Raw genomic sequence first — 57,330 nt, forward strand, 5'->3', positions numbered from 1 at the left:
TTGCGCTTGTCCTGCGGGGCTAGCGCTTTACCCCGAAGCCGATCTTGAGAGCTTCGAGATCCAGGTGGGCCTCGGCCAGCAGCTTCTTGAGCCGGGCATTCTCGACTTCCAGCTCCTTCAGGCGCCGCGCTTCCTCGGCATCCATGCCGCCGTACCTGGCCCGCCACTTGTAGAACGTCGGCTCGCTGAAGCCGCCCTGCCGGCAGACCTCCTTGACCGCCAGGCCCGCTTCGGCCTGCTTCAGGAAACCGATGATCTGCTGCTCCGTGAATCGACTCTTCCTCATGTCCGTCATTCTCCAAGTTGACGGACCTCACTTCCATTCGGGTGGTACGGCTATCGGGGAGCACGTCACTCTCCCTATCAAGCGTTCCAGCAGTTCATGCAGGCCATTGCGCAGCAGCAGGACGCTACTATTTACTGAATCGGAAACTCAATCTCAAACGGTGGTGTTGCACTTCAGTTTTGAGACCGCCCCTTGTCGATGTGGCGTCTGGGTCTTGTCAGTCCTCCGGCGGGTCAGGTCGAGGTTGATGGATGGCGCAACGTCATCCTGCGTTGGCAGCGTGCTGGCCGGCAATCTACCCGAGTTCGGGCTCCAAATTTCATCCATGAATCGCGCGACGGCTGCTGTGCCCGCGAACACGCCGCGCCTACCTTCAATTTCGACGGTCTTAAACCTCGCCTTGCCCCGGGCCCTTGCAACCTGCAATGAAGCTGAGCATGCCAAGTCTGTTAACCTGCGCAAAACGCTAGCGTTTTTCACACAGGAGCGGCTCGTGGCTGTCACTAAAACCGAAGTTGTAAGTGTTCGCGTGCCGCCAGACGTGAAGGCGGCACTGATTGCCGCAGCAGAGCATGAGAGGCGCAGTCTCGCATCCATGGTTGAGTTCATGGTGCTTCAGTACTGCAAGGGTCAAGGAATCGTGGTGTCGCCGGAAGTCCAGTCCATGAAGACGCGACGCCGTGACTAGCTGCGTGCATTGTTGGGCCGAGCCTAGCTCTTGGTACCCGATACGAACTCTGTTCCCATATCGTCGAAGCGATATGTTTTTGTTTGAAATGAATCTCCTTGGAATAAGAGGAAGCCTCATGGTCGCCCGCTCACCCTTGTCAGTTGAGTTCGGATGCCCGAGCGAGGTGCAGCCATGAGTGGGCGCTGGAAGACGATTTCGCCGTCCCAGTTTCCGTGGGAACAGGACGCACTCGACTTTGTGCAGCGCGCGCTGCCCAACCGTGAGCCGTTTCGTGCCTACAGCAACTTCGAGTTTGTTGCCGACGACGGGAGCATCAACGAAGTCGACTTGCTGATCGTTTCCCGCTACAGCATCTTCCTCGTCGAGATCAAGAGCCGCCCCGGGGAAATCAGTGGCGACTCCCACACCTGGATCTGGCGAGACGGGGCACGCGAATACTTTGACGACAACCCCTTGCTGCTCACGAACCGCAAGGCAAAGAAGCTCGCATCGCTGCTGCGAAAGCAGTTGACCGTTCAGAAACGTCGCACACCCTACATCCAGTCGCTGGTCTTCCTGTCTGACCCTGCTCAACGGTGCAAGCTCACAGGCCCTGCCCGGGAAAATGTGCATCTGCGGGCCGATATTGCCAACAAACTGTTCGACGAGACGGCCCCGGTTGCCAGTGCGCAGCCGATTGACCGTGACTTGGCGACGTCCCTGAATCGGGCACTGGAGACCATTGGTATCCGTCCGCCGCAGCAGAGCCGCCGCGTTGGTGACTACCAGCTCGAGCAAGTCCTCGCTGAGACGGACTTTCACCAGGATTGGCTGGCCAAGCACGTATCGCTGACCAATCTGCGCCGTCGCGTTCGTCTTTACACCGCCAAGCGCACGCTCACCGCTGCACAGCGCTCCATGCTCGCAGACGCAGCTCGGCGCGAGTTCCAGTTGCTGGAAGGCATCCGCCATCCGGGCATCCTGCGCGCTTCCGACTTCATCGACAGCGAACACGGGCCTGCGCTGATCTTTGACTACGACGAAGGACTGCAACGACTCGACCACTTCATCCGAGCGCAAGGAGAACATCTCGATCTCTGGCAGCGGTTGAAGCTCGTCCGCGCCATTGCCGAGGCCCTGGATGCGGCCCACCGATACCGCCTCTACCACCGAGGCCTGTCGCCGCAGACCATCATGGTCAGGACGGTGGGTGCCAACTCGTTCGATGTCACCCTTTTCGACTGGCAGATCGCCACGCGCCAGTTGCAAGAAGCCGAGGGGGAGACGACCGGGACGCTGCACGTCGAGATGCTCTCTGACCGTGTGGCGCAAGAGATCTACCTTGCGCCAGAAGCCCGAAACGCGCCCCGGCCTGACTCCATCAAGCTGGACCTGTTTTCGCTCGGGGCCATCTCCTATTTCGTGCTTGCGGGTGAGCCGCCCGCCATCAGCGGCGACGAGCTGGTCACCAAGTGCGAACAAGGGCCCGGACTCACGTTGTCGGCCATGGTCAACGGCTGTTTGGCGGAGATCGAGGACCTCATCCAGTTCGCCACCTGGCCATCGCCCGATGATCGGTTCAGCTCGACCAACGAATTCCTGGCTGCGCTCGACAAGGCTGAAGAAGCGCTTGAAGAAGCCCTGACCGCGCCCGCGTCACCATTGGCGTCGCCGCTAGAGGCCAACACCGGCAATGAGCTCAACGGCTTTGAGGTCATTCGGCGACTTGGCAAGGGCGGGACCAGCCTGGCCCTTGAGGTCCGCCGCAAAGGCGCAGGGCAGCCACGCCAGGGTGTTTTCAAGATCGCCTTGGAGCCCGAGTACAACGAACGACTGAAGCGCGAAGCCGAAACGTTGGTGCGCCTTCAGCCCCACCAGAACATCGTCCAGTGCTTTGAGCGTTTCGAGATCGCGGGGCTGGCCACCCTGTTCCTGTCCTCTGCGGGCGAGGAAACACTGGGTGAACGTCTGCGCCAGGAGGGACGCCTGGGGTTGGACCTGCTGCAGCGGTTCGGCGAGGAGCTGATTTCGGTGGTGGAGTACCTGGAGCGCGAAGGCGTGCCCCACCGCGACATCAAGCCAGACAACATCGGCATCCGCCCAGGAACCGGTAAACGACTCACCCTCACGCTGTTTGACTTCTCGCTGGCCGGAGTCCCGGCCACCGACCTGAACGCGGGCACCCGGGTCTATATGGACCCGTTCTTGCGCAAGCGCGGCATGTGGGACGGGTATGCCGAGCGCTACTCGTGTGCACTGACCCTGCACGAAATGGCCACCGGCACCCTGCCCGAATGGGGCGATGGCAGTGCCGACCCCGCGACCCTGAAAACCGAGATCGTTCTCGATTCGGAGCGCTTTGACGCCTCGATCCGAAAACGGGCCCTGGACTTCTTTGTCCGGGCGCTGGCCCGCGACCACCGCAAGCGCTTCGACAACGCCGAGCAGATGCTGCGCGAGTGGCGCAAAGTGTTCGAGAGCGTCTCGCGACCTGTCACCACGCACACCACTCAAACACCCCAGAGTGACCTGCCGTTCGGTGACGAGCCTACTGCCGTCGAAGGCGGCATCACGCCGAGCACGCCACTCAGCGCGCTCGAACTGGATTCTCGCCACCTCGAACTGATCGATCGGATCGGCCACGATGAACTGGCCACCGCTGGCGATCTGGCCGACTTGCCGCGCAACCGGCTGTACCGCCACCGTGGCATCGCCCTGGCTGTGGCACGCGAGCTGCATCAGGTTGCTGACCGTCTGCGGCAGCAGTTCAGCGGCGGCGCGGTCAAAGACGAGCAGCCCGCTGACACCACCGTCGCCAAGCTGTCGGTGGATGCGGCAGCCGCCTTGTTGGTGCCGAAGAAAGGCGAGGACGCGCAACTCCAGGCCTTGGAGGCTTGGCTCGGGCTGAGCGCGCAAGCCAACGCTGCGCCACTGCCAGAGGACGTGCTGCAGTCGATGGCCGAGCGCATGTCGCGTCAACCAGAGATCACCCACCTGCGTGACGACGTGGCCCTTGTCTTGGCTGGGCTGGGCGGCATCGCGACCGTGGGGGAGATCGCCACCGCTCTCCTGGCGCGGCGCGGCAGCGTGCAAACGGGCGCGGCCCGGCACAGCGAGGCCGAAGCACTGACACGCGCGGTCATCACCGTCGAACGCACCAAGCAAGCAGCCCGCTGGCAACTGGTGCAGCGAGACGCCAACGTCCGACCGCTGGTTGAAGCGCCGCAAGTCGAAGACCTCGTGGTTGCCACACTTGCCAGCAGCGGTGCGTCCGGCCTTTTTCCCTCCGCCCCAGAAGTGCGTGCCAGTTACGCCGTGGTGCTCGGCGAAACGGCCGACCGTCTGGCGCAGCAAGACCCGCTGCCCTCGTCGCAACAAGTGGCCGATACCCTGGCCCGCGTGTCGCCGCCTGCGGGCGATGCTGGCTTGAGCTCCGATCGATTGATCCGTCTCGCCGCCGCGTGTGCCCGACAAGCCGCGCTGTCTTCGCGGCTGGAGTTCTACCCGGCCCAGTTGTCTGCGGCGCGAGCCGTCAAGCTGGCCACTAACTCGCTGCTCGGCTTGCGGCAGTTCGATCTGGAGACCATCCGACGCCGGATTTTTGCGCGCTACCCCGAGGCGGCGCCTTTGCCCGGCCCCACCGAGCTGGAGCAACTGCTCAAAGATGCGGGTCTGGAAGTGAAGTGGGATGGTGCCAAGCGCGCCTTCGTCACGCTCTACTCAGCGGGCATTATTTCGGGTACCACACAGATCACCCGCTTCGGCACCAACAACCGGCCACGTACAGCGACCGCCCCGGATGTGCAGATGGCGCTGCAGATCGACGAGCGCATCAAACACGCGTTGAGCAGCGGCAAGTTGCTCACTTTGTCTGTCGACCCCAAGGGCCTTGCTATCGCGCAGCGCGAGCTGACGCAGCGCTTTGGCCTGAAGGTCATCGACTTCGATGAAGTCGTGCTCTCGCAACTGGAAGCGCAAGCCAAGGAATGGGACGTGGACTGGAACATCCTGCTGGCCGCCGACGCCGCGCCCGCGGGTTCGGTCGATGCGCAGAACTTCGCGACCGTGCTCGGGGAAGTCTGGCCCAAGGTCGAAGCCCAACTGCTGCAGGACGATCAACCGGGCCTGTTGGTCAATCTCGGCTTGGCCGCACGCTGGCAGAAGATGCCGCTGTTCGCCAAGCTGGCCGATGCCTGCATGTTCGGCAACCGACCGCCGCTGATTGCCCTGATTGCCAGCCCGCTGACGCCTGACAACCGACCGGTGCTGGATGGCGAAGCCGTTCCGGTCACCATCAACACCACCGATTACGGTCGCATCCCTCGCGCTTGGCTCGAAAACGCCCACCGCACGCACGGCAGCCCGACAGCCGCGACCAGCACGAAGTCAAAACAACCATGATTAATCGTCCCAAACTGCTGGCCGACCTGAAGATCCAGGTTCGAGACCTGGAAAGCGATCTGCGCAGTCGCTTTGCGACCCATGCTGAGTACAAGAGCCGCCTCACGGCCGACTGGGAGGCAGCACGTGACGCTGGACGGACATCCGAGGCCTTGGAAACTTGGGCTGAGGCGCAGTTCACCCAGTCCGCCGTGGCTTGGGTATTGGCTTGCGTGTTCGTCCGCTTCTGCGAAGACAACGACCTGCTCGACGCGCCGCTGATCGCCGGCACGGATGCCCGAGGCCAAACCGCCGTGGCGCGTCAGGAGGCCTTCTATCTACAAAACCCGACCGCATCGGACAACGACTACCTGCGCGACGTGTTCGCGGTAGCAAGCCGCCTGCCAGGCTTGTCTGACGTGATGAAAGTCCAGCGTGTCTTGCTGACAGCTCCGGTCTCTGCCGACATGGGCAAGCAACTGGTGCGCTTCTTCCGCGCCACCAATGCCGACACCGGGGCACTGCTCCACGACTTCGCAGACCCCGACTGGAACACGCGATTCCTGGGCGACCTGTACCAGGACCTTTCCGAAGCAGCGCGGGAACGCTATGCCCTGCTGCAAACGCCGGAGTTCGTCGAGTCCTTCATCCTGGACCGCACGCTGACGCCTGCGCTCGGCATCTACACGCTCGAAGAAGTCGATCTGATCGACCCAACCTGCGGTTCGGGCCACTTCTTGCTGGGCGCCTTTGAACGCCTGGCCCCTCTTTGGCTGCGCAAGCGCCCTGACAACGTCAACATGGCCCTGCAGGATGCCTTGGACCGCATTGCGGGCATCGACCTGAACCCCTACGCGGTGGTGATCGCCCGGTTCCGGCTGCTGGTGGCTGCGCTCAAGATGGCACAGGTTCACAAGCTGCGGCTTGCCCCGGACTTCCATCTTCATATCGAAACGGGCGACAGCCTGCTTCACGGATTTGATCAACGCGACTACACGCGGGCTCAGGCGTCGCTAGCGTTGAATACGCCGCAAGAAAATCTGGCAATGGCGGCTGACCACCTGTATCGGCACGCCTTTGCGGCGGAAGACCTTGCCGCGACGAATCAGATCCTCGCGAGAAAGTACGCGGCGGTTGTTGGGAACCCGCCTTACATCACGGTTAAGGATCAGGCTGTCTCAGCCCTTTATCGGCAACGCTTCCAGAGTTGCCATCGGACTTATGCCCTGGTGGCCCCGTTTTGTGAACGGTTCTGGGCTCTCGCACGCAATTTGGACAACACGCAGCGAGCTGGATTTGTTGGGCTAATCGTGTCGGACTCGTTCAAGAAGAGAGAGTTTGGAAAGAAGCTAGTTGAAGGCTTCTTTCCGACCGTAGAACTCTCGCATGTCATAGACACTTCGGGAGCTTACATACCGGGTCACGGGACTCCGACGGTAGTCCTGCTTGGGCAGAATCGACCGCCTGTCAATCCATCCGTGCGTGCTGTCTTGGGGATCAACGGTGAACCATCGACACCAAGTGACCCTGGGCAAGGGATCGTCTGGAACGCCATATTGACTCAGATCGATCGCAGCGACTCCGAGTCAGAGTGGGTCAGCGTCCATGACTTCCCTCGCGACAAGTTTTACAGCCACCCTTGGGCGTTGGCCGGTGGTGGTGCCGCCGATCTGCTTGAACGAATCAATGCCGCTGGAACAGAAGTCATCAGCGCTTTTGCAGATGTGTTTGGCGGTACAGGGCGCACAAGTGCAGACGATGCATTCGTGCTGGCCAGAAACACGGCGATCAGGCTGGGTGTGGAGTCCTCAATGGTCCGCCCCCTCGTCGAAGGCGACAACGTTCGTGAATGGGCGATTTCGTCCGATGAACACGGAATAGTTCCATATGCTGAGCAAGGCCTAGTCTCGCTCTCCGATTTCCCTGGATTGAATCGGTACCTTTGGGCCTTCCGAACATTACTTGGGAATCGAGCGACATTCGGTCAAGGGACGTATTTCTCTGATGGAAAGGCGTGGTGGAGCTGGCATCAAATCACCTTGGCTCGACTGACGTATCAGCATGCCATCGCCTTTGGCGAAGTAGCAACACACAACCACTTCGTCCTCGACCGTGGAGGCAAGGTCTTCAAGCAGACTGCGCCGGTCATTAAGCTACCTGCCAACACCACCGAAGATGACAACCTGGGCATCCTCGGACTGCTGAATTCTTCGACATCGTGCTTCTGGCTCAAACAAGTCTGCTTCCCAAAGGGTGGCGATCACATGGGCACGGAAGGTGCCCGTGTGCGGCGTTCATTATGGGATGAGCGCTTCGCGCATGACAGTACCAAAGTCGGTCAGTTCCCGGTGGCGGTGGAGCGCCCCGTCCAAATCGCAAAGCGAATCGACAGCCTAGCCACCCAACGGGCAGCACGCCTACCGGTAGCGACGTTCGGGTTAGCAGTTCCAACCCGCGCTGGACTGGATGCGGCGAAGACTGAAGTCGATCGCATTCGAAGCGAGATGATTGCTTGGCAGGAGGAACTGGACTGGCAGGTCTACTGCATCTATGGCGTGTTGGATGAGCAGCTTTGTTACTCAGATGCGCCACCTGGTCTTCAATTCGGAGAGCGCGCCTTCGAAATTCTGTTGGCTCGGCAGTTGGCTGCGGGGACCACTTCGACGACTTGGTTTGAGCGTCACGGCGCACAACCCGTCACGGAATGCCCCGCGCGCTGGCCGGCAGACTACCGAGCCCTGGTCGAACGTCGAATTTCCACGATCCAGCAAAGGCGTGACCTGGCTCTAATCGAACGACCAGAGTGCAAACGCCGCTGGGCAGGATCTGACTGGACCACTCTCGAAAAGGTTGCGCTGGAAGGCTGGCTGCTCGATCGGTTGGAGGCGACTGACCTTTGGCCACGAGACGCTCACCCGGCTCCGCGCCTACGCTCTGTTCGGGAGCTGGTTGATGCGCTTTCGGGCGATGAGAGCTTCCGCCGCGCATTGGACTTGTACGCTGGTACGGGTAACGATGCACACGCAACGGTGACATCACTTCTGCAACAGGCCTCGGTTCCTTACCTTGATGTTCTGCGATACACCGATAGCGGCCTGCGCAAGCGTGCGGTGTGGAGAAGCACCTGGGGCTTGCAACGAAAAGAGGATGCGATTGACTCTGAAGTCAGCAAGAACATGGTTGGGGCATCCGCAGAGGACATTGCTGCCGAGCAGACGCGACGCAAGACCCGCGAGTTAGGTGCCATCCCGGTACCTCCCAAGTACAAGCCGGAAGATTTTCTCGATGGCCCAATGTGGAAGCAGCGTGGGCCGCTCGACGTCCCCAAGGAACGCTTTATCAATTTTCCTGGCTTGGAGCGCAGCAACGACGCTGGAAGCCCAATGCTGCTCTGGGCCGGCTATGGCGCAAAAGCCCGCGCCCTGGCGCTGACGGGCTATCTGTACGAAATGCTGCAGCGTGAAGGTGCCGATGCCGTTCGTTTGACGCCTGCCTTGGCCGGCCTGGATGAACTGTTGCCTTGGGTCCACCAATGGCACCCAGAGATCGACGACGACCTGGGCATGAGCACCGGCGACTACCTGCAAGGCTTGCTGGATGCACAACTGGCTCAGCACGGATTGACGCTGGAGGCGGTGCGCGCCTGGCGCCCCCCGGCACCTGCCCGCCGCACGCGCGGCCGACGCTCTGCCACCGCGCAAGCCTGAAACAAATCAAGAGGGACACAACAACATGCCAAAACTACGCGAAGTATTTGACCTGCCGGAGCAGGTTCACCAAGGTGACTTTGTTCTCCGCCTGACGGACGGCCTGAACGCCCCTGCGGACACCGTGCGCGACTACATCGCCACGCCCCAGTTGGTGAAGTGCTTCGACCAGGCGCTCGGGGTGGTCAAGGGCGCAATCGACAGCCGAATGAGCAAGGGCGCGTACCTGCACGGTAGCTTCGGCTCGGGTAAGAGCCACTTCATGGCCATCCTGTCCCTGCTGCTGCGCGGTGACACCACGGCCCGTGGCAAGCCAGAGTTGGCCCCGGTGGTGTCCAAGCACAACGGCTGGACCCAAGGTAAGAAGTTCTTGGTGGTGCCTTACCACATGATCAACGCCGAGACGCTGGAATCGGCCCTGTTCTCGGGTTACGCCGAGCTCGCCGCTCGCCTGCACCCGGAAGCTTCCAGCCCCGGCTTCTACCAGAGCGAGGGCATGCTCAACGATGCGCAGAAGCTGCGCACGCAGATGGGAGACGAAGCCTTCTTCCGTACCTTGAATGGGGCAACTGGTGCTGCCACAGGGGGCGGTGGCTGGGGTCGCGTCACCCAAACCTGGGCAGCTCCACGCTTCGAGGCCACGCTGAAGGCTGCGCCTGGCAGCCCTGAGCGCTTCCAACTGGTCGGGGCTCTGACACGCGCCTTTTACGGCAGCGTGAGCCACCTCTCTGCCTCGCAGCGCGAGATGTACACCTCGCTCGACGAGGGCTTGTCGGCGATGTCGCACCACGCCAAGGACCTGGGCTACGACGGCATCATCCTGTTCCTGGACGAATTCATCCTCTGGCTGGCCAGCCGCGCGGCGGATGTGGCCTGGATTGCTCGCGAAGGGCAAAAGGTCGCGAAGCTGGTGGAGTCGAGCAACGCAGACCGGCCGATCCCCATCATCAGCTTCATGGCCCGCCAGCGCGATCTGCGTGAGTTGGTCGGCGAGCACATGCCCGGTGCGGAGCAGTTGTCGTTTGCTGACACACTGCAGTATTGGGAGGCACGCTTCGACAAGGTGAATCTGGAAGACCGCAATCTGCCAGAGATCGCCAAGAAGCGGCTGCTGCGCACGCGCGGCCCGGCCGAGGATGCGCTGCTGAAGGGGGCTATCAACAAGCTGCTCAGCAGCCAGCCCGAGGTGCTGCAAACCCTGCTAACCCGCGATGGCGATCAGCAGATGCTGCAGGACCTGTACCCCTTCACGCCGGCATTGGTCCAGACCTTGATTGCCGTGTCGTCGATGCTGCAGCGCGAGCGCACAGCCCTGAAACTGATGCAGCAGATGCTGGTGGACAAGGCGGACACGCTGGAGATCGGCGACGTGATCCCTGTGGGCGATCTGTTCGATGTGATTGCAGAGGGAGACGAGCCCTTCACCCATGGCATCAAGCTCTTTTTCGAGCAGGCCAAACAGCTCTGGCGTCGTCGCCTGTTGCCAATTCTGGAAACCCAGCACGGCGTCACTTGGGAAGACATCGAGTCGGGCAAGGCCGACCCCAAGAAGGCGGTTGCACTGCAGAACGATGCTCGCCTGCTCAAGACCCTGGTGTTGGCGGCGCTGGTGCCCGAAGTGGAGGCATTGAAGAACCTGACACCCACCAAGCTCGCAGCGCTGAACCACGGCACGATCCGCACGCCGGTGCCCGGCAGCGAGGGGATCACCGTGCTGACCAAGCTCAAGCGCTGGGCTGGCCAAGCCGGGGAGATCAAGATTGCCGATGACTCGCCGAACCCCATGGTTTCGGTGGAAGTGGCCAAGGTGGACACCGACGCCATTCTGGCCAACGCGATGTCGTTTGACACGCAGGGGAACCGGCAGGCCGAGGTCAGGCAACTCATCACCGACGGTTTGGGGTTGGCTGACGTAGGCTCCAGCCTGCTGCCGCCGGAGATGGAGATCACCTGGCGCGGTTCGCGCCGTAGCGCTGAGATTCTGTTCGGCAACGTCCGGGAGCAATCCTTCGACACCCTCAAGGGGCGGGAAGGAACGTGGCGCATCCTGATCGACTTCCCATTCGATCATCAACCCGAGCATGGCCCACAAGACGACGTGGCTAAGATCAATGGCTTCCTCAATGATGGACGTGTCGGACGCTCGGTGGCCTGGCTGCCATCCTTCCTGTCTCCCAACACGCAAGACCAGCTTGGGCGGCTGGTGGTCATCAACTTCGTCTTGCGTGGAAACAACCTGGACCAGTACGCCAGCCAACTGTCGCAGGCCGACCGCGAGCAGGCGCGTGTGCTGTTGACGAACCAGCGGGACCAACTGCGCCAGTTCATTCGCAACTGCCTGTACACGGCATACGGACTCAACAGCGTCGCCCACGAGGCGTTGGACTCCGCACAGACCGTCGACGAGCACTACTTCAGCCTCGATCCGTCGCTGGTGTTGCGCCCGCCGGTAGCGGCCAACTTCAAGGACGCGTTCGAAAAATTGACGGAGCAGGCGCTGGACTATGAGTTCCCGGCTCATCCGCACTTTGACGCTGAGCCCAGGCCGATTGCGGTGAAACGCCTCGCCGATCTGATGGTGTTGGCAGCCCAAAAGCCAGCCCATCGGGTCGAGCTAGAGGCCTCGCTGCGGGACGATGCCAAGCGCATCGCCCCCAAACTGGACCTTGCCGAGGTGGGCGAAGCGGCGCTGCAGTTGCGCGATGACTGGTCGCAGCACTTCGCTCGCCAAATCGCTCAGCAGTCGGGCCGCGAGCCCACCGTGAGCGACCTGCGCCGCTGGCTGGATCTTCCGGACCGTCGCGGCCTGCGAGACGACCTGCAAGATCTGGTGATCCTGACCTGGCTGGCCAAGAGCAATCGCTCCCTGTACCGCTTTGGCCAGCCGTTCAAGGGTGAGATCGGCAACGTACCCAATGAATGCGAGGTTCGCGAGCAGCCATTGCCGACAACGACCGAATGGGACAGGGCCACCAAGCTCGCCGGCGATATGTTGGACCCGGCCATGGCGGCGCTGTATAGGTCGGCTCCAGGGCTGGTGGAGTTCTCCCGTGCCGCACGTAAGCGTGTGACAGACACGGCAGCGCACTTGCTGAACTATCTGCGTGTGGTCGAACAGTTGATGACCTTGGTACAGACCGACACGGTGGCCGCCGGGGAGCCTGCCCTGCGCAAAGCGGGCGCAACACGCCTGCGCGACTGGTTCGCGGCCATGGAGTCCAGCAGCTCGGAGATTGACCTCGTCAACATCGTGTCCAGGCTGGATTTCAGCACCGAAGAAATTGCCGAAACCAAAGCGGTCCTTGGTGGTGTTCAGGCGCTGGCGCGCGTTGAGGCCAAGCACTACTTGGTTAACAGCCTGCGTTCAATCGCGAGCGGAAGCGGGGAGTTTGCTCCGCGTGCCAATCAGATCCTGGAGAGCCTTGCTCACGCTGTTCTCCGCTACGAATACGTGGATGGACTCCAAGCCGCAGTCGCCCAGTTCGAACGCGATGCGGGAACACTGATGGCTGATGTTGCCAACCGGGCGACGCCACCAACCCCTCAGCCTCAGCCCGTCCCTGAGCCGGAACCTGGCATGAAAGCGCCGCAGCGAATTGAGCGGTCCAGGCTGGTCAAGACTGATGCCCTGAAGGCATTGGCCGACGCCCGCACGCTGTTGGAGGGCCTTGGTGAGGTCAGCGTGGACATTCAGATCGTTATCCGGGAACAGGAATGAAGGTTCCGGCGCATCAGATCAGTCTTCAGGCCAAGCAGGCCCACGAAGCAGACCCGCCAGCAAAGTTCATCCTGCTGCGGCTGCCGCCAGACGCCTTTGATGGCATAGCCGTGGATGTGAACGCCGAGAGTTGGCCGGTCGCGACCTGCAGCTCTCCGCTGTCCGTTCGTGACGCCATGCGTCGTTACTCAACCAGCACGACGCCCGCTGTCCTGCTTTTCTCGGGCGACGAGAGCGACCTGGGCACTGACGTGCTGGCTCGCTGCGCCAAGAGGCGCGCTATCACCCACGACCTTTGGCAGACGGTGTTGGCACTGTTTCGGGCAGCGCACATTGATCCACGATTGGCTCGCCATCGCTGGCTGGCTGAACTACTTGTGCGATACATGCCTGCAGAGGGATATGCCCCGGTCCGATCACTCGTTTTGGATCAGGACCGTGCTTGGAAGGAGTTGTTCCAAGTCGTCCTGGGCTTCGAGTCCTACCCGCCGACCGAGCTTGACCTTTTGAAGTGGGCGGGTGACGCCCAGAGACGAGATCAGTTCAAGACGCTGGAAGACACCGCTCGCCAAGAGACTGTCCAACGGCTGCGTGAAACGCTGGGCGACTTGGTGAGCTTCGTCTTTGCGGCCATCGATACGGGCAGTGCCGACGAGCTGGTGGCCATCGCGATGCTTTGCGAGGCCTTGGAGGATAAGACTGCGGGCACCGAAGCGAACCGGGCGAAAGTCGCCGCGCGCCTCGAAGTCCTGTTTGATGGGCTGACCATCTCGTCGCACACCACACATCAACTGGCTGGAGCAGCCGATGCTTGGTTCGACCGCGCCACGGAGGTGGCCAAACAGCAGCAAGTGGCGCGCTATGAGTCTTTGGTGACGCAGTTGAAGGCGGAGTCCCTGGCCGCTCACGCGCGATACGGGAGTGCAGCGTTGCGCGAAAAGACCAAGGCCTTCGCTGCTGCCTTGAACGAACTCAACCTGGCCGAAGCCATCTCGCGGTTTGGTCGTCTGGTGACCCATCGCGGTCCGGTTCTGAGCAGTCGATCAGAGCTCCGATGCAAGATGGCTGTGCGCTTGGTGAGCTGGCTCACGCAAACCGCCAATTCGTTTCCCTCCGCATTGAACGCGCTTGCTGAGCAGTATCGAAACGAGATCGGCTGGGTGGATTGGGCGCAGACGGTACTGCTAGAGGGTGACGACTCCGCTGAATTGGCGAGCGCCTATGGACTCCTGCGTGAGGCTGCGCGCGTTCGTCGGGATTTGTTCGACCGGCGGTTCGCCGAGTCGCTGTCAAGCGATCAGCCCGATGGGGCCTCCTTGATTCCGATCGAGGACGCCCTCGACAAATGCGTCGCCCCAGTCGCTGAGGCCGGTCGCAGTCTGCTCATCGTGGTGGACGGCATGAGCATTCCGGTTTTTCTTGAACTGCACCATAGCCTGGCCGACCACGGCTGGGTTCAGTTCGAACGTACCGATGGTTCATGCTCGACGTTGCTGGCCATGCTGCCGTCCACAACCGAAGCGTCCCGAACCTCGTTGCTTTGCGGCACTGCTTGTGCAGGATCAGCGTCGACAGAGAGATCCGCCTTCAGCGCCTACCCGTCGCTGGTTGCACCATCTGTCGCCGGCAAGCCACCTGCGATTTTCCACAAGCGCGACTTGCTCGACAGTTCCGGCGTCACGCTTTCGGATGACCTGAGGGCGGCTCTGAGTGATACACGTCAGCGGGTGGTCGCCGTGGTCATCAATGCGGTAGACGACCACTTGATGAAGTCTGACCAACTGCGGCTTCGCTGGGATATCGCCCAGTTCAAAGGTCTGGATGCACTGCTCGCGGAAGCACGTTCCTCTGACCGGTCCGTGACCTTCACGAGTGACCACGGTCATGTGCTCGACCAAAACACGGTGATGCAGGGATCGAGCCCGAACGCTCGCTGGCGCGAACCCAATCTGGAGTCCTACCCGGGCGAGCTCGCGCTGAAAGGTAAGCGAATCAAGGCGGCCAGTGGCTTGGACGAGGTTGTTCTGGCCTGGAACAGCAAGCTGCGCTACGCCAGCAAGCGAAATGGCTACCACGGCGGATGCGCTCCAGCCGAAGCACTCGTCCCCATCGCCACCTACCGCTATGGCACCAAAGCGGTAGATGGTTGGAGCATCCGCGAAGAAGCAGCACCCGGCTGGTGGCAGGCGTGACGAGGCGGAAATCAGGGTTCAAGGAATACAGAGCATGGCACGAATAGAAAACCACAAATACAGCATCGAAGAAGCCTTCAGGGAGTGCTTCTACATCGTCCCGGACTACCAGCGTGAATACGTCTGGATGGACAAGGAAGTGCATCAGCTGCTGGAGGACATCGGCGAGCAGATCGATGCGGGCACGACGCGGGAATACTTCATCGGCACGGTGCTGGTGTCGCCGACCGAGCAGAAGAACCACTACGAAGTGATCGACGGCCAGCAGCGCCTGACCACGTTTTTCCTGCTGCTTTGCGCGCTCAAGCATCTCTTCCAGGGTGAGCCGCAACGGCAGATGATTTCCGGGCTGATCTCGACCAGCTACGTGGACAGCGACGGCGAGGTGCGCACCAATCTGAAGCTGGAGCCGCGTTACGAGAGCGCAGGCGAAGTGATGGCCAAGCTCGTGGAGCTGGATGCCGAGCCGCAGACCGTGCGGGCGGGTATCCAGGCTGCAGGTATCGCGAGCTTCGGCTCGCTGGAGAACCTGGTCAACGCCTACAGCACGCTCTACCGCTACCTGAAGGATAACTACGACGACACGGCCAAACTGAAGAAGTATTGGGGCTATCTGGCCAACAACGTGGTGTTCATTCAGATCTCTACGGACGTTAGTAGTGCGCTGAAGATCTTCGAGACCATCAATGAGCGTGGGGTCGGTCTGAACCCGATGGACCTGCTCAAGAACCTGCTGTTCACACAGGTCAAGCAAACCCAGTTCACTCAGCTCAAGGACGAGTGGAAGAAGATCACCAAGCCGCTGGAGAAGGAGAAGGAAAAGCCGCTACGCTTCTTGCGCTACTTCCTGATGGCCAACTACGTCATCAAGAATGAGCGCGGCGATGCGGTTGTGCGTGAGGACGAGATCTACGACTGGTTCATCGCTAAGGGCAACGCGGCGCTATGCGACTACGAGGGCAAGCCCTTTGAATTCGTCCGCAAGGTGATCCGAAATGTCGAGCACTACCTGGCATTTGCCAACGGCCTGGGCAATGACGGCAAGCCCAGTCTGGCGATGGACAGCCTCAAGCGGCTGGCCGGTGGTGCGTTCAGCTTGCACTATGTCCTGCTGCTGGCAGCGGCGAACCTCCCCAAGCCGCTGTTCGATCACTTTGTGGCGCAACTCGAGAGCTTCCTTTTCTACTACATCTTCACCAAGACCCCGACCAAAGATCTAGAGCGCAGCTTCTCCCACTGGGCCGACGAGCTGCGCGCGATTGCGGAGACGACTGATCCGGTGAAGCAGAAGGTTCAGCTCAACACCTTCGTCGCCGACCGCTTCGAGAAAAACATGGCTGGAAAGTCGCAAGAGCTGGCCGATGCCCTCAAGCGCTTCACGCTGTATTCGATGCAGCAGTACCGCACGCGCTACTTGCTGGCGCGGCTGGCCCAGCATGTCGAGATGGCGTTCAGGGGCTTGAAGGCCCCAGGCAGTCTCGAGCCCTTCACCAAGCTGGAAATCGAGCACATCCTGCCTGACAACCCGAAGGCGGAACTGCGCGCCACGTGGGCGGCAGAGAACCCGAACGCGGTATACGACGACTACAAGAATCGCCTCGGCAACCTAACCTTGCTGGAAAAGCCCATCAACATCGTCGCGGGCAATGATTTCTATGCGGCCAAGCAGGTCGAGTACAGCAAGAGCGGTAACTACCTGACCCGCAGCTTGGTGGCCTTGACCGATGTTGGGCAGAACACATCCATTTCCCGGATCAACGCCAAGCTGGCGGCATTTCCTGCATGGAAGGCGGCTGACATCGAAAGGCGACACGCAATGCTGATCGCGTTGGCGCAAGACGTTTGGAAGACGATGCCGATCAGTGTGTGAACTTAAGGATTGCACACGGTGCAATCCAATGCTTCAAGTCACAGCTGCTCTAAGGAAAACGCTTGTTTGGCGGAGACTGTGAGATTCGAACTCACGGACGGTTGCCCGTCGGCAGTTTTCAAGACTGCTGGTTTAAACCGCTCACCCAAGTCTCCGCAGGCTGCAGGAGCCGCATTCTAGCCGTCCCCAGGGCCGCTTCCTACGGTTCCAGCCGCCGAGCCCTGCGGCCGGGCAGTGGGGTGGCGATGGACTGAGTTGTCAGCGCCGAGGTCCAGCGCCGATAGGTGCAGCGCAGTCCGTGCATTCCGGGGGGATGTTCTTGAACACGACATCCCTGCCGACCTGCACCACATTCAAGGGTGGATCGACCCACCAGTACAGCTGCCCGTTCATCCACATGTCGACCACCTCGCTTTCGCCCAGCAGGTTTTCCGGGCTGTTGCGGTAGAGGCGGACGAACGTCGGTATCTTCATCTCGTGATGGAAGATCCGCTGCAGCAGCGAGGGGTCGTAGTACTCCAGTCGGTACACGCCCCAGGGGCTGACCGACGTGTGCGCCAGCCTGGGTTTGGACGCATGCCAGAGTCCGATGGCCATGAGGATCAGGAGAGCCACAGCGCAAGCGCGGCGCAGGCGATGTTTCTGCTTCTGTCTGGTCCTCATTGTCGAGAGCTGGCAGGCATCACTTTCTCGGGATGCCTCATGCTTTTCAACCCCGCCCCGCCTGCAACAACCCCTTCTTCTCGATGAAATCGATCACCTGGTCCAGCCCCTGCTGTGTCTTGAGGTTGGTCATCACGAAGGGTTTGCTGCCCCGCATGCGGCGCGTGTCGGCCTCCATCACGTCCAGGTTGGCGCCCACGTGGGGTGCGAGGTCGGTCTTGTTGATGACGAAGAGGTCGCTCTTGGTGATGCCGGGGCCGCCCTTGCGGGGGATCTTCTCGCCGGCGGCGACGTCGATCACGTAGATGGTGAGGTCGCTCAGCTCGGGGCTGAAGGTGGCGGCCAGGTTGTCGCCGCCGCTTTCGACGAAGACGATGTCGGCATCAGGGTACTGGGCCAGCATGCGGTCGATGGCCTCGAGGTTGATGGAGCAGTCCTCGCGGATGGCGGTGTGGGGGCAGCCGCCGGTTTCCACGCCCATGATGCGCTCGGCGGGCAGGGCGCCGCTGACGGTGAGCAGGCGCTGGTCTTCCTTGGTGTAGATGTCGTTGGTGATGGCGACCAGGTCGTATTGGTCGCGCATGGCCTTGCAGAGCATTTCCAGGATGGTGGTCTTGCCGGAGCCGACGGGGCCGCCGATGCCCACGCGCAGCGGGGGCAGGGGCTTGGTGCGGTTCGGGACGTGGTGCAGGGGCGAGGGGGTGGTCGTGTTCGTATTCATGGTCATGGCGGTCATGAGCGGAAAAGGCGGGAATACTGCGTTTCGTGGCGGGCCGAGAGCACGGCCAGCATGGGGGAGAAGGCCTGGCGCTGCGCGTCGCCCAGCTGCATGGCATGGGCCACGGCGCCGGGGATGGCGGCGACGAGCCGTGCGAGGATGCGCTGGCCGGCGCTCTGGCCGAGGGGCACGGCCTTGATGGCGGCCTGGACCATGTTCTCGGCCCAGCCGAAGGCGCAGGCGAGCAGCACGTCTTCGGCGCGGGCCTGGGTGCGCGCGGCGGCCAGGGCGAAGGCGACGGGATAGGTGGGCGGCAGGGCGGCGAGGCGGGCGACGTCGGCCAAGGCCTCCGCGTCGCCCGCGTGCTGGTTGCGCAGCCAGTCGGCGAGGGAGCGACCCATCTGTTCGGTCTGCAGGCGCAGCTCGCTCGTCTCTCGGGTGTGCAGCACCCAGTCGTTGAGGGCGCGCACGCGCTCCGCATCGCCTGCGCGCCAGGCGGTGAGGGCCTGGTGGACGACGGCGAGGTCGCCGCGGGCCTGGGTGAGCATGAGCTGTTCCTGCAGCCAGGCAGCGGCCGTGGCTTCGGTGGTGACGCCCGCGCATTCGACGGCGATCTCCAGCCCTTCGGAGTACGAGAAACCGCCCACGGGCAGGGCGGGTGATGCGAGCCAAATGAGCTGCAGCAGGCTGGCCGCGGGCAGGGCCTGCGGCATCGATGCCGGACCGGGCGCTGCAGGACCGGAAGGGGCGGGATCGAGTACAGGCGCCATGCGCGCGTCAGCGGGCGAGGGAATGCGGATGGGCGTGGCCATGGTCCTGGCCGTGGTCGTGGTGGTGGCCGCAGTCGTGATCGTGGTCGCAGCCTTCGGCGTCGTGGCCGTGGTCATGGACTGGTGCGTGCGTGCCGTGGTCGTGGCTGTGCGCGTGTGCGTGGCCATGCCCATGGTCATGCCCGTGGCCGTGGGCCGCATGGCCGTGTCCGTGCCCGCCCGCCGCATACGCGCCGCCTTCGGGCTCGAAGGGGGCCTGCTGCTCGGTGACGATGAGGTGCATGGCTCGCAGCATGTCGGCGAGCACGTGGTCGGGTTCGATCTGCAGGTGGTCCGGGCGCAGCTCGATCGGCACGTGGCGGTTGCCCAGGTGGTAGGCGGCGCGGATGAGGTCGAAGGGCGTGCCGTGCTGCGTGCAGTGGGTGATGCGCAGCACGGCCTGGGGCGCGGCGAGCACGCGGACCATGCTGCCGTCCTCGGCCACGAGCACGTCGCCGCCGCGCACGACGGTGCCGCGGGGCAGGAAGACGCCCAGTTCGCGCCCGGTGGAGTCGGTGGCGGCGAAGCGGCTTTTCTGGCGCACGTCCCAGTCGAGTTCGACGGTGGCGGCGCGCTTGAGCAGGACGGGGGCGAGGCCGTGGCCCTGGGGAAGGAGTTTGTTGGCGGTCAGCATGTCGGAGTCCTGGGCGGCGAAAACGCCATTCTGCGGCTTCGCGCCCCTGTCCGGGCGCTTGGGGCCGGCCGGCGGGCGCCTGGCGGGTGCATGTCCGTCAGAGCGCGCGTGTCATGAAGTGGCTGGCTGGGTCGGGGCCGTAGCTGCCGAACGGTGCGCAGTCTTCGAAGCCGTGGCGGGCATAGAGCGCGCGGGCCGGCGCGAAGAAGGGCTGGCTGCCCGTCTCCAGGCTGATGCGCACGTGGCCTGCGGCGCGTGCCTCGGCAAGGGCGTGGGCCAGCATGCGGGCGGCGATGCCCTGCCCGCGCAGGGCGGCGGCCGTGCGCATCGACTTGAGCTCCGCATGGCCGGCATCCAGCCGCTTGAGCGCCACGGTGCCGGCCAGGTGGTCGCCGTGCGGCGTGTCGAGCCAGGCGCTCCAGAAGCGGATCTCCGGGCGGCGCAGGCCGTCCAGGTCGAGCGCGTGCACGCTCTCGGGGGGCGAGACGCGGCGCATGTCGGCCAGGTGCTCCTCCAGGAAGACGGCGATGCGCGGATCGCCCAGGTCGTCCAGGCGGATGCGCAGGGCGGCCACGGCCGCGTCGGGGCGTGCGTCCATCGGCCGGCTCAGAAAAGGAAGTAGCGCTGCGCCAGCGGCAGCCGGGTGGCGGGCTCGCAGGTGAGCAGCTGGCCGTCGGCGCGCACGGTGTAGGTCTGCGCGTCGATTTCCATGCGCGGGGTGTAGCTGTTGTGCACCATGTGCTGCTTGCGCACGCCCCGGATGCCGCGCACGGCGCTGAGTCGCTTGGCCAGGCCGAAGCGTTCGCCCACGCCGGCCGCCATGGCCGCCTGCGAGACGAAGGTGAGCGAAGAGCGGGCCAGGGAGCCGCCGAAGGCGCCGAACATGGGGCGGTAGTGCACGGGCTGCGGCGTGGGGATGGAGGCGTTCGGGTCGCCCATGGCGGCCAGGGCGATGCTGCCGCCCTTGAGGATCATCGCGGGCTTCACGCCGAAGAAGGCGGGCTTCCAGACGACGATGTCGGCCCACTTGCCGACCTCCAGGCTGCCCACGTCGTGGGAGATGCCGTGGGCGATCGCGGGGTTGATGGTGTACTTGGCGACGTAGCGCTTGATGCGGTGGTTGTCGTTGCGGGGGCCGTCCTCGGGCAGGGCGCCGCGCTGCTGCTTCATCTTGTCGGCCGTCTGCCAGGTGCGCAGGATGACTTCGCCCACACGGCCCATGGCCTGGCTGTCGCTGCTCATCATGCTGATGGCGCCCAGGTCGTGCAGGATGTCCTCGGCGGCGATGGTTTCCTTGCGGATGCGGCTTTCGGCGAAGGCCAGGTCTTCCGCGATGGAGGCGTCCAGGTGGTGGCACACCATGAGCATGTCCACGTGCTCGTCCAGCGTGTTGCGCGTGTAGGGCATGGTGGGGTTGGTGGAGGAGGGCAGGAAGTTGTCCTCGCCCACCACGCGCAGGATGTCCGGCGCATGGCCCCCGCCCGCGCCCTCGGTGTGGAAGGCGCAGATGCCGCGCCCGCCCACGGCGGCGATGGTGTTCTCGACGAAGCCGCTCTCGTTGAGGGTGTCGGAGTGGATCGCCACCTGCGTATCGGTGGCATCGGCCACGTCCAGGCAGTTGCTGATGGCCGAGGGCGTAGTGCCCCAGTCCTCGTGGAGTTTCAGGCCGATCACGCCGGCCTCGATCTGCTCGTGCAGCGCGGCGGGCAGGCTGGCGTTGCCCTTGCCCAGGAAGCCGATGTTCATCGGGAAGGCGTCTGCCGCCTGCAGCATGCGCTCGATGTGCCAGGGGCCGGGGGTGGATGTGGTGGCCAGGGTGCCGGTGGCCGGACCGGTGCCGCCGCCGAGCATGGTGGTGACGCCCGACGCCAGCGCCTCCTCGATCTGCTGGGGGCAGATGAAGTGGATGTGGCTGTCGATGCCGCCGGCGGTGACGATGTTGCCTTCGCAGCTGATGATCTCGGTGCCGGGGCCGATGACGATGTCCACGCCGGGCTGGGTGTCGGGGTTGCCGGCCTTGCCGATGGCGGCGACGCGGCCGTCCTTCAGGCCGATGTCGGCCTTGACGATGCCCCAGTGGTCGATGACGAGGGCGTTGGTGAGCACGGTGTCCATCGCGCCTTCGGCGCGGGTGCGCTGGCTCTGGGCCATGCCGTCGCGGATGGTCTTGCCGCCGCCGAACTTGACTTCCTCGCCGTAGCCGCCGGCACGCAGGGTGAAGTCCTGCTCGACTTCGGCGACGAGGCCGGTGTCGGCCAGCCGCACGCGGTCGCCCACGGTGGGGCCGAACATTTCTGCATAGGCGCGGCGGGATACGGTGGCCATGGTGTGGTCTTGCCTTTCCGGGGGCGTGGATTGGTGCGTGATGGGGCGGGGCGGATCAGGGCTGCTGCGGCAGATCGGGGGTGGTGTCCAGCGGGCCCTGGGTGTCGCCGCGGAAGCCGTACACGGTGCGGCTGCCGGCGTAGTCCACCAGTTCGACGGTGCGCTGCTGGCCGGGCTCGAAGCGCACGGCGGTGCCCGAGGTGATGTTCAGCCGCATGCCGCGCGCTGCCGCGCGGTCGAAATCGAGCGCGCCGTTGGTTTCGGCGAAGTGGTAGTGCGATCCGACCTGGATGGGGCGGTCGGCGCTGTTGCGCACCACCAGGGTGACGGTGCGCCGGCAGGGATTGAGTGGGTGCTCGCCGTCATCGACCAGCAGTTCGCCCGGGACCATGGTGCGCTCCTCGGGTTGCGTTCAGGCCAGGCCGCCCAGCAGGGCGAGGCCGAAGAGGCCGACGGCGGCGCCGGCCGCGCGCGGCAGCCAGCGGTTCGCGCCGCGCAGGGCCACGCCCAGGCCGATGCCGCCGGCATGCAGGGCCACGGTGGCGGCGAGCATGCCGGCCAGGGTGGGCAGGGCCGCGCCGTCGCCGGCGAGCTCGTGGCCATGGGCGATGCCGTGGAAGACGGCGAAGACACCGACCAGTGCCGCGGCGGCGGGTGCCGGCAGGCGGCGCTGCGTGGCCACCAGCAGGCCCAGCACCAGCAGCGAGGCGGCGATCATGGGCTCCACCGCGGGCAGCGACAGGCCCGCCAGGCCCGCGAGCGCGCCCACGAGCAGCATGCCGGCGAAGCCCAGGGGCGCCGCCAGCAGTTCGCGGCGGCTGCGCGCGGCCAGGGCGCTCCAGAGGCCCACGGCCACCATGGCGGCCAGGTGGTCCATGCCGGTCAGCGGGTGCAGGAACCCCGCGGTGAAGCCGTGGTGGTGGCCGGCGTCGGCGCCGGTATGGGCCAGCGCCGGCAGCGCGGCGGCGGCCAGCAGTGCGGGCAGGAGGGAACGGGCAATGCGCATGGGAGGCTCCGGGAGCAGAGAGAAGGGGGGGACAGTCCGCAGTCGCCGTCAGGCGATGGGCTGGTGGACGGTGACGAGCTTGGTGCCGTCGGGGAAGGTGGCTTCCACCTGGATGTCCGAGATCATTTCCGGCACGCCGTCCATCACGTCGTCGCGCGTGAGGACTTCGCGGCCTTCGCTCATGAGCTGGGCCACGGTCTTGCCGTCGCGGGCGCCTTCCAGCACGGCTGCGGAAATCAGCGCCACCGCCTCCGGGTAGTTGAGCTTGAGGCCGCGCGCCTTGCGGCGTTCGGCCAGCAGCGCGGCGGTGAAGAGAAGCAGCTTGTCTTTTTCCCGGGGGGTCAGTTCCATGGGTGGTTCCGTCGGTCGCCTCAACTGGGCAGACATCGTAAAGCAGGAACCTTGCCAAGGGGACCGGCGAAGGGCGTCACGTGGATGTAACCCGCTGTTACTAGGATGCGCCGCGGCCCCACGATCGGCCCGGCTTGAAAGAAAGACACACCACATGCAGGCATCCCGCTGGATTTCCCCCTTCGGAGCGGCGCTGGCCATCGGCGGCGCGCTCACCCTGTCCGGCTGCGACGGCGGCGGCTCCGGCATCACGGCTGATGCCGCCAGCGCACCTGCCAACATCCAGGCCGCCTGGGTGGTGGTGGGCGAAGGCAGCCATGCCACGGCCCGGGTGGTCACCAGCTACACGCTGCCGGCCGGCGTGGCCGCGGATGCCAGCGTCTGCCCCCGGATCGTGGTGGACAACCAGCCCAGCCGCATGGCGCTGCGCGTGGGCGCCGGCACGGTGGCGCAGCGGACCACCGCGAGCGATCCGTCCGACTCGAAGCCTTCGGAGTTTCCCGTGTCGGTCTGCGAGACGGTGCTGCCCGACTCGGCCCGCCAGGTCACCGTGGCCGACCGCACCCTGCCGCTGCCCAAGGCGCAGCCGCAGCGCGTGCTGCTGATCGCCGATACGGGCTGCCGCCTGAAGAAGGCGGACAACGCCTGGCAGCCCTGCAGCGATCCGGCCGGCTGGCCCTTCGCCACCGTTGCGGCGACGGCCGCCGGCATGGCGCCGGACCTGGTGCTGCACATCGGCGACTACCACTACCGCGAAAACGCCTGCCCGCCCGACGTGGCCGGCTGCAAGGGCAGCCCCTGGGGCTATGGCTGGGACACCTGGCAGGCGGACTTCTTCAAGCCGGCGGCTCCGCTGCTGGCCAGCGCGCCCTGGATCATGGCGCGCGGCAACCATGAAGAGTGCGCGCGTGCCGGCCAGGGCTGGTTCCGCTTCCTGGACCCGCGTGCCTACAGCGAGCAGAGCTCCTGCAACCTGGCGGCCAACGACAACGTGGGCAACTATTCCGAGCCCTATGCGGTGGCCCTGGGCGGGGATACGCAGGTGATCGTGTTCGATTCGGCCAAGACGGGCAAGACGGCACTCAAGAGCACGGACCTGCAGTTCGGCATCTACCAGAAGCAGTTCCAGAGCGTGGCCGCGCTGACGGCCAAGGCCGGCGTGACGACCAACATCTTCACCAACCACCACCCCATCCTGGCCTTCGCGCCGGTGGCCGGCAGCACGCCCGCGCCGGGCAATGCGGCGCTGCAGTCCGCCATGGTGGGCCTCTACCAGCAGGCCTACTATCCGCCGGGCGTGCATGTCGCGCTCCACGGCCATGTGCACGACTTCCAGGCCATCAACTTCGCGTCGGGCCATCCGGCGACGCTGGTGACCGGCAACGCGGGCGACAACCTCGACGTCGCGCTGCCCGATCCGCTGCCGGCCAGCGCTTCTCCCGCGCCGGGCACCACCATCGACCGCATCACCCACCACGCGAGCTTCGGCTTCGCGATGATGGAGCGCCGCGCCTCGCCCGCCACCGGCTGGACCTTCAAGGCCTACACCACCGCCGGCAAGCTGCTGGCCACCTGCCAGCAGTCCGGCCGCACGCTGGCCTGCGACAAGACGGGCTTCCTGGCACCGTGACGGCACGCTGGCGGAGCCGGCTGGCGGCCACAGCGCTGGCATGCCTGCCCCTGGCGGCGTCCGCCGTGCCGCAGGCGCAGGTCGTGCTGCTGCCCGGCGTGCCGGCCCAGGCCGTGGTCGCCTGGGTGGGGCGCACGCCCCAGGTGGCCTCGCGGGTGGACCCGACCCAGGCGGTGTTCGCGCCCGATCCGGAGCTGGTCCGCATCGGCCAGAAACTGTTCGCCGACACGCGCCTGTCGCGCCCCCAGGGCCTGTCGTGCGCCGCCTGCCACGACCCGGGCCGGGCCTTCGGCCCCAGCCTCGCCACCGCGCGGGCGCTGACCGGGCCGGGCACTTCGGAAGGCAGCCGGCCGGGCCGCTTCGGCGCACGCACGGCGCCTTCGCTGCTCTACGTGCGCTACGTGCCGCGCCGCCATTTCTACCAGGACGACGACGCGCCCTTCGCCTCGCCCTTCGGCGGCCTGTTCGCCGATGGCCGGGCCGACACGCTGGCCGAGCAGATCCGCGGCCCGCTGCTGGATCCGCGCGAGATGAACAACGGCACCCCGGCGCAGCTGCTGCAGTCGGCCCGGCGCAGCGGCCTGGCGGCCGAGCTGGCGCCGCGCTTCGGCCCGGCCGTGCAGAACGACCCCCAGGCGCTGCTGCGCGCCATGGGCGAGGCGCTGCAGGCCTTCATGCAGAGCGACGCCATGGCGCCCTTCAGCTCGCGTTTCGACGATTACCTGCGCGGCAAGGGCACGCTGTCGCCGGCCGAGCAGCGGGGGCTGGCACTGTTCCGCAACCCGGACAAGGGCAACTGCGCCTCCTGCCACACCATGGCCGAGCGCGCCTCGCGGCCCGAGCGCTCGCTGTTCACCGACTTCGGCTACGACGCCATCTCCGTGCCGCGCAACCGCAAGCTGGCGGACAACCGCGACCCGCGCCACTTCGACACCGGCCTGGACGCCACCGCACGCCGGCTGGGCTGGCCCGAGCCCGGGCAGTGGTGCGCCTACCTGCGCACGCCCGGCCTGCGCAACGTGGCGGTGCGCCAGCGCTTCATGCACAACGGCATCTTCGGCGACCTGCGCGAGGCCGTGGCGTTCTACAACACCCGCTCCACCGACCCGGCCCGCTGGTATGCCGGCGGCAAGCCCTTCGACGACGTGCCGGCCGGCTGCCGGGGCAGCGTCAACGTCAATTCGCCGCCCATGAACCGGCGCGCCGGCACCGCGCCAGCGCTCAGCGACGCGGAGATCGACGACCTGGTGGCCTTCCTGCGCAGCCTGACCGACAAGGCCTATGTCGGCCGCATGCCGCCTTCGCACTGAGCCAGCCGCATGGCGGGGTGGGGCAGGTGGCATGAATGCTGCACCTGCGGGGCGTGCCTTCCGCCCCCGTTCCCATTCCCGTTCCCCCGGCCCCGCATGACGCCGAGCCGCCCGCAGAAAGCGGGGCGCCGCAGCGCATCGTCAAGGTGCGCCGCGACTACAACAGCTGGGTGGGCAGCGAGACGCTGGAGGACTACGCGCTGCGCTTCACGCCGCAGCGCTTCCGCAAGTGGTCCGCCTGGCGCGTGGCCAACACGGCCTTCGGGGCCGCGTCCTTCCTGGTGCTGGAGGCGGTGGGCGCCACGCTGCTGGTGCAGTACGGTTTCGCCAACGCCTTCTGGGCCATCCTGGCGACGGGGTTCATCATCTTCCTGGCCGGCATGCCCATCAGCGCCTATGCGGCGCGCTACGGCGTGGACATGGACCTGCTCACGCGCGGCGCGGGCTTCGGCTACATCGGCTCGACCATCACCTCGCTGATCTACGCCAGCTTCACCTTCGTCTTCTTCGCGCTGGAGGCCGCCGTGATGGCCTATGCGCTGGAGCTGGCGCTGGACATCCCGCCGGCCTGGGGCTACCTGGTCTGCGCGCTGGTGGTGATTCCGCTGGTCACGCACGGCGTTTCGGCCATCAGCCGGCTGCAGGTGTGGACGCAGCCGGTCTGGCTGCTGATGCTGCTGGTGCCCTTCGGCTTCGTGCTGGCGCGCGATCCTGGTGCATTCGCGGGCATCGCGCACTATTCGGGTGATCGCGGCGGCTCGGCAGCCTTCGATCTGCACCTTTTCGGGGCGGCGCTCACGGTGGGCATCGCCCTCATCACCCAGATGGGGGAGCAGGCCGACTACCTGCGCTTCATGCCGGCGCGCACGCGCGCGAACCGGTGGCGCTGGTGGGCCGGGGTGCTGGCCGGCGGGCCGGGCTGGGTGGTGCTGGGCGTGTTCAAGATGCTGGGCGGCGCGCTGCTGGCCTACCTGGCGATCACCCTGAGCGTGCCGCCCGGGCGGGCGGTGGACCCCAACCAGATGTACCTGGCCGCCTACGGCTACGTGTTCGCCGACTACCGCTGGGCGGTGGCGGCCACGGCGCTCTTCGTGGTGGTGTCGCAGATCAAGATCAACGTGACCAATGCCTACGCGGGCTCGCTCGCGTGGAGCAACTTCTTCTCGCGCCTCACGCACAGCCACCCGGGGCGCGTGGTGTGGGTGGTGTTCAACACGCTCATCGCCTTCATGCTGATGGAGATGAACGTGTTCACCGCGCTGGGGCAGGTGCTGGGGCTGTATTCCAACATCGCCATCGCCTGGATGATGGCCGTGGTGGCCGACCTGGTGGTGAACAAGCCGCTGGGGCTGTCGCCGCCGGGCATCGAGTTCAAGCGCGCGCACCTGTACGACGTCAACCCGGTGGGCGTGGGGGCGATGGCGCTGGCCTCGCTGCTGTCGGTGGTGGCGCACCTGGGGCTGTTCGGGCCGATGGCGCAGGCGTTTTCGGCGGTGATCGCGATGGTGACGGCCTTCGTCGCGGCGCCCGCCATCGCCTGGGCGACGGGCGGGCGCTACTACCTGGCGCGCACGGCGGCGCCGCAGGCCTGCGGCACGGGGAGCTGCGAGGGTTGCAGCGGCAGTGGAGCGGCCTCCGCCACGGCAGCGCTGCCCGCCATGCTGCGCTGCGTGGTCTGCGAGCGCGAATACGAGGCGCCGGACATGGCGCACTGCCCCGCCTACCGGGGCCACATCTGCTCGCTGTGCTGCACGCTGGATGCGCGCTGCGGCGACATGTGCAAGCCCCACGCGCACCTGGCCGTGCAGTGGGCCGGGGCGCTGCGCTGGCTGCTGCCGCGCAGCGCGTGGCGGCTGCTGGATTCCGGGCTGGGGCATTTCCTGCTGCTGATGCTGGTCATCGCGCCGCTGCTGGCGGCGGTGTTCGGGCTTTTCTACCACCAGGAGACGCAGGTCCTGGGCGTGCCGGGCACCGGCGCGGCGCCGCTGCGTTCGGGGCTGCTCAAGGCCTACCTCGCGCTGCTGGTCATCTCGGGCATCGTGGCGTGGTGGCTGGTGCTGGCCCACAAGAGCCGCAAGGTGGCGCAGGAGGAGTCGAACCGGCAGACCCACCTGCTGCAGCGCGAGATCGCCCTGCACCGGCAGACCGACCAGGCCCTGCAGGAGGCCCGGCGCACCGCCGAGCAGGCGCGCGGCGTGGCCGAGGAGGCGCGCGAGGAGGCCGAGCACGCCCGGCGCCTCGCCGACCAGGCCAACCAGGCCAAGAGCCGCTACATCAGCGCCATCAGCCACGAGCTGCGCACGCCGCTCAACAGCATCCTGGGCTACGCGCAGCTGATGGGCGAGGACGCTTCGGTGCCGCCGCACCGCCGGCAGGCCGTGGGCGTGATCCGGCGCGGCGGCGAGCACCTGCTGACGCTGATCGAGGGCACGCTGGACATCGCCCGCATCGAGAGCGGCAAGCTCACGCTGCAGGTGCGGCCGATGCGCTTCGCCGACTGCCTGCACGAGATGGTCGAGATGTTCGAGCCCCAGGCCCGCGCCAAGGGGCTGGCGTTCCGCTTCGATCCACAGGGCGTGCTGCCCGAGGTGGTGCGCGGCGACGACAAGCGCGTGCGGCAGATCCTCATCAACCTGATCGGCAACGCCATCAAGTTCACCGCCACGGGGCATGTGCGCCTGGGCGTGCGGCATGCGCGCGAACTGGCGCTGATCGAGATCGAGGACAGCGGACCGGGCCTGACCGAGGCCGAGCGCGCCAGCATCTTCGAGCCCTTCGAGCGCGGCGCGGCCAGCAGCCAGGGCGCTGCGCCCGGCGCGGGCCTGGGGCTGACCATCGCCAAGATGCTGACCGAGCTGATGGGCGGCGAGATGACGGTGACCAGCACCCCCGGGGCCGGCGCGCTGTTCCGCATCCGGCTCTTCCTGCCCGAAGTGCACCCCGGGGCCCTGGGCGCGGCCGAGCTGCGCGCCGCCGGCCCGCGGCCCGCGCGGCGCGGCTATGCCGGCCCGCGCCGCCGGCTGCTGGTGGTGGACAACGAAGAGCCCGACCGCGAACTGCTGGTGCAGCTGCTGGCGCCGCTGGGCTTCGAGCTGCGCACCGCCGCCAGCGGGCACGACGCGCTGGACCTGCTGGCCGCCGGCTACCGGCCCGACGTGGTCTTCATGGACCTGGCCATGCCCGGCATCGACGGCTGGGAGACCATCCGGCGCCTGCGCGCGGCCGGCCACACGCAGGCACACGTGGCCGTGGTGTCGGCCAATGCCTTCGACAAGGGGCTGGAGAACGACGTGGGCATCAGGCCCGAGGATTTCATCGTCAAGCCCGTGCGGCACACCGAGTTGCTGGACTGGCTGGAGCGGCGCCTGGCCCTGCAGTGGCTGGAAGAAGAGGCTGCGCCTTCCCCGACGGGGCCGCCGCCACCCGCCGCCGGCCCTGCCGCGGCCCTGCCCGATGCCGCCCGGCTCGCGACGCTGGCCGAGGCCGTGGAACTGGGCTACTACCGGGGCGTGATGGCCCAGCTGGCGGAGATCGAGGCCGCGCAGCCCGAATGCGCCGACTGGGTGGCCGGGGCGCGCGCGCTGGCGCGGCAGTTCCAGTTCGAGGCGCTGGCCCGCCTCATGGCATCCTCCTGATCCCGATGACCGACCTGCCTCCGCCTTCCCCCCATGCCCCGGCCGCCGGCCGCGCCGCGCCGCTGATGGACAGCGACAGCGCCGGCCTGGTGCTGATCGTGGACGACGTGCCCGACAACCTGGCCATGCTGCACGATGCGCTGGACGAGTCCGGCTACACGGTGCTGGTGGCCACCAGCGGCGAGACCGCGCTGGCCCGCGCCGCCCAGGCCATGCCCGACGTGGTGCTGCTCGATGCCATGATGCCCGGCATGGATGGCTTCGAGGTCGCGCGCCGCCTGAAAGCCCAGCCGGCCACCACGCACATTCCCATCATCTTCATGACCGGCCTCACCGAGACCGAGCACCTGGAGGCGGCCCTGGCCGCCGGCGGGGTGGACTACGTGACCAAGCCCATCAAGCCGCGCGAGGTGCTGGCGCGCATGCATGTCCACCTGCAGGGCGCGCGGCGGGCCCGGCAGGACATGCGCCAGGCGGGCCAGGCGCGCAATGCGCTGGATGCCTTCGGCTACGCCAGCATCACCGTGCGCGCGAGCGACGGGCGGCTGATGTGGCAGACGGCACTGGCGCGCACGCTGCTGCGCGAATATTTCAGCGCCGAGGGCGGGCAGGGCCGGGAGGGAGCGCAGGAGGCCGCGGCCGATCCGGTGGCCGTGCCGTTGCCGGTGGCCGAATGGCTGCGGGCCCAGCTTCCGCAAGTGCCGGCCTTCGCGGCGCAGCAGATCGAGCCGCCGCGGCTGGTGGTGGAGCGCGGCGCGCGGCGCCTGTCGTTCAGCCTGCACCAGCAGACCGGCGACAGCGAGGGCGGCGGCGATTGGCTGATCGTGATGCGCGAGGTGTCCGACGCGGCGGTGATCGAGGCGCTGGCCCTGGGCTTCCGGCTCACGGCACGCGAGGCCGAGGTGCTCTACTGGCTGCTCAAGGGCAAGACCAACCGCGACATCGGCGACATCCTGGGATCGAGCCCCGCCACGGTGAAGAAGCACCTGGAGCGCGTCTATGTGAAGCTGGGCGTGGAAACCCGCACCGCCGCCGCCGGCATCGCCATGGCGCGCATCCGGCAGACGCATCCGCAGTTCGAAGGCTGAGGGCTGGCGCCCGGCTCGCCGGGCTCCCGTCGTGCCCTCAGCGGGTCGCCATGTGGGCCAGCATGCCGCTCACCAGGGCATCGAACGTGACGCGGCAGCGCGGGCTGCTGCGCAGGTCTTCGTGCATGGTGACCCAGGTCTCCATGGGCACGGTGAAGCCGCGGGGCATCAGGCGCACCAGGTCGGGGGAGCGCCGCGCCAGCGGGACCTGGCACATCCCGATGCCGGCGCCCGCGCGGATCAGCGCCAGCTGCGCGAGGTTGCTGTCGCTGCGCAGCGAGAACATGTGGCGCCGCAGCCCCTTCAGCGAGCCCTCGACCTGGCGGATGAAGGCGGTGGCCTGGTCGTAGCCGATGAGCGTGTGCGCGGCCAGTTGCTCCAGGTTGCGCGGCGTGCCGTGCCGATCGAGGTAGTCGCGCCGCGCATGCAGGCCCACGTCGATGTGCCCCAGGCGCCGGGCCACCAGTTGCTCCTGCCGGGGCGTGGCCATGCGCACGGCGATGTCGGCCTCGCGGTGCAGCAGGTCCTGCACGCGGTCGGTCAGCACCAGCTCGACGGACAGGGCCGGGTGCGCGCTCCGCAGCGCGGCGATCACGGGCGGCAGCACCTCCACCCCGATCACGTCGCTGCAACCCACCCGCACGGTCCCCCGGACACCGCCCTCCGGGCCGCCCTGGCTGGCGGCCGTGCGTTCGAGGGACGCCGCCAGGCTGGCCATTGCCCGGGCCTGCGGATGCAGCGCCTGCGCCGCGTCCGTGGGCATCAGCCCCGTGGGCGACCGGGTGAAGAGGGGCGTGCCCAGCGCCTTCTCCAGCGATTCCACGTGGCGCCCCGCCGTGGGCTGGGTGATGCCCAGCGCGCGCGCCGCGCCCGATAGCGATCCTTCGGTCAGCACGGCCAGGAAGGTGCGGTAGAGCTCCCATCCGATATTGCTCTTGGTCATGCATAAATGTATATCTGCTGCCTCATGCTGTGCAATTCCTTTTGATCCGGGCTGTCCGCAGAATCGGCTCCATCGGCCCTGGTGGCCTCGCAAGGAGATGGAAATGGCGGATCGTTGCAGGACAGCCCTGGTGCTGGGCGCTACCGGGGGCATCGGGGGCGAGGTGGCGCGGCAATTGCTCGGCGCGGGGTGGACGGTGCATGCACTGGCGCGCGGCGGCGCCCCGGAGGCACCGTGCGGCGAGGGGATCGCCTGGTTCCGAGGGGATGCGATGCGCCGGGACGACGTGGCGCGGGCCGCGCAGGGGTGTTCGGCCATCGTGCATGCCGTCAACCCTCCCGGCTACCGCGACTGGGACACCCTGGTCATGCCGATGGTCGAGAACACCATCGCCGCAGCGGCGGCGCTGGGGGCGACCATCGTGTTGCCGGGCACGGTGTACAACTTCGGGCCCGATGCGTTCCCGTGCATCACCGAGGGCGCCCCCCAGCGTCCTGCCACCCGCAAGGGCGCCATCCGGGTGCGGATGGAAGAGCGCCTCGAGGCCGCCAGCCGGCAGGGGTGCCGCGCCATCGTCGTGCGGGCCGGCGATTTCTTCGGGCCGAAGCCGGGCAACAACTGGTTCTCGCAGGGCCTGGTCCGCCCGGGGCGGCCCGTGGCGTCGATCTCGAACCCGGCGCGTCCGGGCGTGGGGCACCAGTGGGCCTACCTGCCCGACGTGGCGCGCACCATGGTGGCCCTGCTGGAGCGGCGCGCATCGCTCGCGGCGTTCGAGCGGTTCCACGTGGCAGGCCATTGGGATGCCACCGGCCTGCAGATGGCCGAGGCCATCCGGCGGGTGGTGCAGCGGCGTTGCGGCACCGTGCCGCGCGTGGTCCGCACGCCGTGGTGGCTGCTGCGCCTCGCCGCCCCTTTCGTGCCCACGCTGCGCGAGTTGATGGAGATGCGCTACCTGTGGGAGCAGCCCGTGCGCATGGACAACGCCCGCCTGCTGGAGGTGCTGGGCCATGAGCCGCACACCCCGCTCGACGAGGCGGTGGAGGCCTCGCTCGACGGCCTGGGCTGCCTGGCGCCGGCGGGCCGGTAGCCGCGCCGGTGGGGCCGTCGCGGCGCTCAGCGCCCCACGGCCTTTTCCAACTCGGCCTTGTTCATCTTCGAGCGGCCGGCAATGTGCTTCCTGCGTGCCTCTTCGTAGAGCTGCTCGCGCGTGCGGCCCTGCGCGCCGGTATGCGAGCGCTGGCCGCCGCGCACGGGCGCGGGCGTGTCGTGCACGGTCTTCGGGTTGGCCTTCTTCGCCTCGCCGTGCTGGGCGCGCTCCTTGTTGACGGTGCGCGCCGCGATCTGCTCGGCCGTCTTTTCGCTGCGGCCGCGCTCCTCGAGGCTGTCCTTGATGTGTTCGTACTGGCGCTCGCGCTTGTCGCTCCAGGCGGCTCGGGGCATGGTGGACTCCTTGGCGTTGTCGGAAAAAGGAAAAACGGAAAAGACCCTCGCGCTATCTGACGGCCTGCGGTGCCCCGTGCATGTCGGCGCCGCGGGCATGGCGCCGTAGGACGTGGCACCGCCTTGCTGGGCATCGCGGGCTGCGGCGCTGGCCGTGGCCCAGAACACGGAGGCGCCGTGGTGGATGGCATAGCCGGGCAGGGTGTGGGAGAGTCGAGGCCGGTGTTCGCGCAATGCCGGGTCGCCCCAGATCCAGTGGCTTACGGCGTTGACGGGCGTGATGGCGGCGCGTGCCTGGCGCCGGCCCGCGTGTCGGAGGGCACGGCAACCGCATGCAGGCGCATGCATTCACGCGAAAGGTTTCCATGGAGTATTTCGTCGCCAAGTGGCTGCACATCCTCTCGTCCACGGTCCTGTTCGGCACGGGCATCGGAACGGCGTTCTACCTGCTGGTCGCCATGCTGGGCCGCGACCTGCGCTTCATCGTGCCGATGACGCGCTGCGTGGTGCGAGCCGACTGGCTTTTCACCGGGACCACGGCGGTGCTGCAGCCGCTCACCGGCTGGTGGCTGGTGCACCTGATGGGCCTGCCGTGGAGCACGCCGTGGCTGGCGCGGTCGCTGGGCCTGTATGCCCTGGCCATGGCCTGCTGGCTGCCGGTGGTCTGGATCCAGGTGCGCATGCGCGACGAGGCGGTACGCGCGCAGGCCGGCCATCCGGATGCGTGGCCCGCGCTGTGGCGCTTCTTCATCGCCTGGGTGGTGCTGGGCGTGCCGGCATTGGTGGCGTTCCTTGCCATCTTCTGGTTCATGGTGAGCAAGCCGGTGGGGGCCTAGCCAGGCTGCGGTAGCCCGCCGAGTGCAGGATGGATAGGTGCTAATTGGTCGTACCAATTGGCGATCATGCGTTATGATTTCAGGCTGCTCGCGGGTTTACCCTGTTTGTCGAGGCGTCACGCGTCTTCGAGAATGCGCTTCGTTGCGTTGATTGGTTTTATTGGTCATACCAATTTGGTGTGCTTGCAGACCCATTGCAACGGAGTTTCTCTTCCCATTCCACACCGACCCGTCATGCAAACCCTCTGGCAGCAGAACTACGACCCCGCCGGAAACATCTGGATTTCCGCGCTGGTGGCGCTCATTCCCATCGTCTTCTTCTTCCTCGCGCTGACCCGCCTGCGCCTGAAGGGGTACCAGGCGGGCACCATCACCGTGCTGCTGTCGCTGGCCGTGGCGCTGCTCTTCTACCGCATGCCGGCGAGCGCCGCGCTGGCCTCGGCCGTGTACGGCTTCCTCTACGGCCTGTGGCCGATCGCCTGGATCATCGTGGCCGCGGTGTTCCTCTACAAGATCTCGGTGGCGACGGGGCAGTTCGCCGTCATCCGTGCGTCGATCCTCTCCGTCACGGAGGACCAGCGGCTGCAGCTCATCCTGGTGGGCTTCTGCTTCGGGGCGTTCCTGGAGGGGGCGGCGGGCTTCGGCGCGCCGGTGGCCATCACCGCGGCGCTGCTGGTGGGACTCGGCTTCAAGCCGCTCTACGCCGCCGGCCTGTGCCTGATCGCCAACACGGCGCCCGTGGCGTTCGGCGCGATGGGCATCCCGATCATCGTGGCGGGCCAGGTGTCTGGCGTGGACGCGTTCGCCATCGGCCAGATGGCCGGCCGGCAGCTGCCTTTCATGACGGTGATCGTGCTGTTCTGGATCATGGCGATCATGGACGGATGGCGCGGCGTGAAGGAAACCTGGCCCGCCGTGCTGGTGGGCGGCGGCACCTTTGCCGGCATGCAGTTCCTGACGGCCAACTACGTCGGTCCCGAACTGCCGGACATCACCTCCGCCATCGTCTCGCTGGTGGTGCTGACGCTGTTCCTGAAGGTGTGGCAGCCCCGGCGCATCTTCCGCTTCGAGGAGGAGCCCGCGGCGCCCGGCGCACGGCCTGCAGCCCGCGGCCGGTCCGCAGCCACCGGTGTCTCCAGCGGCGCGCCGCTGACGGCCGGGGCGGTCTTCAAGGCCTGGTCGCCCTTCATCATCCTCACCGCCGTGGTCACGCTCTGGAGCCTCAAGCCCTTCAAGGCGCTGTTCGCGGCCCAGGGCGCGCTGGCCTCCACCGTGGTCAACATCCCGGTGCCGTTCCTGCACAACCTGGTCGAGAAGGTGCCCCCCGTGGTCGCTTCCGCGGCGCCCTATGGCGCGGTGTACACCTTCAACTGGCTGTCCGCCACGGGCACGGCCATCCTGATCGCCGCGCTGGTCACGATCGCTTTCACCCGCCTGTCACCGGCCAAGGCCGTGGCGACGCTGGGCGAGACGTTCAGGGAACTGGCGGTGCCGATCTATTCCATCGGCATGGTGCTGGCCTTCGCCTTCATCGCCAACTACTCCGGCCTGTCCGCCACGCTGGCGCTGGCCCTGGCGCACACGGGCCATGCCTTCACCTTCTTCTCGCCCTTCCTGGGCTGGATCGGCGTGTTCCTGACGGGCTCCGATACGTCGGCCAACGCGCTGTTCGCCGCACTGCAGGCCACCACCGCGCAGCAGCTCGGCCTGCCGCAGGTGCTGACGGTGGCGGCCAACACCACGGGCGGCGTCACCGGCAAGATGATCTCGCCGCAGTCCATCGCCATCGCCTGCGCGGCGGTGGGCCTGGCCGGGCGCGAGTCGGACCTGTTCCGCTTCACGGTGAAGCACAGCCTGGTCTTCGCGGCCATCATCGGCATCATGACCACGCTGCAGGCCTATGTGTTTCCGTGGATGATCCCGGGGCATTGACACCACTCTCCGAGGTTTGACATGCGCCTGGCCGATCACGTCGTCGAGAAACTGCTTGCCCTGGTGCAGTCCCGCGGGCTGCAGGCCGGGCAGCGGCTGCCTGCAGAGCGGCAGCTGGCGGACGAGCTGGGCGTGTCGCGCACCTCCCTGCGCGAGGCGATCCAGAAGCTCGTGAGCCAGGGCGTGCTGGCCAGCCGGCGCGGCGACGGCACGTATGTGCAGGCGGGTGGCTCGGCGGAGTGGCTGCAGCCCGCGGTGGCACCGCTCACGCGGCTGATGGAGTCCGATCCGCACTACCGCTACGACGTGCTCGAGACCCGCCATGCGCTGGAAAGCAGCACCGCCTGGCTGGCCGCCCAGCGCGCCACCGCCGAGGACAAGGACCGCATCCGGCGCTGCTTCGACGTGATGATGCAGCACCAGCAGAGCGGCAACGCCGAGCTGGCGTCGCGCGCCGATGCCCAGTTCCACCTCGCCATCGCCGAGGCGTCGCACAACCTGGTGCTGGTGCAGGTGATGCACAGCCTGTTCACCATGGTGCTGTCCACCGTCGAGCGCAACCGCCACGACATGTTCCGCCTGAGCGAGCCCGTCACCATGCAGGCGCTCACCGCGCAGCACCAGGGCCTCATGCAGGCCATTCTCGACAGCAATCCGCAGCGGGCCCGCCAGTGCATCGGAGAGCATCTGGAGCACGTGCGCGCCACCATCCAGCGCCTGGACGAGGACCGCGCCCGCCGGGAGCGCTCCATGCGCATGCCGGTGGACGCGGGCCCCGCGCCGCTGTTGCCCCCTCATTGACCCGACAACCATGATCATCTCTTCCACCGCCGACTACCGCGAAGCCGCGCGCAAGCGCCTGCCTCCCTTCCTGTTCCACTACATCGACGGCGGCGCCTATGCCGAGCAGACCCTGCGCCGCAACGTCGATGACCTGGCCGCGGTCGCGCTGCGCCAGCGCGTGCTCAAGGACATGAGCCGCCTCGACACCAGCATCGAGCTGTTCGGCGAGAAGCTCTCCATCCCCGTCGCGCTCTCGCCCGTGGGCCTGACGGGCATGTACGCGCGGCGCGGCGAGGTGCAGGCCGCGCGCGCGGCCGACCGGCACGGCATTCCGTTCACGATGTCGAGCGTCTCGGTCTGCCCGATCGAGGAGGTGGCGCCGAAGCTCGGCCGTCCGATGTGGTTCCAGCTCTACGTGCTCAAGGACCGCGGCTTCATGAAGAACGCCCTGGAGCGCGCCCAGGCGGCGGGCTGCACGGCGCTGGTGTTCACCGTGGACATGCCCGTGCCCGGCGCGCGCTACCGCGACGCGCATTCCGGCATGAGCGGCCCCAACGCCGCGCTGCGCCGCTACTGGCAGGCCGCCATGCACCCGCGCTGGGCGTGGGACGTGGGCGCGCTGGGCCGCCCGCACGACCTGGGCAACATCTCCGCCTACCTCGGCAAGCCCACGGGCCTGGCCGACTACATGGGCTACCTGGGCGCCAATTTCGATCCCTCCATCTCGTGGAAGGACCTGGAATGGATCCGCGCGTTCTGGAAGGGGCCCATGATCATCAAGGGCATTCTGGACCCGGAGGACGCGAAGGACGCCGTGCGCTTCGGCGCGGACGGCATCATCGTCTCCAACCACGGCGGCCGCCAGCTCGACGGCGTGCTCTCCTCGGCGCGCGCGCTGCCGCCCATCGCCGATGCGGTGAAGGGCCAGATCAAGATCCTGGCCGACTCGGGCATCCGCAACGGCCTGGACGTGGTGCGCACCATCGCGCTCGGCGCCGACGCCGCGATGATCGGCCGCGCCTTCATCTACGCGCTGGCCGCGGCAGGCGAGGCCGGCGTGAAGCACGTGCTGGAGCTGATCGAGAAGGAAATGCGCGTGGCGATGACGCTCACCAGCGTGGCGAAGGTCTCCGACATCACGGGTGACCTGCTGGTGAAGGCCTGAGCGCACCCCGCGCTCGTCGGGTTGCGGTTCCTTCCACGTCCCTGGTATATACATCCCATTCAGGAGGTACGTGATGAAGGCTGCTGTTTTTCTGGCGGTATGGCTTGCTGCTGCGCTGGGGGCGATCGGTGCGGCGGCCCAGACCCGCTGCCCCTCGGGTGTCCAGGCCGGTGGAGCGCAATGCCTTCCCGATGACGAGGCGGCTGCGCCGCCGCGGCCTACCGGGGAGTGGGTGAAGACCTGGGGTGCCATGGTGAGTTCCAACGCGGGCCGCGGCGCCTGGACCTCTTCGGGCAAGACGACCGAAGAGGCCGCGCGCCAGGATGCGCTGGGGAAGTGCCGTGCCACCGGCGTGCGCGACTGCGTGGTGGACATGGCCTATTTCAACCAGTGCGCGGCCGTCGCCGGAGCGAACGGCGGCAAGGCCGGCAGCATCGATACCGGCAAGGACGAAAGCGTGGCCAGCCAGCGGGCCCTGGATTCCTGCGAGAAGAAAGCGGGATCGAAGTGCTCGGTGCTGTTCGTCGAATGCTCCAGGCCGATCTTCGTCAAGTATTAGGCCGGCCCCACATGTCCTGCGATTTGAGCGGATGCTTCGCCATCACCTGAACGTATAGCGCGCACTGAGCCGAACGCTGCGCGTCTCCATCGGGTGGATGTGGCGGTCGTTCACGCCACCGTGGCAGCTTCCTCCCGCGACCTCGCCCGCAGTGCACGACGCGTAGTAGTACTCGATGTCGTTGCCCTGGTTTCCTGCCAGGTTGAACACGTCCAGGCCCAGGGTCACGTGCCTGTTCACGGCGTAGCGCGCGCTGACATTCAGCAGCGTCGTGGAGCGTGAACGCACGCTGCCCAGCGTATCCAGCGCGCGCGGGCCGAGATAACGCAGCCGCAACGACGCGGTCCAGGACCCGTCGATGTAGGTCAGCCCCGCTGCGAACACGCGCTCCACGGCGTTGTCCACGTAGTTGCCTTCACCGGCGGGCGCCAGGCCACGGAAGCGGGCGCGCGACAGGGCTCCGTCGAGTTCGATGCGCCATGCAGGACTGAACTTCCACCGCAGCGTGGCCTCGACGCCGCGCCGTGTACTGGCCCGGCCCGGCTCCGTGGTGCCAGCATCACCCGCGTAGACCAGTTCCGAATCCAGGTTGAGCCTCCATAGCGCCAGCGTCGTTGTCAGGTCCTCGTCTGGCTGGAAGCGCCACCCGATCTCGGCGCCGCGGCCTTTCACCAATGCCGGGACACGATCCGCAGGGTCTCCGGTCTTCGGGTCGGTGGTGATGGTGGCGCCGCGCACGTCGTTGCTGTGGAAGCCGACGCCGGCGTTGATGTAGATATCGTGGGCAGGTTCGGGCGTGAAGGCCAGGCCGAGTTTGGTGCTCGCGACGGCGCCATGGCCCTTTCCGCCGTTGAGCGGACCGACCACCGGCTCGTGGCCGGTCACCTCGTAGCGCAGTGCATCGCCGCGCAGGCCCATGTACCCGCGCCACCGGTCGTTGAAGTGGACCAGCTGCTGTCCGTACAGGGAGAACAGGTCCTGCGAGACCTTGTCATCGCGCACCGTGCCGAGCCGTTGGCGGACCTCCGTGTCGTACAGCCCGACTTCGCCGATGCGGTCGCCGCGCCACTGCGCGCCGAAGCTGAACACGCCGTCGAGGCCGCCGATCCGGTTGCCCACGGCGTGCGATGCCTGCACGCCGTACACCCTGCGCCGGTCGGTCTGCTCGAACTGGTCCCCGTTGACGGGATGGTTCAGGAAGTAGGTGAAGTCCGAGAACAGGTCGAAGCGGTAATCGATGGCATAGGCGCTGATCTCGGTGTCGCCATCCGGCCCCTTGTCGAACCATTTGCCCGACAGGCTGATGCGCTGTGTCTTTCCTCCGTCGGTGGGATTCATGCTGCCGAAGCGGCCGATCTGCCCGCTGTCGATGGCCCGCTCCGGCACCTGGTCTGTCGAGGTCCAATGGCTCTTGTAGGCCATGGCGGTGATGCCGAAGCCGTGCGTCGGCGAACCCTGCGCGTAGCGCAGGACGGCATTCACCTTCCTGAGGTGCTCGGGCACGTCCCAGGGGCCGTCGTTGCCTTCGACCTCGATGGCTCCGAGCCAGGTCTGGTCGGCCACGGTGCGGGATCCCGCCGCCAGCAGCCGCCTGAAGCCGTGCGAGCCGGCGCTGGCCTCCACGAAGGGCGCTTCGAGCGCGCCGAAGTAGTCAAGGGACGCACTGCCAGCGAGCGAGAAGTCGCCGCTTTGCGCGAAGTAAGGCCCTTTGCGGTAGCGCACACCCGATACCAGCTCGGGAATCAGGAAATTCAGGTCTGCATAGCCCTGCCCGTGGCCGTGCGTCGGCATGTTGACGGGCATGCCATCCACCGTCACCGCGAAGTCGGTGCCGTGGTCGAGGTTGAAGCCGCGCAGGAAATACTGGTTGGCCTTGCCGTCACCCGAGTGCTGCGTGGCCACCACGCCGGGCACTGCCTCGACGATGTCGCCGGGCCGCAGCTTGGGGCGCGATTGGTATGACCCACGCTCCACGGCACCTTCACTGGCGCTGTCTGCCGTGCCGATGGATGCGTCCTTGGGGCCGGTGACCTGGATCTCGGGCAGATGCGAGGTTTGTGCCCGGACGGCTGCGCTGCCGAGCAGCGCGCAACAGAGCAGGCGGCGGAAGAGGTGGGGCGGCATGCAGGCTCCGGTCGTGATTGTGTGAGGAATTCTTGATTCTTCATACATTCCGGCCTGCATGCCATACGCCGTTCGGCGCAGCGTTGCGTTTCAGTTGCGCGGCTTGAGGTGCGTATGGGCGCCCGTGCTGCCGTGCGAGTGGCTATCGCCGTGGGGCTCCAGCGGCACGAGGTGCACGTTGCCATGGCGTACGCCACGCAAGGCCACCAGCCGTTCGGCGCATTCCCTCACGGCCGCCGTCGGCCCGCGGAGCACCACGGTCTCCAGGCAGTTGTCGTGGTCGAGATGGGTGTGCAGGCTGGTGATGACCAGATCGTGGTGGTCATGCTGCAGATCCAGCACGCGGCTTGTGACTGTCTGCTCGTGGTGGTCGTAGATGTAGCTGACGCTGGCAACGCACCAGCCGCCGTTCCTGCCATGCTGGCGCGTGCCGGATGCCGCCTCGCCAAGGGAGTCGCAGCCCAGCCTGGAGCGGATCAGGTCGCGGACAGCCTCGGAACGGTTGCCATAGCCCTTCCGGGCAATCAACGCATCGAACTGGAGAGCCAGCTCGTCGTCGAGCGAAATGGTGAAGCGTTGCATGGCAAAGGCGGGTGGCGGGACGGACCGCCTTCGCGGGCAAGGATCACATGCCCAGCGACTTGAGCAGGTCGTCGGTGTCGCTGTCGCTGCCGGCGGCCGGCGGCGGGGAGGCGGGCGAGTCGCCCTTGCCGGCCTGGGCCAGCAGCGCGTCCGGGTCCGGTGCCTCCTGCGGCTCGAAGTCGTAGAGCTTGATGAACTCGGTGCGGTCGATGGCCAGCTCGAGGTAGAAGATGTGGTTCTTGGCCGTGTAGAAGGTCACGCGGCGCGCCTCGGGCTGGTCGAGGTTGGCGTCCACGCTCAGCATCACCTGCTTGTTCAGCGCCAGCATCTTGGGCTGGTTCTGCGTGATGTGCGTCTGCAGCTCGCGGCGCACCTTGCCGGTGAAGTCGCCCACCACCTGGTTCATGAGTTCGCCCATCACGTTGGCCACCTCGTCGGAGGTGTAGGAACTCGCGAGGTCGTCCTGCGACATGCCCATGCTCAGCAGGTAGGTCTGGTAGATCTCCATCGCCGCCTCCTTGCTGAGGTTGATGATGACCAGTCCGGAGAAGCCGCCGTCGAACAGCACGAAGCAGCCGATGTCGGGGCGCAGGCAGGTCTTGGTGATGCGCTGCACCATGCCGGAGTAGTGCAGCTGCGTCTGCGTGGCCACGCTCAGCACCCGCGTGACGGAATTGCACAGGCTGATCAGCAGGTCTTCGGTGCCGTAGGTGGGGGCGATCTTGTCGGGCGTGCTCATGGAGATGCGTGCTGCGGTCGTGGCGGGGGCGTAAGAAGGCTGGGAGCAGGGCGGAGGCCCGGCCGCATGCAGTGTAGCGCGGCATCGGCCCGCGCGGACCCCGGGCCGTCCCGTGGTGCGGGCCGCCGGCGCGCGGATCAGCGGGAGCCGCGTTCCAGCCCCGGTTCGGAGATCCGCCGCGCGTACACGGCCAGCACGATGCGCTCCGAATGCACCAGGTAGTCGTGCAGGGCGGCCGAGGCTTCCTGCAGCCGGCCGGCCTCGAACAGCTCGACGATCTTCACGTTCATTTCCACGTAGGGCGCGTGCAGGAATTCCGCGTCCTTGAGCAGCCCGAAGGCCAGGCGCAGCTCGGCCAGCAGGTGGGAGAACATCACGTTCAGGCGCTCGCTGTCGGCCAGTTCCACCACGGCCATGTGGAACTCCATGTTCGCCGTGCCCGCGCCCTGCCAGTCGCCCGCGTCGCGGCAGCGCAGGGCGGTGTCCACCGCCTCGCGCAGGTGCTTCTTGGCGGGGTGGCGCGGGTAGGCCTGGGCCAGCGCCTGGCATTCGATGAGCCGGCGCACGCGGTAGATGTCGATGATGGACGCGATGCTGGGCACCGCCACCGACACGCCGCGGTTGGGTTCGTGACGGAGCAGGCCCTCCTTCGTGAGCAGGCGGAACACCTCGCGCAGGGTGTTGCGCGAGATCTCCAGGCTCTCGGCCAGCACGGCCTCGGACAGGCGCTGGCCCGGGGCCAGCTCGCCCGCCACGATGCGGCGGCGGATCTGGTCGCTGACGCGGTCCGTCAGGTTCTGTGCGGGGGATTCACTCATCGGCGGCGGGCAGGCAAAAGGGGGTGCGGGGCGTCGCGGCGGGGCGGGCGAGGGCGGGCGTCCGGAGCACCAGTGTATCGGGCGGCGTGCCTCCGGCGGGCGCGGGCGCTGCGCCCCGGGCACCATGTTCGTGCCATGGCCGCACCAACCGCATGCGGGTAATCCCCATCAACGATCAAAATCAAATTGTTCAACAATTTATCCAGATGATTCATCAATGAATGGATCTTTGATGAGACGTTGGCGCGGTAATTGCTCCGTGCCAGGGGTCTTCTTCCCTTCGCAGAAACGGAACACGCACCATGTGGCTCAAGGAAACCAGCAAGGAAGAGCGCAAGACGCTCTTCGCCGCCTTCGTCGGCTATGGCGTCGATGCGTTCGACTACATGATCTATACGTTCATGATCCCGACCTTCATCCTGGTCTGGGGCATGACCAAGGCCGAGGCGGGCTACATCGCCACCGGCGCGCTCATCAGCTCGGCCATCGGCGGCTGGCTGGCGGGCATCCTGGCCGACCGCTACGGCCGCGTGCGCATCCTGCAGCTGACGGTGCTGTGGTTCAGCTTCTTCACCTTCCTGAGCGGCTTCACCCAGTCGGCCGAACAACTCTTCATCACCCGCATGCTGCAGGGCCTGGGCTTCGGCGGCGAATGGTCGGTGGGCTCGGTGCTGATCGCCGAGATGATCCGCGCCCGCCACCGCGGCAAGGCCGTGGGCCTCGTGCAGAGCAGCTGGGCGGTGGGCTGGGGCCTGTCGGCCGTGGCCTTCTGGGCGGTCTATGCGCTGCTGGACCAGCAATACGCCTGGCGCGTGCTGTTCTGGCTGGGCGCGCTGCCGGCCCTGTTCATCCTCTACATCCGCCGCAACATCAGCGAGCCCGCCGTGTACCGCGAAACCAAGGCGGAACTGGCCCGCACGGGGCAGAGCGCCAGCTTCTGGCTGATCTTCAGCCCCGGCGTGCTGCGCACCACCGTGTTCGCCAGCCTGCTGGCCACCGGCATGCAGGGCGCCTACTACGCCGTCACCACCTGGCTGCCCACCTACCTGAAGATGGAGCGCCACCTGTCGGTGCTGGGCACCAGCGGCTACCTGATGGTGCTGATCTTCGGCTCGTTCGCCGGCTACCTCACCAGCGCGTGGCTGTCGGACCGCCTGGGCCGCCGCCGCTGCTTCATCCTGTTCGCCGTCTGCGCGGGCGTGCTGGTCACCTGCTACACGCAGCTGCCGATCACCGATGCGGCCATGATGGTGCTGGGCTTTCCGCTGGGCTTTTTCCTCTCGGGCATCTTCTCGGGCATGGGCGCCTACCTGTCGGAGCTGTTCCCCAGCCACATCCGGGGCTCCGGCCAGGGCTTTTGCTACAACTTCGGCCGCGCCGTGGGTTCGGTGTTCCCGGCGATGATCGGCCACATGAGCGCCAGCATGCCGCTGGGCGTGTCCATCGGCTACATGGCCGCGGGCGCCTACCTGATCGTCGTCATCGCCTGCCTGCTGCTGCCGGAAACACAGGGGCGCGAACTCTCCGCGAGCACCGACGCGGTGGCCTGAGCGGCGCTGTCCCCGGTTTCCTGCTGGATCCATTCCTCGACTTCCTTTTTCTTTCGTATGCAAATCGACCTGAACAGCGACCTGGGCGAAAGCCTGGGCGCCTGGCACATGGGCGACGACACCGCCATGCTCGGCATCGTCACCAGCGCCAACGTGGCCTGCGGCTTCCACGCCGGCGATGCGGCGGGCATCCTGGCCACGCTGCGCGGCGCGAAGGAGCGCGGCGTGGCGGTGGGCGCCCACGTCGCCTACCGCGACCTGGCCGGCTTCGGCCGCCGCAACATGGACGTGGCGAGCGCCGATCTCGTCGCCGACGTCATCTACCAGATCGGCGCGCTGCAGGGACTGGCCACGGCCGCCGGCACGCGCGTGACCTACGTGAAGCCGCACGGTGCGCTCTACAACACCATCGCGCACGACGAGCGCCAGGCCCGCGACGTGATCGCCGCCATCCGCGCCATCGACGCCTCGCTGGCGCTGGTGGTGCTGGCGGGCTCCCCGCTGGAGCGCTGGGCGGCGGACGCCGGCCTGCGCGTGGTGGCCGAGGCCTTTGCCGACCGCGCCTATACACCGCAGGGCACGCTGGTGTCGCGGCGCGAACCCGGCGCCGTGCTGCACGATGCCGGCGAGGTCGCGCGGCGCATGCTGCAGCTGGTGCGCGAAGGCACGGTGCAGGCCATCGACGGCAGCACCACCCGAGTGCGCGCCGATTCCCTCTGCGTGCACGGCGACAGCCCCGGCGCCGTGGCCATGGCCCGCGCCGTGCGCGAGGCGCTGGAGCGCGAAGGCATCGCCCTGCGCGCCTTCGCCGGAACGGCATGACCGGCATTACCGAACGGAGCCACCGATGAATTCGTCACTCGAGGCCGCCCGCGCCGCAGCCATCCAGGCCGCGCGCGAAGCGCGCACCCGCTACCGCAACGGCCTGGTGGAGCCCACCGCCGGCCGCGCCCCGGGCATGACCCAGGCCAACATGATCGCCCTGCCGCGCGAGTGGGCCTGGGACTTCCTGCTCTACGCACAGCGCAATCCCAAGCCCTGCCCGGTTCTGGACGTGATCGAGGCCGGCAGCCATGCCACCGTGCTCGCCGAAGGCGCCGACCTGCGCACCGATATTCCCCTCTACCGCGTCTGGCGTGATGGACAACTGGCCGAGGAAGTGGCCGACGCCAGCGCGCTCTGGGCGCAGCACCCCGACCTCGTCACCTTCCTGATCGGCTGCAGTTTCACCTTCGAGACGCCGCTGCAGGAGGCCGGCATTGAGGTGCGCCACATCGCCCAGGGCTGCAACGTGCCCATGTACCGCACGCAGCGCCAGTGCCGGCCGGCCGGCCGCCTGCGCGGCGAGCTGGTGGTGTCGATGCGGCCCGTTCCGGCCGACCGGGTGGCCGATGCGGTCTCCATCTCGGGCCGGTTTCCGTCGGTGCACGGCGCGCCGGTGCATGTGGGCGATCCGGCGGCGCTGGGCATTGCCGACCTGGCGCGGCCCGATTTCGGCGACCCGGTGGAGATCCGCCCCGGCGAGGTGCCCGTGTTCTGGGCCTGCGGCGTCACGCCCCAGGCGGCCGTGATGGCGTCGGGCGTGCCTTTCGCCGTCACCCATGCGCCGGGCCACATGTTCATCACGGACGTGCCCGACAGCACCTACCACGTCTGACGGAGTTTCGATTGCGCTTTCTTCCCGTCAACCTGGATGCCCTGCTGGTCGAGCTGGACGACCTGCAGCAGACCCTGGCGCTGCATGCCTCGCTGCTGCGCGACCCCATCGCCGGCATCGAAGAACTGGTGCCGGCCGCGCGCACCGTGCTGGTCCGCTACCGGCCCGCGGCACAGGGCTTCGCCGCCCTGGTCGAAGCGATCGCCCGGCGCGACGTGCGCGGTGCAGCGCAGCGCAGCGAGACCTTGGTGGAGATTCCCGTGCGCTATGACGGCGAGGACCTGGCCGAGGTGGCGCAGAGGCTGGGTATCACCCCCGACGAGGTGGTGCGCCGCCATACCGGCAGCGAATACACCGTGGCCTTCACGGGCTTCGCGCCCGGCTTCGGCTACCTGGCCGGCGGGGATCCGTCCCTGGATGTGCCGCGGCGCACCACGCCGCGCACGCGCATCCCGGCCGGCGCCGTGGGCCTGGCCGGCACCTTCAGCGGCGTGTATCCGCAGGCCAGCCCGGGCGGATGGCAGATCATCGGCACCACGCCCGTGGCGATGTGGGACATCGACCGCGATCCGCCCGCACTGCTGCAGCCCGGCGCGCGCGTGCGCTTCGTGGACATCGCCACGCTGCCGGCGGCTGCGCGGGAGGCCCTGGGGGCGGCGGAGCCTGCGGCGCCCTCCGCGCCCGGATCCGCATCCGCCACGCCGGGCGCCGCAGCGCAAGGGCCCGCACTGCGCGTGCTCTCCGCGGGCCTGCAGACCCTCTTCCAGGACCTGGGCCGCCACGGCCATGCGGGGCAGGGTGTCTCGGCCTCCGGCGCCATGGACCGGGCCGCCTGCCGCGCCGCCAACCGGCTGGTGGGCAATGCTTCCGATGTCGCCTGCCTGGAGACCGTGCAGGGCGGCCTGTGCCTGCGCAGCCAGGGCGAGACCGTCGTGGCCGTGGCCGGCGCGGATGCGCCCCTGTGGTGCACTGCCACGGACGGACGGCGCTGGCCGCTGCCGCGCTACGCGCCGGTGGCGCTGGCGGACGGCGACGAACTCTCGATTGGCGAACCGCACGCCGGCACGCGCTGCTACGTGGCGGTGCGCGGCGGCTTCGGCGTAGCGCCGGTGCTGGGCAGCTGCGCCACCGACACCCTGGCCCGCGTGGGCCCTCCGGCCGTGGCGGTGGGCGATGTGCTGGCCGTGCGCACGCCGCAGGGGCTGCCGGCCGTCGGAGAGGCGGAGTTGCCTCCGGACGGCCTGCCCCGGGCGGGCTGCGAGGTGGTGCTCGATTGCGTACCCGGGCCGCGTACCGACTGGTTCACGCCCGAGGCCCTGGCGCTGCTGGCCTCCCAGCGCTGGCAGGTCACGCCGCAATCCAACCGCGTGGGCCTGCGCCTGGCAGGCGTTACGCCGCTGGCGCGCGCAGTGCAGGGTGAACTGCCCAGCGAGGGTGCCGTGGCCGGCGCCATCCAGGTGCCACCAAGCGGCCAGCCCGTGCTGTTCCTGGCCGACCATCCCCTCACCGGCGGCTATCCCGTCATCGGCGCCGTGGCGCCGCACCACCTGGACCTGGCAGGCCAGATCCCCGTGAACGCCTGGGTGCGCTTCCGTCCCATCCGCGCTTTCGAACCCGTCATCCGTTCCTGAATGCCATGAAAAAAGTCCTGATCGCCAACCGCGGCGAGATCGCGGTCCGCATTGCCCGAGCCTGCGCCGACCACGGTCTCACCTCCGTCGCCGTCTATGCCGATGCCGACATCGACGCCCTGCACGTGCGCATGGCCGACGAGGCCTGGGGCCTGGGCGGCGACCGCCCGGCCGACACCTACCTGCACATCGAGAAGCTGCTGGATGCTGCCCGCAAGAGCGGCGCCGACGCCGTGCACCCGGGCTACGGGTTTTTGTCGGAGAACGCGGGCTTCGCGCGGGCCGTGATCGGCGCGGGCCTCACCTGGATCGGCCCGCCGCCCGAGGCCATCGAGCGCCTGGGCGACAAGGTCGAGGCGCGCAGGCTGGCGCTGCAGGTGGGCGCACCGCTCGTGCAGGGCACGGCCGGCCCGGTGAAGGACGTCTCCGAGGTGCTCGCCTTCGCCGGGCAGCATGGGTTGCCGATCATCATCAAGGCGGCGTTCGGCGGTGGCGGGCGCGGCATGAAGATCGCATGGCGCATGGACGAGGTGGAAGACCTCTATGCCTCCGCCGTGCGCGAGGCCACGGCCGCCTTCGGCCGCGGCGAGTGCTTCGTGGAGCAGTTCCTGGACCGCCCGCGCCACATCGAGGCCCAGGTCCTGGCCGACACGCACGGCAACGTGGTGGTGCTGGGCACGCGCGACTGTTCCCTGCAGCGCCGCAACCAGAAGCTGGTGGAGGAGGCGCCCGCGCCCTTCCTCACACCCGAGCAGCGCGAGCGCATCCACACCGCCGCGCGCGACATCTGCGCCGCCGCCGGCTACACCAGCGCGGGCACGGTGGAGTTCCTGCTTTCGGGCACGGGGGCGATCTCGTTCCTCGAAGTGAACACGCGCCTGCAGGTGGAGCACCCCGTCACCGAGCAGACGACCGGCATCGACCTCGTGGTGGAGCAGTTCCGCATCGCCGAGGGCTTGCCGCTGCGCATCACGCAGACGCCCGAACCGCTGGGCCATTCGATCGAATTCCGCATCAACGCGGAGGACGTGGGCCGCGGCTTCCTGCCCACGCCGGGCGGCGTGACCGCGTTCGATCCGCCCTCGGGCCCGGGCGTGCGGCTGGACACCGGCGTGCAGGCCGGCTCCATCGTGCCGGGCACTTTCGATTCGCTCATGGCCAAGCTCATCGTATCGGGTGCGACGCGCGAGCAGGCCATCGCCCGGGCGCGCCGCGCGCTGCGCGAGTTCCGCATCGGCGGCGTGGCCTCGGTGCTGCCTTTCCACCGCGCGGTGATGGAGCACCCGGACTTCACGAACAGCGAGGCCCTGCGCGTGCACACCCGCTGGATCGAGACCGATTTCGCAGAGCCCCTGGCCGCCGCGGCGCGCGCCGAGCCGCCGGCCGATACCGCGCTCGTGCGCACTGCCATCGAGATCGACGGCCGCCGCGTGGCCCTGGGCCTGCCGGCGCTGCTGCTGCAGGGCCTGCAGGCCAGCGCGGGCGCGCAGCCTGCCGGCGTCCCGGCGCAGTCCGCTGGCACCGGGAGCGCGGCGGAGGAGGGCACGGTGCCCGCGCCCGTCGCCGGCACGGTGCAGGCCTGGAAGGTGGCCGAGGGCGACACCGTGGCCGAAGGCGACTTGGTCGCCGTGATGGAGGCGATGAAGATGGAGATGCAGGTCACGGCGCCGCGTGCGGGTCGCATCACCGGCCTGGCCGCGGTGGGGAGCTACCACGCGGCCGGGGCACCACTGGCACGGGTGGCGCAGGACGGCTGATGCCGTGGGAGCCGTGCTCGCCGCAGGCCGCCCACTTCATCGCGGGGGCGCTGCTATGGCTTCACCAGGTGCCCGCGCGGGCATAGGTCGTTCGCTGTGGCAGGCCATGTTCGGCACGGATGGAGTTCTCGCTGGGCTCGCGCGTGCTGGCATATTCGCCGAGGCCCACGGCGCGCAGCTCCTCCTTGCCGGAGTCGGTGCGGGCGGAGGAGGGATCCCGGGTGACGGGCCCCCCGCCGTGCATCATGGTTCCCGCGAGATGGTGCTTTGCATGCACCAGTTCATGTGCCAGGGTGATGAACGCGTTGGCGGGATTGGCTCCCTCGATCGGGACCCCCCGGGAATCGACGTCCGGTTCGGCCGTGTACTTGTTCCAGGGAATTTCCGACGCGGTTCCCCGCGTTTTGCGCCAGTTGCTTCCACCGGCGTTCTTCAGGAGCGCGGCCTCGAATTGGCTTTGATCAGGAGATGATCCGAGTTTTTGCCATTGCGAAGGCGTGAGCCGGGGCGTCGCCACCGGCGCCTGGCCTGTTCCGGCTTCGACGATGGTGACGGTTTTTTCCCGGGTGGCCAAGCCCTCGATCTGTTGGAGCAGTCGGCTGCCGCTGGGGCGGCTGTCGATTTTCTCGAGAGCGTCCTTGACGTCCCTTTTGAAGTTCGACGACGTGCTGGCGCCGACGCGAATGCTGGGGTAACGATCCATGGTGTTTCTCTTTGAACTGTTGGAGTTTTGGCACCGCGAGTTGTCGCGGTATGCCGTTTTCCAGAATTCTCTCCATGGTCCCCGGGATCGCGGGGCGGGTGAGCGAAGTGCCTGCGATGTGGGCGAAGCGAGGTGCCGCCACGTCCCGGCAGGCGGGATGCCCCCTTGAGTCAGCGCCTGGGAAGTCCGGGTGCCGCGCTCGTTTCCCACTTCACGGGCCGCGGATCGGCGATGGTGTTCACCTCCTGGCTGAAGCGCCCGTACTGCGGCGCGATGTGCGGATCGTCCTCCCACGTGGCCTGCTGCGTGAACTTGCCGGTCTTGCGGTTGAACTTCAATGCGTGCATGGCGGTCTTGCCGCCCCAGTCCGTCGAGGGCAGGGAGATGAAGTTCACCGCGTATTCGTCGTCGGTGAGCTTGCCGCGCACCACGTACACGCCATAGTGCTCCTCGCCGGGCGAGATGATCTTGTACACCCCGTTGTCGTAGTAGTAGAGGGTGGCGTCCTCGAAGGGCTTCTTCTCGTACATCTTCTCGTAGAAGAGCTTCTGCGTGAACGTGGGCTTGCCGAAGTGGACTTCGACCGACGGGCCCCGCGCGTTCGCGCTGCCCCCTCCGCCCTCGGCCGAGACGATGGAGGCCATGGAGCAGGCCAGCAGGGACACAAGCATTTTCTTCAAGGGACTACCTCGCTTTCCGGTGGATGGGGTCGGAGGCCGCGCCAGGCCTGGCGGGCCGCCGGCCGATCCTAGCCACTGCCGAGCCGGCTGCGCGGCCCGGTGGATGCAAGAAATTGAATCAGTGCATCAATTTCATTGGCGATGCTGCGACAGTAGCGCCCATGAAAAGACTCACGCACGGCCTGCTCGCCGTCCCCCTGTGCCTCGTCCTGGCCGGTTGCTATACGCCCGACCGTGCCCGGCTGGGCGAGAGCGTGGCGGCCGCGGTGCCGGCAGGCACGCGCCTGGAGGCGGCCATGGCCAGCCTGTCGGGCATGGGTTTCTCCTGCAAGGTGGTGGATGCCGGGCAGGGCGCGGACTGCAGCCGGGAAAGGCATGGCGCCGTGCTGTACACGTGCATCGAGCGCGTCAGGATGTCCGTCGATCCCGGCACCCGCACGGTCGCCGCATCCGACGTGCCGCCAATCGCGTGTGCCGGCCTGTAGGTCGGCCTGTAGGGCGGCCGGTGCCGGTGACGGCACCGTCCGGCGCGGCGCTCAGGGCACTTCCCGCGGCGCGGGGCCGTCGTACGTCCACAGGTATTCCCGCGGGACCGGTCCCTTGTTGCGGCCTCCCTGGCCGGTCTGCTCCCAGGCATGCGCCAGGATGCCGACGGAGCGCGACAGGCAGAACAGGCCGCGCGCCAGCGGCGGGGGAAAGCCCAGTTCCGCGTAGATGACGGCGGTGGCGCCGTCGATGTTCATGGGGATGCGCCGGCCGTTCCTGCGGGATGCCAGTTCCTCTTCCACGGCGCGCCCGATGGCGGCGAACCGCCCGCTCACGGTGCCCTCGCGCGCGGCCTCGTCGACGAGCTCCAGCAGCCGCGGCGCGCGGGGATCGACGGGGTGGAAGCGATGGCCGAAACCCGAGACGAACTTGCCGTGCCGCTCGATGGTCGCGTCCAGCCCGCCGCGCACCGCGTCGCCGGGCGCGGCGCCCGCGTCCTGCCGGGCCGCGATGTCGAGGTACATGGCCACGGCCTGTTCGCCGGCCCCGCCGTGGACGTCGCCCAGCACGTTGACCGCCGAGGCCATGGCGTTGTTCAGCCCCACGCCGCAGGTCGCGGCCATGCGGGCGATGCCGATGCTGGGCGCCTGCGGGCCATGGTCCACCGCGGACATCAGGGCGGCGTCGAGCAGCCGGCCTTCCGCTTCGCCGGGCAGCTCGCCGCGCGTCATCAGCCAGATCATCTGCGCAAAGCCGATGCGGCCGATCAGGTCCTCGATGGCATATCCGCGGTAGCGAATGACGCCGGGGCTCATGTCGATGATGGATGTCTTCCACCAGTCGCTCACGCGGGGATCGTGGGTGTTCATATCGCCTGCTCCTGTACCAGTTCCTGGATGTCCGACGGCGAGTAGCCGAGTTCGGCCAGGAGGTCCGCCGTGTGCTCGCCCAGCCGGGGCGGCGGGGTGCCGACGGACGGTGCCTCGCCGTTCCACTTGAACCCCGTGCGCACGACCCGGATGTCGCGGCCGACGCCGGGAACGTCCCTGAAGGTGCCCACCATGCCGCGGCCGGCGATCTGCGGATGCTCCAGCACCTGGGGCACCGTGTACACCGGCCCGGCGGGAACGCCCGCCTCGTTGAGGCGCTTCCACCAGTCGTCCGCGGTGCCGGCGGACAGCGCCGCCTCCACCAGGGCCGTGAGTTCGGCGCGATGCCGCAGCCGCCCGTGGCGGTCGGCGAACCGCGGGTCCGCCGTCCATTCCGGATGGCCGAGCACCGTGCACACCGCCTCGAACTGCTCCTGCTTGTTGGCCGCGATGTTGAGCAGGCCGTCCCCGGTCCGGAAGGTGCCGGACGGGCTGGCGGTGACGTTGTCGTTGCCCAGGGGCCGGGGCTCGCGCCCCGCGATCAGGTGGTTGGACACCGCCCAGCCCATCGTCGCCACGGCGGCCTCGAGCATCGAGACATCGATGAAGACGCCGCCCGTGCGGTGGCGGTCCGCGAGGGCGGAGGCCACGGCGAATGCGGCGGTGATGCCCCCGATCGTGTCCGCGACGGGGTAGCCCACGCGATAGGGGGCGGTCTCCGGGGCACCCGTGATGCTCATCATCCCGGACATGCCCTGGATGATCTGGTCATAGGCGGGCAGGTCGCGCAGCGGGCCGTCCTGCCCGAAACCGGAGATGGCGCAGTAGATCAGCCGCGGGTTCTCCTTCAGGAGCTCCTCGTAGCCCAGGCCCAGGCGCTGCATCACGCCGGGCCGGTAGTTCTCCACGAGCACCTGCGCCGTGCGGACCAGCCGGCGCAGCGCCTCCTTGCCCTTGGGGTGCTTGAGGTTGAGCGTGATGGAGCGCTTGCCGGGGTTCTGGGCGAGGAAGGACACGCCCATGTCGGCCTCGTTCAGTTCCTGGTCGGCGCCCAGCTGGCGCGCCAGGTCGCCTCCCTGCCGGGCTTCGACCTTGATGACGTCGGCGCCCATGTGGGCGAGCTGGTGGCAGGCGAAGGGGCCCGCGAGCACATTGGTGAGGTCCAGCACGCGGACCCCGTGCAGGGGAGGGAGGGCCATGGTCAGTCGAGCTTCACGTTGCCATTGCGGATGACCTCGCCCCAGCGCTGCTGCTCGCTGCGGATGAGGGCTGCGGCCTCCTGGGGCGTGGTCGCCATCGGCGTGCTGCCCTCGGCCTGCAGCGTGGCGATGGTGTCCGGCCGCGCGAGCGCCCTGGCCACTTCCTGCTGCCACCGGGCGAGCACGGCGGGCGGCGTGCCGGCCGGGGCCACCAGCATCTTCCAGTCGCTGGTGTCGAAGCCCTTGTAGCCGGACTCGGCAACCGTGGGCACGTCGGGGAGTACCGGCAGGCGCTTCGCGGAACTGACGGCCAGCGCGCGCAGCTTGCCCGCCTTGATGAACGGGATCACGGTCTGGGGCGTCGCGAAGTAGTAATCGACCTGGCCGCCCAGCAGGTCGGTCGCCGCGGGGCCTGCGCCCTTGTAGGGGATGTGGCTGGTCCGGATGCCCGCCTGGCGGATGAAGAGTTCGCCGGTGAGGTGGCCCACGGTGCCGTTGCCTGCGGAGGCCATCGACAGGGAGTCGGGTTTGGCCTTCGCGGCGGCCACCAGGTCGGCCAGGGTCTTGAAGCGCGATTCGGCGTTGACGACCAGCACGACGGGCTGCCCCGCCACGGTGGCGACGGGAGCGAAGGCCCTCGACGCGTCGTACGGCATCTTCGCGTACAGGCTGGGGTTGATGGCCAGGTTGGCCGTCTGGCCCATGCCGAGGGTGTAGCCGTCGGGCGCGGCCTTGGCGACCGCATCCATCCCGATGTTGCCGCCGGCGCCCGGCCTGTTGTCCACCACCAGCGTCCAGCCGGTGGATGCGCGGATCCTGTCCAGCACCATGCGGGTGACGATGTCCGTGCCTCCGCCCGGCGGGAAGGGAACGATGACCTTGATGGACTGGGCCGGATAGTCCGAGGGCTGGGCCAGGGCTGCGGCGGACGCGAAGAGGAGGGCGCAGCCGCCCAGCAGGCGAGGCAGAAAGGACATGGTGTCTCCTTGGGTTGTTCTGTTGAATAGAACTATGTTCTGTGTAAAAGAACTTTAGTGGCGCGCGCCAACGGCGGCCATGCGGGATAACCCTGGAATGGCCAGACCCTCGCGGCCGCTGTGTTCTACTCAGCAGAACATAGTCGTGACCTTGCTGACGCTGATGACACAAGAATCCTCCGAGACCTCCAGCGGGGTCGCCGTCCTGGACCGCGCTTTCGCCCTCCTTGGGGCATTCGCCCCGGAGGACGAGCGGCTGACGCTGACGGAGCTGTCCCGGCGCACGGGGCTCTACAAGAGCACCGTGCTGCGGCTGCTGGGCGCCCTGGAAAGCGGCGGCTTCATCCGCAAGTGGGACGACGGGCTGTACGGCATCGGGCCGGCGCCGGTGCGGCTGGCCGCCATCTACCAGCGCAGCCTGCGCATCGACTCCATCGTGGAGCCGCTGCTGCGCGAACTCAGTGCCGAACTGGGGGAAACCGCGTCGTTCTACGTGCGCGCCGGGGACCGGCGCCTGGTGCTCAGCCGCGTCGAGCCGTCGCGCGCGGTGCGCGTGTCCATCCGGGTGGGGGAGGCGTTCGACGTGCAGCTCGGCGCCTCGGGGAAGGTGCTGCTGGCCTTCTCGGAAGGCGACCCGGCCCACAAAGCGGTGCGCGCCCGGCTCTGGGCGACCTCGTTCGGCGAGCGCGACCGGGAGACGGCGGCGGCCTCCGTGCCGGTATTCGGGGCGCTGGGAGAACTCCGCGGCGCCCTGACGGTGTCCGGGCCGCTTTCCCGCCTCGGGGAGCCTGCCGCGATCCGGGCGGCCCTGCTCGCGCTCATGGACCGGGCCCGGCGGGCCACCGCGGAGTTCGGCGGCAATCCCGCGCTGTATACCGCGAGCCGCCAGGAGCTGCTGGCCGAGGGGCCATTGCCCCGCTGAGTCAAGCCCTCATGGCTTCACAAAAATTGAATCAAAGCATCAATTTGATTGAAGATTTACGGAGGCATCGGCCCTAGACTGGCGGCGCACCCAGCCCGGCCGCGATGCGCGGCCGCCCGAAAGACCATCGCCCCTTCCTCCATGACCCCGTCCCGCCCGGCCCGCTACACCGCCACCGCCATCCTGCTGCACTGGGTGCTTGGCCTGGCCATCGTCGCCGTGTTCCTGCTGGGGCTGTACATGACGGGGCTGCCGTTCTCGCCGCAGCGCCTGAAGTTCTACAACTGGCACAAGTGGGCCGGCGTGGCCATCCTGGCGCTGTCGGCCCTGCGCCTGCTCTGGCGCCTGACGCACCGCCCGCCGGCGCTGCCCGCTGCCGTGCAATCCGCGATGCCCGCATGGCAGCGCGCCGCGCACCACGGCACCCACCACCTGATGTACCTGCTGTTCTTCGCCGTGCCCCTCATCGGCTGGGCCTACAGCTCGGCGGCGGGCTTTCCCATCGTGTTCCTCGGCATCGTGCCGCTGCCGAGCTTCGTGCCGGTCAGCCCCGAACTGGCCGAGGCCATCAAGCCCTGGCACCAGATCACCGCCTACGCCCTGGCCGTGCTCGTCGTGCTGCACGTGGCCGCCGCGCTGAAGCACCAGGTCATCGACCGAGACGGCCTCATCGGCCGCATGCTGCCCGGCCGTGCCTGACCGCCTGCAACCCAATCACCGAAATACCGAACCCACGGAGCGATCCATGAAATTTTCCACCTCCCTCTTCGCCGGCCTCGCGCTGGCATCCTCCGCGCTGCTGGCCGCAGCCCCTGCCTTCGCGCAGCAGAAGCTGGTGCCCGAGCAGAGCGAGATCACCTTCGTGAGCAAGCAGATGGGCGTGCCCGTCGAGGGCCGCTTCAAGAAGTTCGACGCGCAGGTCGCCTTCGACCCGGCCAAGCTCGCCACCAGCAAGGTCACGATCACGGTGGACACCGGCAGCGCCACCCTGGGCGTGAAGGAGTCCGACGCCGAACTGCCCAAGGCCACGTGGTTCAACGTGCCCAAGTTCCCGCAGGCGACCTTCCAGTCCACGGCGATCAAGTCCACCGGCCCGGGCAAGTTCGAGGTGGCCGGCAAGCTCAGCATCAAGGGCGCCACGCAGGACGTGGTCGCGCCCGTCACGCTCACGCAGAACGGCGCCACCACCATCGCCACGGGCAGCTTCCCGATCAAGCGCCTGGCCTTCAAGATCGGCGAGAACGAGTGGGCCGACACCTCCATGGTCGCCGACGACGTGCAGGTGAAGTTCAAGCTGGCGCTCACGGGCGTGGGCAAGCTCTGAGGCCCCCGGGCCGATCCCGCGCTTCCCCTTTTCCTTTCCGTTCTTCCTTTCCTTTCTTTTCTTTCAACCGGAGATAACGACATGCGCAAATCCCTGTTCGCCCTGGCCGCCGTGGCCGCACTCGCTGCCGGCGCCGCCCGGGCAGAGACCGCCACGTATGCCGTGGAGCCGACGCACACCTTCGCCACGTTCGAGATCAGCCACTTCGGCGCCAGCGTGAACCGCGGCCGCTTCGACAAGAAGGAAGGCACGATCGAGCTGGACAAGGCCGCCAAGACCGGCAAGGTGGACATCACCTTCCAGATCAACTCCATCAACACCGGCACGCCGCCCTTCGACAAGCACCTGCAGAGCCCCGACATCTTCGACGCGGCCAAGTACCCCACCGCGCGCTTCGTGGGCGACAAGTTCACCTTCGACGGCGACAAGCTGGTGTCCGTGGCCGGCAACCTGACGCTCAAGGGCCAGACCCATCCCGCGACCTTCAAGGCCAACCAGTTCGCCTGCTACCAGAGCCCGATGCTCAAGCGCGAAGTGTGCGGCGGCGACTTCGAGACCACCATCGACCGCACCCTGTTCGGCCTGGACTACGGCGTGCAGTACGGCTTCCCCAAGAACGTGCGCATCGTGGCCCAGGTCGAGGCCGTCAAGCAGTAATTGCG

General features: G+C 67.4%; 46 protein-coding genes, 1 tRNA gene and 1 pseudogene. 26 read left to right on the plus strand and 22 right to left on the minus strand.

Going from position 1 to position 57,330, the window contains the following annotated elements:
• A pseudogene (locus tag T336_RS0123450) lies at window positions 1–286 on the minus strand (transposase); the annotation flags it as partial.
• Between the two features lie 247 nt (window positions 287–533).
• On the opposite strand from T336_RS0123450, the gene T336_RS27265 reads away from it, so the two are divergent.
• From T336_RS27265 to T336_RS0123480, 6 genes are all read left to right on the plus strand, one after another.
• Window positions 534–974 carry a hypothetical protein gene (locus T336_RS27265; protein ID WP_209436002.1) on the plus strand — a complete coding sequence of 147 codons (441 nt, stop codon included), beginning with the start codon at window positions 534–536 and terminating at the stop codon, window positions 972–974.
• Between the two features lie 174 nt (window positions 975–1,148).
• Window positions 1,149–5,357 (plus strand): BREX system serine/threonine kinase PglW, encoded by a 4,209-nt coding sequence (pglW, locus tag T336_RS0123455; protein WP_026434331.1) that lies wholly within the window; start codon window positions 1,149–1,151, stop codon window positions 5,355–5,357.
• Complete coding sequence (gene pglX / locus T336_RS25655) at window positions 5,354–9,043, plus strand: BREX-2 system adenine-specific DNA-methyltransferase PglX (RefSeq protein ID WP_035227142.1); 3,690 nt, start codon at window positions 5,354–5,356, stop codon at window positions 9,041–9,043. The genes pglW and pglX overlap by 4 nt, the downstream gene beginning before the upstream one ends.
• 25 nt (window positions 9,044–9,068) lie before the next feature.
• On the plus strand, window positions 9,069–12,761 hold the full coding sequence (locus T336_RS0123470; protein WP_026434334.1) for a DUF6079 family protein: 3,693 nt from the start codon (window positions 9,069–9,071) through the stop codon (window positions 12,759–12,761).
• Window positions 12,758–14,953 (plus strand): BREX-2 system phosphatase PglZ, encoded by a 2,196-nt coding sequence (gene pglZ, locus T336_RS0123475; RefSeq protein WP_026434335.1) that lies wholly within the window; start codon window positions 12,758–12,760, stop codon window positions 14,951–14,953. The genes T336_RS0123470 and pglZ overlap by 4 nt, the downstream gene beginning before the upstream one ends.
• Before the next feature lie 34 nt (window positions 14,954–14,987).
• Complete coding sequence (locus T336_RS0123480; RefSeq protein ID WP_026434336.1) at window positions 14,988–16,823, plus strand: DUF262 domain-containing protein; 1,836 nt, start codon at window positions 14,988–14,990, stop codon at window positions 16,821–16,823.
• A 67-nt stretch (window positions 16,824–16,890) separates the two neighbouring features.
• Here the strand turns inward: T336_RS0123480 and T336_RS0123485 are convergent.
• From T336_RS0123485 to T336_RS0123530, 10 genes are all read right to left on the minus strand, one after another.
• Window positions 16,891–16,978 (minus strand) — tRNA-Ser (locus T336_RS0123485).
• A 103-nt stretch (window positions 16,979–17,081) separates the two neighbouring features.
• On the minus strand, window positions 17,082–17,420 hold the full coding sequence (locus T336_RS0123490; protein WP_317135414.1) for a hypothetical protein: 339 nt from the start codon (window positions 17,418–17,420) through the stop codon (window positions 17,082–17,084).
• 112 nt (window positions 17,421–17,532) lie between these two features.
• Entirely contained in the window at window positions 17,533–18,222 is a 690-nt protein-coding gene (gene ureG / locus T336_RS0123495) for an urease accessory protein UreG (protein ID WP_051647427.1), read from the minus strand.
• Window positions 18,219–18,917 carry an urease accessory protein UreF gene (locus tag T336_RS0123500; RefSeq protein WP_026434339.1) on the minus strand — a complete coding sequence of 233 codons (699 nt, stop codon included), beginning with the start codon at window positions 18,915–18,917 and terminating at the stop codon, window positions 18,219–18,221. Before T336_RS0123500 ends, ureG begins: the two co-directional genes overlap by 4 nt.
• Before the next feature lie 64 nt (window positions 18,918–18,981).
• On the minus strand, window positions 18,982–19,647 hold the full coding sequence (ureE, locus tag T336_RS0123505) for an urease accessory protein UreE (protein WP_026434340.1): 666 nt from the start codon (window positions 19,645–19,647) through the stop codon (window positions 18,982–18,984).
• A gap of 97 nt (window positions 19,648–19,744) precedes the next feature.
• Window positions 19,745–20,245: a GNAT family N-acetyltransferase gene (locus T336_RS0123510; RefSeq protein ID WP_026434341.1), complete on the minus strand. Its 501-nt coding sequence runs from the start codon at window positions 20,243–20,245 to the stop codon at window positions 19,745–19,747.
• An 8-nt stretch (window positions 20,246–20,253) separates the two neighbouring features.
• Window positions 20,254–21,972 (minus strand): urease subunit alpha, encoded by a 1,719-nt coding sequence (gene ureC, locus T336_RS0123515; protein WP_019702336.1) that lies wholly within the window; start codon window positions 21,970–21,972, stop codon window positions 20,254–20,256.
• A 55-nt stretch (window positions 21,973–22,027) separates the two neighbouring features.
• Window positions 22,028–22,363: an urease subunit beta gene (locus tag T336_RS0123520; RefSeq protein ID WP_019702335.1), complete on the minus strand. Its 336-nt coding sequence runs from the start codon at window positions 22,361–22,363 to the stop codon at window positions 22,028–22,030.
• A gap of 21 nt (window positions 22,364–22,384) precedes the next feature.
• Window positions 22,385–22,978 carry a HupE/UreJ family protein gene (locus T336_RS0123525; RefSeq protein WP_019702334.1) on the minus strand — a complete coding sequence of 198 codons (594 nt, stop codon included), beginning with the start codon at window positions 22,976–22,978 and terminating at the stop codon, window positions 22,385–22,387.
• A 48-nt stretch (window positions 22,979–23,026) separates the two neighbouring features.
• Entirely contained in the window at window positions 23,027–23,329 is a 303-nt protein-coding gene (locus T336_RS0123530; RefSeq protein WP_013595808.1) for an urease subunit gamma, read from the minus strand.
• 154 nt (window positions 23,330–23,483) lie between these two features.
• Between T336_RS0123530 and T336_RS0123535 the strand changes: the two genes are divergently transcribed.
• From T336_RS0123535 to T336_RS0123550, 4 genes are read left to right on the plus strand one after another with little or no spacing between them, the layout of a single operon-like run.
• Window positions 23,484–24,959, plus strand: a complete 1,476-nt coding sequence (locus T336_RS0123535; RefSeq protein ID WP_026434342.1) for a metallophosphoesterase — start codon at window positions 23,484–23,486, stop codon at window positions 24,957–24,959.
• On the plus strand, window positions 24,929–26,269 hold the full coding sequence (locus T336_RS0123540; RefSeq protein WP_404821600.1) for a cytochrome-c peroxidase: 1,341 nt from the start codon (window positions 24,929–24,931) through the stop codon (window positions 26,267–26,269). The genes T336_RS0123535 and T336_RS0123540 overlap by 31 nt, the downstream gene beginning before the upstream one ends.
• A 35-nt stretch (window positions 26,270–26,304) precedes the next feature.
• Window positions 26,305–29,904: a hybrid sensor histidine kinase/response regulator gene (locus T336_RS0123545; RefSeq protein ID WP_026434344.1), complete on the plus strand. Its 3,600-nt coding sequence runs from the start codon at window positions 26,305–26,307 to the stop codon at window positions 29,902–29,904.
• A gap of 5 nt (window positions 29,905–29,909) precedes the next feature.
• Window positions 29,910–30,992 carry a response regulator gene (locus tag T336_RS0123550; RefSeq protein ID WP_026434345.1) on the plus strand — a complete coding sequence of 361 codons (1,083 nt, stop codon included), beginning with the start codon at window positions 29,910–29,912 and terminating at the stop codon, window positions 30,990–30,992.
• 37 nt (window positions 30,993–31,029) lie between these two features.
• Here the strand turns inward: T336_RS0123550 and T336_RS0123555 are convergent, their stop codons facing one another.
• Window positions 31,030–31,935 carry a LysR family transcriptional regulator gene (locus T336_RS0123555; RefSeq protein WP_026434346.1) on the minus strand — a complete coding sequence of 302 codons (906 nt, stop codon included), beginning with the start codon at window positions 31,933–31,935 and terminating at the stop codon, window positions 31,030–31,032.
• Window positions 31,936–32,038: 103 nt separating this feature from the next.
• Here T336_RS0123555 and T336_RS0123560 point away from each other — a divergent pair, with 103 nt between their 5' ends.
• On the plus strand, window positions 32,039–33,022 hold the full coding sequence (locus T336_RS0123560; protein WP_026434347.1) for an NAD-dependent epimerase/dehydratase family protein: 984 nt from the start codon (window positions 32,039–32,041) through the stop codon (window positions 33,020–33,022).
• 26 nt (window positions 33,023–33,048) lie between these two features.
• On the opposite strand, the gene T336_RS0123565 is transcribed toward T336_RS0123560, so the two are convergent.
• The gene (locus T336_RS0123565) at window positions 33,049–33,375 is read right to left on the minus strand and encodes a hypothetical protein (RefSeq protein ID WP_026434348.1); all 327 of its coding nucleotides are present in this window, start codon (window positions 33,373–33,375) and stop codon (window positions 33,049–33,051) included.
• 365 nt (window positions 33,376–33,740) lie between these two features.
• Here T336_RS0123565 and T336_RS0123570 point away from each other — a divergent pair, with 365 nt between their 5' ends.
• The 5 genes from T336_RS0123570 to T336_RS0123590 all read left to right on the plus strand — a co-directional run bounded on the left by T336_RS0123570 (window position 33,741) and on the right by T336_RS0123590 (window position 38,650).
• Window positions 33,741–34,211, plus strand: a complete 471-nt coding sequence (locus T336_RS0123570; RefSeq protein WP_026434349.1) for a DUF2269 family protein — start codon at window positions 33,741–33,743, stop codon at window positions 34,209–34,211.
• Window positions 34,212–34,445: 234 nt separating this feature from the next.
• Complete coding sequence (lldP, locus tag T336_RS0123575) at window positions 34,446–36,143, plus strand: L-lactate permease (RefSeq protein WP_026434350.1); 1,698 nt, start codon at window positions 34,446–34,448, stop codon at window positions 36,141–36,143.
• A 21-nt stretch (window positions 36,144–36,164) separates the two neighbouring features.
• Window positions 36,165–36,944, plus strand: coding sequence for a transcriptional regulator LldR (lldR, locus tag T336_RS0123580; protein ID WP_026434351.1), 780 nt, complete (start codon window positions 36,165–36,167; stop codon window positions 36,942–36,944).
• A gap of 10 nt (window positions 36,945–36,954) precedes the next feature.
• Entirely contained in the window at window positions 36,955–38,091 is a 1,137-nt protein-coding gene (gene lldD, locus T336_RS0123585) for an FMN-dependent L-lactate dehydrogenase LldD (protein ID WP_026434352.1), read from the plus strand.
• Between the two features lie 73 nt (window positions 38,092–38,164).
• Entirely contained in the window at window positions 38,165–38,650 is a 486-nt protein-coding gene (locus T336_RS0123590) for a DUF4189 domain-containing protein (protein ID WP_026434353.1), read from the plus strand.
• A gap of 42 nt (window positions 38,651–38,692) precedes the next feature.
• Here T336_RS0123590 and T336_RS0123595 read toward each other — a convergent pair whose 3' ends face one another.
• The 4 genes from T336_RS0123595 to T336_RS0123610 all read right to left on the minus strand — a co-directional run bounded on the left by T336_RS0123595 (window position 38,693) and on the right by T336_RS0123610 (window position 42,913).
• Window positions 38,693–40,774 (minus strand): TonB-dependent receptor, encoded by a 2,082-nt coding sequence (locus T336_RS0123595; protein ID WP_026434354.1) that lies wholly within the window; start codon window positions 40,772–40,774, stop codon window positions 38,693–38,695.
• 90 nt (window positions 40,775–40,864) lie between these two features.
• Window positions 40,865–41,356: a nickel-responsive transcriptional regulator NikR gene (nikR, locus tag T336_RS0123600; protein ID WP_026434355.1), complete on the minus strand. Its 492-nt coding sequence runs from the start codon at window positions 41,354–41,356 to the stop codon at window positions 40,865–40,867.
• A gap of 43 nt (window positions 41,357–41,399) precedes the next feature.
• Window positions 41,400–42,095 (minus strand): DUF3334 family protein, encoded by a 696-nt coding sequence (locus tag T336_RS0123605; RefSeq protein WP_026434356.1) that lies wholly within the window; start codon window positions 42,093–42,095, stop codon window positions 41,400–41,402.
• Between the two features lie 137 nt (window positions 42,096–42,232).
• The gene (locus tag T336_RS0123610) at window positions 42,233–42,913 is read right to left on the minus strand and encodes a GntR family transcriptional regulator (protein ID WP_026434357.1); all 681 of its coding nucleotides are present in this window, start codon (window positions 42,911–42,913) and stop codon (window positions 42,233–42,235) included.
• Between the two features lie 302 nt (window positions 42,914–43,215).
• Between T336_RS0123610 and T336_RS0123615 the strand changes: the two genes are divergently transcribed.
• From T336_RS0123615 to T336_RS0123635, 5 genes are read left to right on the plus strand one after another with little or no spacing between them, the layout of a single operon-like run.
• Window positions 43,216–44,463 (plus strand): MFS transporter, encoded by a 1,248-nt coding sequence (locus tag T336_RS0123615; RefSeq protein ID WP_019702316.1) that lies wholly within the window; start codon window positions 43,216–43,218, stop codon window positions 44,461–44,463.
• Window positions 44,464–44,520: 57 nt separating this feature from the next.
• Window positions 44,521–45,285, plus strand: a complete 765-nt coding sequence (locus tag T336_RS0123620) for a LamB/YcsF family protein (RefSeq protein ID WP_026434358.1) — start codon at window positions 44,521–44,523, stop codon at window positions 45,283–45,285.
• A gap of 25 nt (window positions 45,286–45,310) precedes the next feature.
• Window positions 45,311–46,120 carry a putative hydro-lyase gene (locus T336_RS0123625; RefSeq protein WP_026434359.1) on the plus strand — a complete coding sequence of 270 codons (810 nt, stop codon included), beginning with the start codon at window positions 45,311–45,313 and terminating at the stop codon, window positions 46,118–46,120.
• 11 nt (window positions 46,121–46,131) lie between these two features.
• A complete protein-coding gene (gene pxpB, locus T336_RS0123630) occupies window positions 46,132–47,751 on the plus strand; it encodes a 5-oxoprolinase subunit PxpB (RefSeq protein ID WP_026434360.1) in 1,620 nt (539 codons plus the stop codon).
• Between the two features lie 5 nt (window positions 47,752–47,756).
• A complete protein-coding gene (locus tag T336_RS0123635) occupies window positions 47,757–49,508 on the plus strand; it encodes an acetyl/propionyl/methylcrotonyl-CoA carboxylase subunit alpha (protein ID WP_026434361.1) in 1,752 nt (583 codons plus the stop codon).
• A 61-nt stretch (window positions 49,509–49,569) separates the two neighbouring features.
• Here T336_RS0123635 and xopG read toward each other — a convergent pair whose 3' ends face one another.
• Both xopG and T336_RS0123645 read right to left on the minus strand, forming a co-directional pair.
• Entirely contained in the window at window positions 49,570–50,211 is a 642-nt protein-coding gene (xopG, locus tag T336_RS0123640) for a XopG/HopH/AvrPtoH family type III secretion system effector (RefSeq protein ID WP_019702312.1), read from the minus strand.
• Between the two features lie 170 nt (window positions 50,212–50,381).
• Complete coding sequence (locus tag T336_RS0123645; RefSeq protein ID WP_019702311.1) at window positions 50,382–50,882, minus strand: hypothetical protein; 501 nt, start codon at window positions 50,880–50,882, stop codon at window positions 50,382–50,384.
• Between the two features lie 170 nt (window positions 50,883–51,052).
• Between T336_RS0123645 and T336_RS0123650 the strand changes: the two genes are divergently transcribed.
• On the plus strand, window positions 51,053–51,376 hold the full coding sequence (locus T336_RS0123650) for a hypothetical protein (RefSeq protein ID WP_019702310.1): 324 nt from the start codon (window positions 51,053–51,055) through the stop codon (window positions 51,374–51,376).
• A 51-nt stretch (window positions 51,377–51,427) separates the two neighbouring features.
• On the opposite strand, the gene T336_RS0123655 is transcribed toward T336_RS0123650, so the two are convergent.
• From T336_RS0123655 to T336_RS0123665, 3 genes are read right to left on the minus strand one after another with little or no spacing between them, the layout of a single operon-like run.
• The gene (locus T336_RS0123655) at window positions 51,428–52,246 is read right to left on the minus strand and encodes a citryl-CoA lyase (RefSeq protein ID WP_026434363.1); all 819 of its coding nucleotides are present in this window, start codon (window positions 52,244–52,246) and stop codon (window positions 51,428–51,430) included.
• Window positions 52,243–53,445, minus strand: a complete 1,203-nt coding sequence (locus tag T336_RS0123660) for a CaiB/BaiF CoA transferase family protein (protein ID WP_026434364.1) — start codon at window positions 53,443–53,445, stop codon at window positions 52,243–52,245. Before T336_RS0123660 ends, T336_RS0123655 begins: the two co-directional genes overlap by 4 nt.
• 2 nt (window positions 53,446–53,447) lie before the next feature.
• Entirely contained in the window at window positions 53,448–54,422 is a 975-nt protein-coding gene (locus T336_RS0123665) for a Bug family tripartite tricarboxylate transporter substrate binding protein (RefSeq protein WP_026434365.1), read from the minus strand.
• Window positions 54,423–54,585: 163 nt separating this feature from the next.
• On the opposite strand from T336_RS0123665, the gene T336_RS25660 reads away from it, so the two are divergent.
• The 4 genes from T336_RS25660 (at window position 54,586) to T336_RS0123685 (ending at window position 57,325) form a co-directional block, all read left to right on the plus strand.
• On the plus strand, window positions 54,586–55,344 hold the full coding sequence (locus T336_RS25660; protein ID WP_035227150.1) for an IclR family transcriptional regulator: 759 nt from the start codon (window positions 54,586–54,588) through the stop codon (window positions 55,342–55,344).
• 141 nt (window positions 55,345–55,485) lie between these two features.
• Complete coding sequence (locus T336_RS0123675; protein WP_019702305.1) at window positions 55,486–56,043, plus strand: cytochrome b; 558 nt, start codon at window positions 55,486–55,488, stop codon at window positions 56,041–56,043.
• Between the two features lie 46 nt (window positions 56,044–56,089).
• Window positions 56,090–56,668: a YceI family protein gene (locus tag T336_RS0123680; RefSeq protein WP_019702304.1), complete on the plus strand. Its 579-nt coding sequence runs from the start codon at window positions 56,090–56,092 to the stop codon at window positions 56,666–56,668.
• Window positions 56,669–56,749: 81 nt separating this feature from the next.
• Window positions 56,750–57,325: a YceI family protein gene (locus T336_RS0123685; protein ID WP_026434366.1), complete on the plus strand. Its 576-nt coding sequence runs from the start codon at window positions 56,750–56,752 to the stop codon at window positions 57,323–57,325.
• Window positions 57,326–57,330 lie beyond the last annotated feature (5 nt).

This window comes from Paracidovorax oryzae ATCC 19882 (assembly GCF_000687165.1).
Lineage (GTDB): Bacteria > Pseudomonadota > Gammaproteobacteria > Burkholderiales > Burkholderiaceae_C > Paracidovorax > Paracidovorax oryzae.

Coding starts and splice junctions, on each gene's coding strand:
- T336_RS0123500 (WP_026434339.1), bottom strand. CDS start 18,917: ATGCCGCAGGCCCTGCCCGCGGCCAGCCTGCTGCAGCTCATTTGGCTC.
- T336_RS0123520 (WP_019702335.1), bottom strand. CDS start 22,363: ATGGTCCCGGGCGAACTGCTGGTCGATGACGGCGAGCACCCACTCAAT.
- pglX (WP_035227142.1), top strand. CDS start 5,354: ATGATTAATCGTCCCAAACTGCTGGCCGACCTGAAGATCCAGGTTCGA.
- T336_RS0123565 (WP_026434348.1), bottom strand. CDS start 33,375: ATGCCCCGAGCCGCCTGGAGCGACAAGCGCGAGCGCCAGTACGAACAC.
- T336_RS0123635 (WP_026434361.1), top strand. CDS start 47,757: ATGAAAAAAGTCCTGATCGCCAACCGCGGCGAGATCGCGGTCCGCATT.
- T336_RS0123615 (WP_019702316.1), top strand. CDS start 43,216: ATGTGGCTCAAGGAAACCAGCAAGGAAGAGCGCAAGACGCTCTTCGCC.
- T336_RS0123545 (WP_026434344.1), top strand. CDS start 26,305: ATGCTGCACCTGCGGGGCGTGCCTTCCGCCCCCGTTCCCATTCCCGTT.
- T336_RS0123655 (WP_026434363.1), bottom strand. CDS start 52,246: ATGAACACCCACGATCCCCGCGTGAGCGACTGGTGGAAGACATCCATC.
- T336_RS0123660 (WP_026434364.1), bottom strand. CDS start 53,445: ATGGCCCTCCCTCCCCTGCACGGGGTCCGCGTGCTGGACCTCACCAAT.
- ureC (WP_019702336.1), bottom strand. CDS start 21,972: ATGGCCACCGTATCCCGCCGCGCCTATGCAGAAATGTTCGGCCCCACC.
- pglW (WP_026434331.1), top strand. CDS start 1,149: ATGAGTGGGCGCTGGAAGACGATTTCGCCGTCCCAGTTTCCGTGGGAA.
- T336_RS0123610 (WP_026434357.1), bottom strand. CDS start 42,913: ATGAGTGAATCCCCCGCACAGAACCTGACGGACCGCGTCAGCGACCAG.
- T336_RS27265 (WP_209436002.1), top strand. CDS start 534: ATGGATGGCGCAACGTCATCCTGCGTTGGCAGCGTGCTGGCCGGCAAT.
- T336_RS0123685 (WP_026434366.1), top strand. CDS start 56,750: ATGCGCAAATCCCTGTTCGCCCTGGCCGCCGTGGCCGCACTCGCTGCC.
- lldR (WP_026434351.1), top strand. CDS start 36,165: ATGCGCCTGGCCGATCACGTCGTCGAGAAACTGCTTGCCCTGGTGCAG.
- ureG (WP_051647427.1), bottom strand. CDS start 18,222: ATGACCGCCATGACCATGAATACGAACACGACCACCCCCTCGCCCCTG.
- T336_RS0123510 (WP_026434341.1), bottom strand. CDS start 20,245: ATGGACGCACGCCCCGACGCGGCCGTGGCCGCCCTGCGCATCCGCCTG.
- T336_RS0123665 (WP_026434365.1), bottom strand. CDS start 54,422: ATGTCCTTTCTGCCTCGCCTGCTGGGCGGCTGCGCCCTCCTCTTCGCG.
- T336_RS0123470 (WP_026434334.1), top strand. CDS start 9,069: ATGCCAAAACTACGCGAAGTATTTGACCTGCCGGAGCAGGTTCACCAA.
- T336_RS0123645 (WP_019702311.1), bottom strand. CDS start 50,882: ATGCTTGTGTCCCTGCTGGCCTGCTCCATGGCCTCCATCGTCTCGGCC.
- T336_RS0123680 (WP_019702304.1), top strand. CDS start 56,090: ATGAAATTTTCCACCTCCCTCTTCGCCGGCCTCGCGCTGGCATCCTCC.
- nikR (WP_026434355.1), bottom strand. CDS start 41,356: ATGCAACGCTTCACCATTTCGCTCGACGACGAGCTGGCTCTCCAGTTC.
- T336_RS25660 (WP_035227150.1), top strand. CDS start 54,586: ATGACACAAGAATCCTCCGAGACCTCCAGCGGGGTCGCCGTCCTGGAC.
- xopG (WP_019702312.1), bottom strand. CDS start 50,211: ATGGATCGTTACCCCAGCATTCGCGTCGGCGCCAGCACGTCGTCGAAC.
- T336_RS0123550 (WP_026434345.1), top strand. CDS start 29,910: ATGACCGACCTGCCTCCGCCTTCCCCCCATGCCCCGGCCGCCGGCCGC.
- T336_RS0123525 (WP_019702334.1), bottom strand. CDS start 22,978: ATGCGCATTGCCCGTTCCCTCCTGCCCGCACTGCTGGCCGCCGCCGCG.
- lldP (WP_026434350.1), top strand. CDS start 34,446: ATGCAAACCCTCTGGCAGCAGAACTACGACCCCGCCGGAAACATCTGG.
- T336_RS0123675 (WP_019702305.1), top strand. CDS start 55,486: ATGACCCCGTCCCGCCCGGCCCGCTACACCGCCACCGCCATCCTGCTG.
- T336_RS0123590 (WP_026434353.1), top strand. CDS start 38,165: ATGAAGGCTGCTGTTTTTCTGGCGGTATGGCTTGCTGCTGCGCTGGGG.
- T336_RS0123620 (WP_026434358.1), top strand. CDS start 44,521: ATGCAAATCGACCTGAACAGCGACCTGGGCGAAAGCCTGGGCGCCTGG.
- T336_RS0123480 (WP_026434336.1), top strand. CDS start 14,988: ATGGCACGAATAGAAAACCACAAATACAGCATCGAAGAAGCCTTCAGG.
- lldD (WP_026434352.1), top strand. CDS start 36,955: ATGATCATCTCTTCCACCGCCGACTACCGCGAAGCCGCGCGCAAGCGC.
- T336_RS0123625 (WP_026434359.1), top strand. CDS start 45,311: ATGAATTCGTCACTCGAGGCCGCCCGCGCCGCAGCCATCCAGGCCGCG.
- T336_RS0123530 (WP_013595808.1), bottom strand. CDS start 23,329: ATGGAACTGACCCCCCGGGAAAAAGACAAGCTGCTTCTCTTCACCGCC.
- T336_RS0123560 (WP_026434347.1), top strand. CDS start 32,039: ATGGCGGATCGTTGCAGGACAGCCCTGGTGCTGGGCGCTACCGGGGGC.
- T336_RS0123490 (WP_317135414.1), bottom strand. CDS start 17,420: ATGGCCATCGGACTCTGGCATGCGTCCAAACCCAGGCTGGCGCACACG.
- T336_RS0123570 (WP_026434349.1), top strand. CDS start 33,741: ATGGAGTATTTCGTCGCCAAGTGGCTGCACATCCTCTCGTCCACGGTC.
- T336_RS0123535 (WP_026434342.1), top strand. CDS start 23,484: ATGCAGGCATCCCGCTGGATTTCCCCCTTCGGAGCGGCGCTGGCCATC.
- T336_RS0123595 (WP_026434354.1), bottom strand. CDS start 40,774: ATGCCGCCCCACCTCTTCCGCCGCCTGCTCTGTTGCGCGCTGCTCGGC.
- T336_RS0123555 (WP_026434346.1), bottom strand. CDS start 31,935: ATGACCAAGAGCAATATCGGATGGGAGCTCTACCGCACCTTCCTGGCC.
- ureE (WP_026434340.1), bottom strand. CDS start 19,647: ATGCTGACCGCCAACAAACTCCTTCCCCAGGGCCACGGCCTCGCCCCC.
- T336_RS0123650 (WP_019702310.1), top strand. CDS start 51,053: ATGAAAAGACTCACGCACGGCCTGCTCGCCGTCCCCCTGTGCCTCGTC.
- pglZ (WP_026434335.1), top strand. CDS start 12,758: ATGAAGGTTCCGGCGCATCAGATCAGTCTTCAGGCCAAGCAGGCCCAC.
- T336_RS0123605 (WP_026434356.1), bottom strand. CDS start 42,095: ATGAGCACGCCCGACAAGATCGCCCCCACCTACGGCACCGAAGACCTG.